Raw genomic sequence first — 56726 nt, 5'->3', positions numbered from 1 at the left:
GGTTGCCGAAGGCAAGGCGCCCCTGGGCAAGACCTTCCGCATCGGCGGCATGGTCGAGGATGGCTCGATCGCGAGAGAGGCCGATGGACTCACCGTACGTTTCGCCATCACCGATACCGCGAAGGTCATTCCGGTGACCTACCGTGGCACGCTGCCCGACCTCTTCAAGGAGGGCAAGGGCGCAGTGGTGCAGGGGCGGCTCGAGGACGACGGCATTTTCCGTGCGACGGAGGTACTCGCCAAGCACGACGAGAACTACATGCCACCCGAGGCCGCACACGCGGTCGAGCAGGCGCAGAAAGCCGCCCAAACCGTGAGCCAGTGACGCCATGATTCCCGAACTCGGACATTTCGCGCTCATCCTCGCGCTGGTGCTGTCGCTGGTGCAGGGCATCGTGCCGCTGGTCGGTGCCAGCCGCAACAGCATGGCGCTGATGGCAGTCGGCCGGCCTGCAGCACAGGGTCAGTTCTTCTTCATCCTGTTCAGCTACGTATGCCTGACCTGGGCTTTCGTCACCAGTGATTTCTCGGTGCAGCTGGCCGCGTCGAACTCGCACAGCGCCACGCCGCTGATGTACAAGATCACCGGCGTATGGGGCAACCACGAAGGTTCCTTGCTGCTGTGGGCGATGTCGCTGTCGTTGTGGACGGTGGCGGTGACGGTGTTCTCGCGCCACCTGCCCGAGGCCTTCATGGCCCGCGTGCTCGGCGTGCTGGGTTGGGTCAGCGTCGGCTTCATCTCCTTCACGCTCGTTACCTCCAACCCGTTCGACCGCCTGCTGCCGGCGGTGGCCGAGGGCCGTGACCTGAACCCGCTGCTGCAGGACCCGGGGATGATCATCCACCCGCCACTGCTCTACATGGGTTATGTCGGTTTCTCGGTGGCTTTTGCGTTCGCCATTGCCGCGCTGCTCTCCGGCCGGCTCGACGCTGCCTGGGCGCGCTGGTCGCGGCCATGGACCACGGTGGCCTGGGTGTTCCTGACTGCGGGTATCGCGGTCGGTTCGGGCTGGGCGTACTACGAGCTCGGCTGGGGCGGCTGGTGGTTCTGGGATCCGGTCGAGAACGCCTCCTTCATGCCGTGGTTGCTTGGCACCGCGCTGATCCACTCGCTCGCGGTCACCGAGAAGCGTGGTGCGTTCCGTAGCTGGACGGTGCTGCTGGCGATCGCGGCGTTCTCGATGTCGCTGCTCGGCACCTTCCTCGTGCGTTCGGGCGTCATCACCAGTGTGCATGCATTTGCGACCGACCCGAAGCGCGGTCTCTACATCCTTGCCCTGCTCGTGCTGGTGATCGGCTTTTCGCTGATGCTGTACGCGATGCGTGCCAACAAGCTGATGGGTGGCGGTAGCTTTGCGCTGGTATCGCGCGAGACCTCGCTGCTCGGCAATAACGTGCTGCTGACCGTGGCTTCGGCGTCGGTGCTGCTCGGCACGCTCTATCCGCTGTTCCTCGATGCGCTCAACCTGGGCAAGATCTCGGTGGGGCCGCCGTACTTCGAGGCGGTGTTCGTGCCGCTGATGACGCCGGTGGTGGTACTGATGATGTTCGGCCCCTTCCTGCGCTGGAAGGACGATGATTTCGTCGCGGCGGTGCGCAAGGTCGCGCCAGCCTTCGTTGCCAGCATCCTGATCGGAATCGGTGCGGCGATGGCGGTGGATCACCTGACCTGGCGCACAGCGCTGGGCTTGTTCCTTGCCGCCTGGGTGGTGCTGGCCAGCATCCAGCTGCTCTATGGCCGCCTCAAGGAGCGCGCCGGTGCATCGGTCGGATCGCGCCTGCGCTCGATCACTGCATCCTGGTGGGGTATGTGGCTCGCACACCTCGGAATTGGCGTGTTCATCATCGGCGTCACCATGGTGGGCAGCCTCGATCAGCACCTTGACGTCAAGATGCAGGAAGGACAGCGTGCAGAGCTTGCGGGCTACACCTTCACCTTCCGTGGCGCGATCGACGCCGATGGCCCCAACTACGACGCCGCGCGCGGCATCATCGACGTAACGCGCAACGGTCGTGCGATTGCGACTCTGACGCCCGAGAAACGCCTTTACTGGGCGCAGGGCATGCCGATGACAGAGGCCTCGATCGACATCGGCCCGTTCCGCGACGTGTATGTATCGCTTGGCGAACAGCTCGAGACCGGGGCATGGATCGTCAGCCTGTACTACAAGCCCTTCATCAGCTGGATCTGGCTGGGTTGCACGTTGATGGGTCTTGGCGGACTGTTTGCCGCGGCCGACCGCCGTTATCGCCGCCTTGCCGAGCGCGATGCCAAGGTCGGCGCAGGGCGCAGCGTTGCCGGCGCAGCCTGAGTGGAGACCGGACAAGCCTCATGAAAGCAAAGTTTCTCGTTCCGCTGCTGCTGTTCTTCGCTCTTGCCGCGTTCCTCGGCTTCGGCCTCACCCTCAACCCGCGCGAGGTACCCTCGCCGCTGATCGGCAAGCCGGCGCCCGAATTCACGCTTGCCCGCCTCGATCAGCCCGAGCAGCGCTTCGCACTCGAGGAAATGCGCGGCGAGGTGTGGTTGCTCAACGTGTGGGCGTCGTGGTGTGTCGCCTGTCGCGAGGAGCACCCCGTTCTGGTGCGCATGGCGCAGCAGAAGCTGGTGCCCATCGTTGGCCTCAACTACAAGGAGGTACGTGGTGACGGGGCGCTCAACGTACGCGGTATGGCACTCGACACCGAAACCGACCTTGCAATCCAGCGCGCCCGGCGCTGGCTGACCGACCATGGCGACCCCTACGTGCTGTCCGTGCTCGACATCGATGGCCGCGTTGGCATCGACTTTGGCGTCTATGGCGTACCCGAGACCTTCCTGATCGATCGCGAGGGCAAGATCCGCTACAAGCACATCGGCCCGATCACGCCCGAGGTGCTGAAGCAGGTGTTGCTACCGAAGATCGAGGAGGTCCGCCGTGCCGGCTGATCACTACAAGGAATTTGCGCTCCGGACGCTGCGCCTGGCTGCCTGCGCGCTCATGTTCGCGGGCGGGCAGTCCGCCTGGGCTGCGGGCCAGCCTGCGTCCGACCCCGGCTTGGCGCCGACGGTGGCGGCAGACCTCGCGCTCGAGGCTGACGTCATGGAGCTGTCGCACAAGCTGCGCTGCCTGGTGTGCCAGAACCAGTCGATTGCGGAATCCAATGCGCCGCTGGCGGTCGATCTACGCGACCAGGTACGCGAACAGCTCGCGGCCGGCAACAGCAAGCAGGACGTCATCGACTATGTCGTCGCCCGCTATGGCGACTTCGTCCTTTACCAGCCGCCATTCCGTGCCTCGACTGCCGTGCTGTGGGTGGGGCCGGCACTGCTCCTGTTCGGGGGCGCCGGCTGGCTGGCCTGGCGGCTGCGCCGCAGGCAGGAAGAAGTGGCGGCCGATCATGGCCTGAGCGCCGCCGAGCGCGAACGTGCGCGCGCCCTGCTCGCGGGAGCGGACGAGGCAGCACCGAAATCTGAATCACCGGAGTCCCGTTCGTGACCGCCTTTATCCTTCTTGCCGGCCTGTTGCTGGCCGGTGCCCTGCTATTGATCGTTCCGCCGCTGTTGGGCGCAGGTGCGCGCCAGCGGCGCGAGCAGGCGCGTCAGAGCACGATGGCGTTGACCGTGCTGCGCGAGCAGCTGGCCGAGCTCGATGCAGACCTCGCGTCTGGCCAGATCGACGCCGAAAGCCATGCCCGCAGTCGCGAGGAGCTCGAGCGCCGCGCGCTCGAAGAGGGCGAGGCGGCTGCCGAAGCGGCTGAGCTTGCCGACGTGCGCCCGAGCCGCGGCTGGGCGGTGGCGATGGCAGTGAGCATCCCGGCCGTGGCCATCGCCTCCTACCTGGCGATCGGAGAGCCGGAGGCGCTCGATCCCGCAAACCTCACCACGCAGCAAGGTTTCACCCGCGAACAGGTCAACGACATGGTGGGCCAGCTCGTGGCCCGTCTCGAGCAGGAGCCCGACAACGTCGAGGGCTGGACCATGCTCGCGCGCACCTACATGGTGCTGGAGGATTACCCGAAGGCGGTCGCTGCGTTCGCGCGTCTGGGGGCGCTGGTGCCCGACGACCCCGATGTCCTGGCCGACTGGGCAGATGCCACTGCGGTGGTGAGCGGAACGGTGCAGGGCGAGGCCGAGGCGCTGGCGCAGCGTGCGCTGGCGGTGGCGCCCCAGCATGTCAAGGCGCTCGCCATTGCAGGCACCGGCGCATACCAGCGCAAGGACTTCGCGACCGCAGCCGGGCACTGGGAACGCATCCTTGCGCAGATTCCCGCGACCAACGACATGGCGAAGGGTTTGCGCGACAGCATCAACGACGCGCGCGCCAAGGCCGGGCTCGAACCGCTGGCTGCGCTCGAGGGGGCAGCGCCGGCGGCGGCCGCCCCGGTACTGACGATCAGCGGCCGTCTCAGCCTGTCTGCCGAGCTTGCGGACAAGGTGCAGCCGGCAGATGTCGTGTTCGTATTCGTGCGTGCCGAAGCCGGCGGTCCGCCGTTCGCGGCGCTGCGTTTCACTGCCGCGGAACTGCCGCTCGACTTCGATTTCGATGGCGCGACACTGATGATGGGCGACATGCCCATCCCCGAGCGTGTCGTCGTCGCGGCCCGGGTTGCAAAGGGCGGTGACGCAACGGCGCGCAACGGCGACCTCGAGGGCGCAAGCCCGGTGGTTTCGCCCGACAGCGAGGGACTCAGCGTCGTGATTGACCGCGTGCGGGAGTGACGGTCGCCGCTCAGCCGATGTATTCCAAACGCACCCGCTTCACGTTGCACAGCAGTTCGTAAGCAATCGTGCCCGCAGCCGCGGCAACGCGGTTGACCGGCACTTCGGTGCCCCACAGCTCGACCCGGGTGCCAATGTTCGCAGTCGGCAGGGCGCTGAGGTCCACCGTGAGCATGTCCATCGAGACCCGCCCGATGATGCGACTGGGCTTTCCGCCCACGCTCACCGGTGTGCCGTCCGGCACTGTGCGCGGATAGCCGTCGGCGTAGCCCATCGCCACCAGTCCGACACGCGTGGGTGTCTGCGCGACGAAGCGGCCGCCGTAGCCGAGCGCTTCGCCGACAGCGATCTCGCGTACCGCCATCACCGCGCTTTCGAGCGTCATCACCGGCTTGAGGCCGTTGTCTGGCGCCGGCATCGGGTCGGCCCCATAGAGCAGGATGCCGGGGCGCGCCCAGTCGCGCCGGGCGTCTGGCCAGCCCAGGATGGCGCTCGAGTTGGCAAGACTGCGCGCGCCGGGCAGGTTGGCGGTCGCCTCCTGGAAGCATTCGATCTGGTCCGCAGTGGTGATCACCTGTGGTTCGTCCGCGCGCGCGAAGTGCGTCATCAAGGTGATGTCGGCAACCTGCCTGCAGGCTTTCAGCCGTGCCCACACGGTGCCGACTTCCGCTGGCGCGAAGCCGGCCCGGTTCATGCCCGTATTCACCTTCAGCCAGACGTGGATGGGGGCTGCCATCGGCGTCGTTTCGAGCATCCGTACCTGATCCTCATGGTGGACGACGATCCATAGCCCCTCGCGCGCGACCTCGGCAAGCTCAGCCGCCTCGAACACGCCTTCGAGCAGGAGCAGCGGCTGACGAATACCGGCGGCGCGCAGCACCAACGCTTCCTCGAGGAAGGCAACCGCGAAGCCGTCGGCCTCAGCGGCCAGCGCCAGTGCGCAGTGCACCGCGCCATGGCCGTAGGCGTTGGCCTTGACTACCGCCAACGCGCGCGCGCCGTGGCGCTCGCGGGCGAGGCGGTAGTTGTGACGCAGGGCGGCGAGGTCGATCTGGGCGCGGGCAGGGCGCATGGTAGGCATCCGTGGTGCAATGTACAGGCTCGATGGTGCAGTCAACGCATTGGGGCCGCAATAGCGCGGCCCCAATGGCATGACTCCACGACTGATGAGCAGGGGATTCAGGCGGGTGACAGGGTGTAGCCCGCGGTGCTGCCGCCCGCCTTGCGACCGTAGCGGGCGAGGCCGAGGTCGTCATGGCGGATCGCCGGCTGGTGGCCGCAGGCGAGATCGGCGACGAGCGCGCCGGCACCGCAGGACATGGTCCAGCCCAGCGTGCCGTGACCGGTGTTGAGGAAAAGCTCGGGGTAGGAGGTGGCGCCGATGATCGGCGTCGAGTCGGGCGTCATCGGCCGCAGCCCGGTCCAGAATTCTGCCTTGGGCAGGTCGCCGCTGCCGGGGAAGAGGTCGCCGACGACCATCTCCAGGGTTTCGCGCCGGCGTGGGTTCAGGCGCAGGTCGAAGCCGCCGAGCTCGGCCATGCCTCCAACTCGGATGCGGTCGTCGAAGCGGGTCACGGCCACCTTGTAGGTCTCGTCGAGCACCGTCGACACCGGCGCGGCGGCGGCATCGACCAGCGGTACCGTAAGCGAGTAGCCCTTGACCGGGTACACCGGCAGTTCGAGCCCCAGGCTGGCTGCCATCTGCCGGGAGTAGCTACCGAAGGCCAGCACGTAGCGGTCGGCGCGCAGGATCTCGTCGCCCTCTGCTCCCGCGACACGCACGCCGTCGATGTGGCCGCCACGCTTGAGCAGTTCGCGCACATCGACGCCGAAGCGGAACTCCACACCCGCTGCGCGTGCCATGTCGGCGAGCCGGGTGGTGAACAGGTGGCAGTCGCCGGTCTCGTCGTTGGGCAGGCGCAGGCCCCCGGCGAGCGGGGTGGCCCGGCTGGCCAGTGCGGGCTCGGCGCTGCCAAGCGCGTCGCCGGCCAGCAGTTCATAAGGTACGCCGCACTCGTCGAGTACGGCCGTGTCGCGCGCAGCTGCGTCTAGTTGGGCCTGAGTGCGGAACAGCTGCAGCGTGCCGCGGCTGCGCTCTTCGTAGTGCAGGCCGGTTTCGGCACGCAGGGTGCGCAGGCAGTCGCGGCTGTATTCGGAGACGCGCATCATGCGTTCCTTGTTCACCGCATAGCGCGCGCTGGTGCAGTTGGCGAGCATGCTCGCCATCCAGCGCAGCTGGAACAGGCTGCCGTCGGCACGGATCGCGAGTGGGGCGTGGCGCTGGAACAGCCACTTCACGGCCTTGAGGGGAATACCGGGTGCGGCCCAGGGCGTCGAATATCCAGGCGAGACCTGGCCGGCATTGGCGTAGCTGGTCTCGAGCGCGGCACCAGGCTGGCGGTCGATGACCGTTACCCGGGCGCCGCGTTGCGCGAGGTACCAGGCGGTGGTGGTGCCGATCACGCCGCTTCCGAGTACGATCACGTTCATCCTGGTGTCTCCTGTCTTGTAGCTGTTGAATGTCGGCAGTTTAGTCAGCAAAATGCAGTGAAAATCACCTAACTAATGGTCGATTATAGTGATATCAACTTTGTTGCCCCGTGCCAGGGCACTTCAGGAGTGAAATGCGCGATCTCGACCGCATAGACCGCCGGATCATCGATCTGCTGCAGAAGGACGGCCGCCTGTCGATGACCGAGCTTGCCCAGCGTGTGGGGCTGTCGGCGACCCCGTGCACCGAGCGTGTGCGCCGTCTCGAACGCGAGGGCGTCATCACTGGTTACCACGCCCGCGTCGACCCGCGGGCGCTTGGCCGGCCCTTGCTGGTGTTCGTCGAACTCAAGCTCGCTGCCAAGTCGAACGACACCTTCGACCGCGTGAAGAAGGAACTCGCGTTTGTCCCCGAGGTGATGGAGTGTCACCTTGTGTCGGGTGACTTCGATTACCTGATCAAGGCGCGTATCGCCGAGATGAGCGACTACCGGCGCCTGCTTGGCAACATCCTGCTCAAGCTGCCGTCGGCAACCGAATCGCGCAGCTACGTGGTGATGGAGGAGGTCAAGGAAAGTCTCTACCTGCCGCCCGAGCCTTGATCCAGGCCCCGGTCTGCACGTGACAGGGCGATCAGCAGCGGGATGACACCCGCGGCGGCGGCGAGGTGCTTGAGTGCATGTCCAGCGATAAGCTGCCCGGAGAGCGTCCAGATGCTGGTGTCGGCGGCCTCGAAAACCTTGGCCAGCCCGTATGCCACCAGGAGCCATCCCCATGGCAAGGCGCAGGCCCCGGGCCGCACACTGTGGCGCAGCCAGATCAGTAGGACCATGAAGCCGCCGAACTGCGTCAGAACGTATAGCCGCAGGTCGTCCTTCAGTACCCATAGGGCCAGCGCCGACGCGCCCAGCAACAGCCAGCCACCGAGCCAGCGCCGAGCCGCTCGGTCGCCGAGGCGCTCGCCGGCAAGGGCGCCGAGTGCACCGGCAAACGCGATGCACATGGCGAGGCGATCCCAGAACAGGCTGGCACTGCTGGGGTCGAGGTGGTACCAGGCGCTACCCGCCCCAGTCAGGACCAGGCCGATGAAGAACACCCTCAGCGCCATGCGCTGCGAGGGCGGCGCGTGCGCTCCCCGCACCAGGCCTGCAAGGCCCGCCGCACAGAAGGCGAGGCTGCTCAGGACATCGGCAGCGTTGGGAATGAGCAGGCGGCCGATTGCAAGTGCGCGCGTGTCGGCGAACTGGTGATACAGCGGCGACTGTGGGATGGGCGCTACGAGCGCGAGTGCGAGGGCGCTTACGCCGAGCACGGCCAGCGCTGTTGCTTGGGCATGCCATGTCTTCGGTCGGCGTGGACTCATCACTTGCCTCCGCTGTTGCCTCAGGGTGTGATCCAAAACGGCAGACTCGCATGAGCCGGGTTGAGCGTCTGAATCCGTATTAAGTGGGTGTAGAGCGACATGCCAAGTACGGCCAGCCCCCCGACCCAGCCGGTGGCTCCAGCGCCCGATCGCCGAACGGTGGCGCTTCAAGCTTAATCCAGCAATCCCAGAATGGCTGCCTTTACCGCGGTGGCGGTCTTGTTGGCGCAGTTGAGTTTGGCCATGGTGTTGGCGGCGTGAAAATTCACGGTGCGTTCGGAAATGCCCATGAGAATCGAAATCTCCCCGGCAGTCTTGCCCTCGGCGGTCCATCGCAAGACCTCGACCTCACGGGTCGTCAGTTCGCCGAGATCTTGCGCGTGGTGTTCGCGGGCCAACTGATGACACAGGTACTCATGGCCCGCATGGGCGAGAAAGCTCAAGCGCGCCCCATTCGCGAATAGCTCGGCCGAACTCAGACACTCGGCGCCGCGAACGAAAGACACCAGGCTCTGCCGGCCGCGACAGTCCGTGGCAGATTGAGACCAACCGTTGGCAATGCCGAACTGCCTGGCTTCTTCCCAGAACGTGTCGCTGGCCTGTGAGTAGTGTTCGGACCAGACGAAGGGCAGTTGCGATGCCATTCCACGCATGACCACGGGATCGTTATTGATGTATCCACGCTCGGCGTAAAGGGTTTGCCATTGTTCCGGGTAGTTGTTGAGCAGAACGATGCGGGGGTTGCTCAGTGGATAGCGGAAGCGCACACCGTAGGCCAGGTGGTCGAAGCCAAGTGCCTTGCTCTCAAGCTCGATCACCGAGAACACTTCGGTTGCACCGTGCGCGGCGTTCAGTCGGGTCAGGAGGTCTTCGCGCCAGATGTTCATCCGACGCCCTCTGGCCGGGTATCGGGATCTCTGAACCTGTCAACGTTGACATGCCTAGAAACACACCGGCGCGCTAATGTCTGGCAACAATGAAGCGCTTCAAACCAATAACAACGCGTGAGCAGATGAGAACAGAACAGCCAATGACGTCCGTCGTTCGGGTATCGGACGATGGACTCGTCCGTTTGCCGGAGCAGGCCTTGAGCACTGTCCGGTTGCGTCACTTCGCCTCGGGTCTGGACGTACCGGAGGCGGCCCCCATTCCCGGGTGTGGTGACGTGACTGATGTGACCGGGTTCACCGAATGGATCGCGGGGCGTCGTCCTTACATCAGTCTGGGTTGGGATTGGGTGCTTGATGTCTTGCACGGTCATACCTTCCTAAAGCGCACGGGCGAGCCACGATCGAACTTCATGCTGGTCGACGGGCACATGCGGGATCTGGGCATGGCTGCCTCCCTGCGGCGACTGACAGTCATTGTCGATGGCCTGGCCTGGAACAAGACGGTGTGGCCTTTCATCGTACAGCGCTACGGCGGCTGACCCGGGCGCCAGAAAAATACATCATCCAAAATGGCACACGAACAACCGAAAATTCGCCTTTACAAGCGGATTCCGCTTGAACAAAAGCTCAAACGATATCCGTTGAGAATATCAATTTTGACGTCCATCGAAAAGCAAATGTCATGATTGGTTTGCTTCCGGCCAGAGGAGCATCATCTTGAGCAATTCGGTTGCCCGGCTGCATCAAGCCATGTCGACCGGCACGACGAGCGCGGCGGCCACGGTGGACGGGTGTCTGACGCGTATCGATCTCTCCAACGGCATCATCAACGCCGTGGTGACCCTGGATGCGGCGTCTGCGCGCCGGCAGGCCGAGGCCTGTGACCGTGAGTCTGTCCATGACCCTGCGAAGCTGCCGTTGCGGGGCGTGCCCATCACTGTCAAGGATGCGTTTGCCACGGCTGGCATGCGCACGACCGCTAGCCACCCGCCGCTGGCTGACTACGTGCCTGACACCGACGCGACCGTGGTTGCGCGTTTGCGCCAGGCGGGTGCAATCATCCTGGGAAAGACGAACCTGTCCCGACTGGCTGGCGACCCTCAATGCATCAGTCCGGTATTCGGGGCGACACGCAACCCATGGCGTCACGATGTCACCCCGGGCGGCAGTTCCGGCGGTGCCGCCGCCGCGGTGGCCATGGGGTTCTCGTACATGGACCCGGGCAGCGACCTGGGCGGCTCCATCCGCATCCCGGCGGCCTACTGTGGCGTCTATGGACTCAAGGCCACGGAGAACCGTATTCCGAGAACCGGTCACATTCCGCATCTGCCCGGGCAGCCGCGCAGTGTCCGACACATGCTCAGTTTCGGCGTGCTGACCCGGTCGATCGAGGATCTGGCGCTTGGTTTGTCGGTCATGGCGGGGCCGGACCGTATCGATACCGAGGTGCCGCCGGTCGCCGGAGTGGCCGGCCGTGCCCGCACTGACCGGCTGCGCGTCGCTTGGTGGGATGACTTCGCCGGCCTGCCCCTGTGCGATCGTACACGTGCCGGCCTGGATCGGACCATCGGGCGGCTCACCGATGCGGGCGTAGAGGTTGTACGGTGTTTTCCCGACGCCTTCGATCCTGAGCGTGCCCTATACGCTTATGGTGTGCTCGCCGGCGCCGAGATCGGTCTGGCCTTCAAGCCCTGGGAGCGTCATCTGATCGCGATGGCCGGTCGCCTGATTCCCAAGCGCCAGCCTCTCACCCGAGCCTTCACGCAAGGTTTGCGGTTTGACTGGCGTCGCTACAACGCCGCGCTCAACATCCGGGATCAGCTGATCAGTGCCATGGAGAACTTCCTCGATGACCACGATGTGCTGATTTGCCCCACGGCACCGCGGACCGCTTATCCGGCGTTCGCGCTCAAGCCGCTGGGCAAGCCGCCGACACTGGTGGTCGGTGACCGGGCCCTCCCTTTTCTGGAGGCCACCGTCAGTATGGTGGGGCTGTTTTCACTGACCGGTCACCCCGTGGTTTCGCTGCCGGCCGGCCCGTTCGATGGCCTGCCAGTCGGTCTGCAGTGTGTCGGGCGGCGCTGGGGGGATGAAGCGCTGATCGAGGCATGTGCACAAATCGATCGCATCGTCGATGGCTACGCGACGCCGCCGGCTGCAGCCAGCTGACGGGGACTGGCAAGAGGGACTGCCGGCCCGAGAACGATTCCTTCTTCAGTACATCCGAATGGCATTCGTCTCGGCTACATGAGCCATGAAAGCAAAACGCCAACCCCGGAGGATTGGCGCAAGTGCTTGAATTCAGGTGGAGCGGGTGAAGGGAATCGAACCCTCGTCATCAGCTTGGGAAGCTGAGGTAATAGCCATTATACGACACCCGCCATGCGCATCCGGCCCCTGGCCGAAGCGAACAAGGTCGCCATTCTACTGGGCGCAGGCCGTCCGACGCAATGTGTCCAGGTGAGCCCGGCAGGTGGTGTCAGCGATGACGGAGTGACTGCGGTTATGCGTCGTGGCGCCGCCTCAAGGCAGTCCTGCTTGCAGATACGCATCGAGCTGCAGTACCTCGGTGCGCCATTGCAGATTGGCGTTTGTGCTCGTCGTTGCCAGGTGCTCAGCCGTGATCAACAGGGCAGCGGGCGAGGCGAGCAATCCAAGGTTGTGGCGGACTGCGTGCAACGCGGCGGATACGCTCCGTCCGTCCGATGATTGGTCTTCCCCGAAGAAGCCTACGGCTTGTTGCAGCATGAACGGGATGTTCGACACGTATACCGTGTCCACAGCGAAACCGTCGTTGCTTGCCCGCTCCGAGAGTCGTGCGGCAAGGCGTCCGAAGGGCCGTAGCGGGGCGTCGGGCGAGGTTGCAAGATCCAGTTGCAGCACTCTGACGGCGCCGGTTTCGAACAGCTCGCGTATGTGCCGGTAGCGCTCTGTCGAACGTTCGTTGAGCCAGCTGTCGGGGCGGGACAGCTCACGGCCAATCCAGTCCCGTACGTCGGTGGAGAACATCCGCAGGCGAGGGCGCTGGGGCAGTGTCGGGGTGACTGCATCCACGAAGGCTGCGGGTGAGTCGGCCCTGCGCAATGCCTGGCGTACTGCTCGCCAGACGCGGAACTGGTGCAGATTGATGTCGCACAGATACACGCTGGCGGAGCTTCTGGCCGCGGCGATGTCGAGATTGCGAAAGCTGCCCCAGCCGACATGGATGCAGGGCGCCGCGCGCCGGCTCGCGCGCAGCGCAGCGAGAGCGCGGGCGGTGCCTTCGTCCTCCCGCATCGTCACGGTGTAGCCGCCGCGGTCGGGTCGCAGCGGGCGTCCGCCGAGCAGCCAGGGCAGCTCCGTGCGCATGGCGGTCGAAGCCGCTGTCATCCGTGTCGAGCGGGGGGCAGAGGTGAAATCTGTGCTTCGATGTCGCCGTAGTCGAACGCCTCGCAGGCGTCGAGATCGAGTCCCAGCGCCGACGCCGGCAAGGCGAACTCGGTGGATGCAGGCGGGACGTGGCGTGCCATGGCCGAGACCAGGCTGAATCCCTTGCCAGCATCGAAGGTGTGGGCGAGGCCGGCGGGCCAGAACAGCATGTCGCCGCGCGCCACCGCCACCCTGAGTACTGCTTCGCCTCGCCGGCCCGGATGTTCGATGAAGAACGTGGCGCTGTCCGCGGTGATCAGCGCAATACGCCCCGAGTCGTGTACATGGGGCTCGCGGTTGCGTGTCCTCAATGGGCCATCGGGGTGGCGCTCGGCCGGGGCGCGCACGTGGATTGCCGACGGTCCGCCGATCGACCGGGTCAGCAGCAGGCTCTCGAAACGCATGTCGCCGATGTCATGACCATAGCCCGCGGACTCGAGGTCGTGGCGTGCGCGCATGATCTCCTCGACCTGATCGACAGCAGCCGGGCAGCGGCGCAGGAAACGTCGTTCCTGCCAATGCCTGCCGACCATGTCCTCGAACTCGTGGGTGGCGAGCGAGCCCGCCAGCAGTGCTTCCCAGAATGCGAGCAATGCCTCTTTGCTGGGCAGCAGGCTTGCGGTAGGTGAAATCGACGCCGTCATCATGTGCTCATCACTGTGCGGACTCATGCGACCCGCGACATGAAGTCCTCGAACTTGCCGCCTACGGAGCGTGGAATGGCGTCGACATAGTGAAACTCGAGCTTGAAGGGGTAGCCCAGGTTGCGCTGTATCTCCTCGCCGAGGCGCAGCTCCGTGGCTTCATCAGGTCGGTGCGTGGTCACGATGTCGACCTCGATACGCTCGAGCTCGACCTGGATCATGCGCAGCTGTCGCAATGGCACGATGGTGTTCATGGCCTTGTAGTTCAGGATCGGCCAGTGGCATCGACCGTCCGGCAGGCGCAGCATGTTGCGTTGGCGGCCAAGGATGCGCCTGATGACCGGCAGGCCGCGACCGCAGGGGCAAGGTTCGCCGACTTCGGCATAGTCGCCAACTTCGTAGCGTAGCAGCGGGAAGGCAAAATTGTGCAGCGGTGTGACCACCACACGTCCGATGTCACCGGGGCCGCAGGGCTGGCCGCCGGCGTCGAGGATCTCGATGCGGGCGTTCTCGGCCTGTAGGTGGTAGTGATCGTGCTCGGGGCATTGCAGCGCGAGGTAGCCCGTCTCGCGTGTGCTGTAGATGTCGGTCAGGGAAACACCGAGCAATTGCCGGCAGCGCTCGCGCAAGCCTTCGGGCAGCGCTTCGCTTACCGTGCGGACCTCGCGCAGGCGCTCCAGCCGCAACGGCCTGCCGTCTTCAAGGGTGCGCAGAAGGGTGTCGAGAATCGTGGGGTGGGTCAGCAGGTATTCGGGTTGTTCGCGCTCCAGCCAAGCGATCTGCTGGTCGACGCTCGAGCGTACGTCCAGCATGGCAACGGGGCCGGTGCGGACGAGGTCGGCCGTGGCGCTGCCCCAGTTCGGGCCACGCCCGCCCTGGGGGGGCGCGGCACTGCCATCGGGGAAAAAGCGGATTGAACACAGCTTGCCCGCCACGTCACGCGCATGCCATTCGTGGTCGCGCAGCGTGAATGCCTCCCAGAACAACTGGGTGAGCGTGGTTTGCTCGACGGCGATCGGCTTGCCTGTCGAGCCAGAAGAGAAAATGGTTTCGCGACCACCATGCGCTTGCGGGCAATGCGTACTACGCAGTGCCGCTTTCTCTTCCTGCACGGTGTCGCGCTTGAGGACCGGGATCGACCGCCATGCGCTTTCGTCCAGTTGCGCGGGGAGGTGTGCGAGCGTGCGGGCGTAGTAGGGGCTGTGCTTGCGGGCGTGGGCGACGAGCTCGGCAAGCTGGCGCAACTGCATGCTTGCCAGCCGCTCGGCAGGCCACCATTGAGTGGCTGCGAACTGATGCAGCAGCCCGAGGCGCATGATCGCCCTTGGTCCCGGCAACGCTGGCCAGTGCAGGCCAGGCATCGTGCTTACGAAGTCCATGCTTGGGGGGCGCTTGCTGCGGTTCCGGATGAAGTGGATGAGAAAGGTCAAAAACCACCGCGCCAGGGCGGGACCCGGCACGGTGGCGGTACGACGAAGGCTGCAGCCGTCAGAAGCCGAGGCGCAGCGAAACCGCGGCGGAGTAGCTCGGGTCCTCGCCGGAGGTGGCGGCATGCGCCGACACGGTCACAACCATGTTCGGCTTGATGCGGTGATCCACATCGACGCCGATACGCTGCCAGTTCTTGCGGATGCGGGCGCCTGGCTCGTTGAAGCTGAGCAGACCGCTCGCCTCGCTGCCAGATAGCGCCGGGCCACGGTCGTCGAGGCGATGAACGGTCTCGATCGTGCCGCGGACCCCGGTCGCCGGCGTCAAGCTCCAGTCGGCGGCGACGCCGAGGCGGAGCTCGTCGGCGTTATGTTTCTGGCCGTCAAAGGTGGCGGGGAAAGCGCCGCCGCTCTCAGTGTAGCCGTCGACCTTGACCCGGCTCCAGGTGTAGGAGGCCCAGGGCGTCAGTGTCGCCGAGCCCAGCCGTGCGGCGTCGAACCAGTCCGCACGCAAGCGCAGTGCGAGTGCGTCGACGTCCGGGCTGCCGCTCGAACGTTCCTGCGTCGTGCCGTTCATGTAGCCGCGCCGGATATCGGCATCCCAATCACCGAGCACTGCGGTGACGGAGCCGACGATGGGGGAGCCTTCAGGGCGCCAGTTCACCTCGCCCACCAGGAACTGGCCGTCGACCTTGCTGCGGCCGCCAAAGGCGAGATCCTGAGTCTGGCGTCCGATGCCGACTCCGACCCCGGCGCGCACGGCGCCGCCAGCGAAGTCGGTGCACACACCCACCTCTCCCGTGCCGACGCGGGCATCCTTGTTCTCGTGTCGGGCGAGATCGCCGGTCGCCCAGAAACAGTTCGTGCTGCCGAGCTGTGGATAGCTCATCAGCGGGCGATGGTGGGCGCCATTGAGCGGCAGGTTGGTCAGTTGCAAGCCGGAATGGAAGGCCTGGCCGGCGCCGGAGACGCTGCGCAGCCAGTCCTGCACGCTGATGATGCCGCTGCCGTGACCCACACGTGCGAGCCACACCTGATTGCGCCCCTCTGCATCCCGGCCGGTGCCGACTACGACGTTGCCGAGGCTATTCACGCCGACCTCGCCACCGTCTGCCAGCCGCCAGCCTTCGGGCGTGGTCACGCCCGCGCCCGCCAGCCAGTCCGACACCGACTGCATGCCCGTCGCGGCCGTCCAGCGGAAGGGCTGGTAGATCGAGTCTGCGTCGTACGTGACCCCGACCACGACGCTGCCGTCGTCCGAGAGCCCGCTCGCCCAGCTATAGTTGCCGCCCAGGGTGCCGAGGTCGGCCATGCCGCCCGCCTCGGTCCAGCGGAAGGCATGGTATTGGTCCTCTTCGGTGCGCGCGTATCCGATCACGACGCTGCCGTCGATGTTGACCCGGTAGGCGTAGCTCCAGTTGCCACCCAGTGTGCCCAGGTTGGTCATGCCGGAGGCCTCGGTCCAGCGGAAGGCGTGCGTGTGTCCGCTCTCTGTGTCCGCGTGGCCGACCACCGCGCTGCCGTCACCGGAAATGCCGTATGCGTAACTATAGTTGCCGCCCAAGGTGCCCAGGTCGGCCATCCCTCCCGCTTCCGTCCAGCGGAATGCATGGCCATGGCTTGCTGCAGTGTATGCATATCCGGCTACGGCATTGCCATCGTCAGACACACCGGTCGCGTAGCTGTAGCTGCCGCCCAGGGTGCCCAGGTCGACCATGCCGGTGGCCTCGGTCCAGCGGAAGGCGCGGTCCTGGTTCATCGCCGTGCGAGCCTGTCCGACAACCACGCTACCGTCCGCGGAGACACCGTAGGCATAGCTGTAGTTGCCGCCCAGGGTGCCGAGATCGATCATGCCGGTGGCCTCGGTCCAGCGGAAGGCGCGAGAGTTGCTCCAGTCGGTGAGGTAGCTCTGCCCGACCACCACGCCGCCATCGGCGGACATGCTGTGGGCGTAGCTGTAGTTGCCGCCCAGGGTCCCCAGGCTGGCGATGCCGTCGGCAGCGGTCCACCGGAAGGCGTTGTAGTAGCCATCCGTCGTCTCCCCGTAACCGATGACGACCGTGCCATCCGCGGAAACCACACGGTTGTTGTAATAGCCGCCGAGGCGGTTGTAGTCGCCTCCCAGCGAGCCGAGAACGGTGAATTCCGCGGGAAGGCTGGATTGGGCCGAAGCAATCAGGGGGAACCCCGTCGCAATGGCCAAGGCCAGCACGCTGGGGCGAAGCATCGAGCGGGTTCTTCTGCTGCTGGTTTTCATGTTCTTGTCTCCTGAGCGTGCAAGTGCATCCTGCGCTCAAGATTAGCACCAAGGCCACGGAGTGCTCAGGGTCTTTTCGCCCAAGTTGGGCTTACGCAACATCCGCTTCGCCCGGTGCCGGCAGACGGCGTTTTCTGAGTGAGCGTCAGGCCACCAGTCGTTCGACCGCCTCGCGGATGCGCGCCGGCTCGTCCATCTTGAGGATGCGCTGCACCTTGGGTGCGAGTTCGCCGAGGTCGGCGCGCAGGATCTGTTGCTTGATCTCGAGGATGTTGCCCGGATGCATCGAGAAGTTGCGCAGGCCCATGCCGAGCAGCAGTTCGGTGTAGGCGAGGTCGCCCGCCATCTCGCCGCATACCGACACCGGCAGGCCGTAGCGGGCGCCGGTGGCGATGGTGCCGGCGATGAGCTTGAGCACCGCGGGGTGGAGCGGGTCGTAGAGGTGTACCACCGCCTCGTCCGAACGGTCGATCGCCAGCGTGTACTGGATGAGGTCGTTGGTGCCGATCGACAGGAAGGCGAGGCGGCGGATGAACATGCCGAGCGACAACGCGGCCGCGGGGACTTCGATCATGCCGCCGATCTGCACGCCTTCGTCGAACTTGAGCTTCTCGGCGCGCAGCTCAGCCTTGGCCTTTTCGATCAGGGCAAGGCATTGGTCGATCTCCTGGGCGTGGGCGAGCATCGGCACCATGATCTGCAGTTTGCCGTGCGCCGACGCGCGCAGCAGTGCGCGCAGCTGGGTGAGGAACATCTTGGGTTCGGACAGCGAGTAGCGCACCGCGCGCAGGCCGAGCGCGGGGTTGGGCTCCATGCGCGAGTGCACGCCGTTGAGTGCCTTGTCGTTGCCGACGTCGAAGGTGCGGATGGTGACCGGCTTGCTCGGCATCGCCTTGACGACGGCGCGGTAGGCCTCGTACTGCTCGTCCTCGTCGGGCAGGTTGTCGCGGCCGATGAAGAGGAACTCGGTCCGGTACAGGCCGATGCCGTCGGCGTTGGCGGACTTGACCGCGGGCAGGTCCTTGGGGCCCTCGATGTTGGCCATCAGGTTGATGCTTTCGCCGTCCAGCGTGGTGGCGCGCGTGTCGCGCAAGCGGTTGAGCTTGGAGCGTTCGATCTCCAGCTCGCTGCGGCGCAGGCGGTACTCCTCGATGATCTCGTCGCCGGGGGCGACGATGATGACGCCGCGCGTGCCGTCGACGATGACGAGCTCATCGTCCTCGAGCAGGTCGCGCACATGGTGCAGGCCGACCACGGCGGGGATCTTGAGGCTGCGGGCAACGATCGCGGTGTGGCTGGTCGGCCCGCCGACGTCGGTGACGAAGCCGGCGATGTTGTGGTCGCGAAAACCGATGGTGTCGGCCGGTGACAGGTCGTGGGCGACGACGATGGTGCCCAGACCGTCGCGCCGCTTGGGCGGCAGGTGGCCGGGATGGCCGAGCAGGACCTTGACCAGGCGTTCGATCACCTGCACGACGTCGGCCTGGCGCTCGCGCAGATAGGGGTCCTCGATCTGACGGAACTGCTCGACCAGGTGCTCCATCTGCTGCACCAGCGCCCACTCTGCGTTGCAGCGGCGCGATTCGACGAGTTGGCGGGCGGCGTCGACCAGCATCGGATCGGCCAGCATCATCAGCTGCAGGTCGACGAATGCGCCGACTTCGCTGTGGGCCTGGCCCGAGGTGGTGACCGCCTTGAGGCCGACGAGTTCGCCCTGCACGGTGGCGACGGCCTCGTCCAGGCGCGCGAGCTCGTCCTCGATGTGGCGCGGCGCGACGTGGTAGTGGTTGACCTCGAGCAGGGCGTGGGAGATCAGGTGCACATGGCCGATCGCGATGCCCTGCGAGACCGGGAGGCCGTGGACAGTGAAAGGCATCTCACTCCCCTTCGCCGAAGCGGTCCGCGACCAGGTCCCGGATCGCCCGCAGGGCGTCGTCGGCCTGCTCGCCTTCGGTGTCGATCGTGATCGTGCTGCCCTTGGCGGCGGCCAGCATCATCACGCCCATGATGCTCTTGGCGTTGACGCGGCGGCCGTTGCGCTCGAGCCAGACCTCGCACGGGTAATTGCTGGCGAGCTGGGTGAGCTTGGCCGACGCACGTGCGTGCAGGCCGAGCTTGTTGATGATGTCGGCGTCCGCTCTTGGCATGGACTCGTCTCCCCCGGGTTTTCCCGTGTCCTCGTTATTCTTCGCGTTCAGTTGGCGTCGACGTGCAGGACGCCGTCGCAGGCGCCCGATACCGCACGCTTGACCAGGGTCGGCATGTCACGTTCGCGATAGGTCAGTACGCGCAGCAGCATCGGCAGGTTCACGCCGGCGACCAGTTCGATGCGGCCCGGCATCACCAGCTTGGCCGCGATGTTGCTCGGCGTGGCGCCGTAGATGTCGGTGAGCACGAGCACGCCTTCGCCGCCATCGACCCAGCCCAGCATGTTGCGCGCCAGCGGCAGCACGTCCAGGGGGTCGTCCTGCGCCGATACGCCAAGCTGCGCGATCTGCACAGGCCGTTTGTTGAGCACATGGCAGCAGCACTGGATGAGCGATTCGCCCAGCGTGCCATGCGTTATCAGAAAGATGCCGATCATGTCCGTTCTCCGCTGGGCGTGATTCTAGCCGAGTCTGTGCGGGGGGCGTCCGTTGGCCGGTGTGCGGCGGGTAAAGGGTATTTTGAAAACCAGGCAAATTTAATTTGGACAAATGTTAAAATGTCTCGCTCGACCCGTTACGGCTCGTGCCGCAAGTGCTGCGGCCTCCCTTCATATAACGACAAGGAGCTGGAATGACAGAGCGCAGGGATCCGATGTCCCCCGATGGCCAGGTCAATCCGATCGACACCGACTACAAGGTTGGCCAGGACAACATCATCGTTAACGTGGGGCCGCTTGGCCTCGACATCCACAACCGCGTATTCGCGATCTCCGGCCTCGCCGTGGTCGCCTTCGTGATTCTCACCCTGGCCTTCCAGAACCATGTCGAGCCCCTCTTCAGTGGCCTGCGCGGCTGGCTGACGACACACCTCGACTGGTTCTTCATCAGCGCCGGCAACGTCTTCGTGCTGGTCTGCCTGGGCCTGGCGGTGTCGCCGCTCGGCAAGGTCAGGCTGGGCGGTACCGAGGCGAAGCCCGACTACTCCTATCTCGGCTGGTTCTCGATGCTGTTCGCGGCCGGCATGGGGATCGGGCTGATGTTCTTCGGCGTCTCCGAGCCCTTGTCCCACTTCGGCAGCGCTTTTGGCGGCACCGTGGTCGAGGACGGCGTGCGCACCGACTGGGCGCCTCTGGGGGCCGCAGCGGGCGATGCCGAGGCGGCGACCCGTCTCGCCATGGCAGCGACCATCTACCACTGGGCGCTGCACCCGTGGGCGATCTACGCCATCCTGGCGCTCGGCCTGGCCCTGTTTTCGTTCAACAAGGGCCTGCCGCTGACCGTGCGCTCGGTGTTCTATCCGCTGCTCGGCGAGCGTGTATGGGGCTGGCCGGGGCACGTCATCGACATCCTTGCCGTATTTGCCACACTGTTCGGTCTGGCCACCTCGCTCGGCTTCGGCGCCGCGCAGGCCTCGGCGGGGCTCAACTACCTGTTCGACGTACCGCTCGGCAACACCACCCAGGTCGTGCTGGTGATTGCGATCACCGCCATTGCACTGGTGTCGGTGGTGGCGGGGTTGGACGCGGGGGTCAAGCGCCTGTCCGAGATCAACATGGTGCTCGCGGTCGTGCTGTTGCTGTTCGTGGTGGCAGTGGGGCCCACGCTGGCGATCCTGACCGGCTTCTTCTCCAATCTCGGCGCCTACCTGCAGAACCTGCCCGCGCTCGCCAACCCGATCGGGCGTGACGATGCCAACTTCTCGCAGGGCTGGACCGCCTTCTACTGGGCATGGTGGATCTCCTGGTCGCCCTTCGTCGGCATGTTCATTGCACGCGTGTCGCGTGGGCGCACGGTGCGCGAGTTCATCGTCTCGGTGCTGATCGTGCCCTCGCTGGCCTGCGTGATGTGGATGACGGTATTCGGCGAGACCGCGATCAGCCAGCTCGTCAGGGATGGCTACGAGGCTGCCGCCGGCGCCGCCTTGCCCCTGCAGCTATTCACCATGCTCGACGCGCTGCCGCTGGCCTCGATCACCTCGTTCGTCGCCATCGTGCTCGTGGTCGTGTTCTTCGTCACCTCGTCCGACTCCGGGTCGCTGGTGATCGACGTCATCTCCGCAGGCGGCAAGGTGGATGCGCCGATGCCGCAGCGCGTGTTCTGGTGCACCTTCGAAGGGCTGGTGGCGGTTGCGCTGATTCTTGGCGGTGGTCTGGTGGCCTTGCAGGCGATGGCGGTGTCGACCGGCCTGCCGTTTACCATCGTGCTGCTGATGTCGGCGGTGGCGGTGATCAAGGGCCTGGCCTCGGAGCCGCGTACGGGCTGAAGGCTTGCGCTACGATTCTCTCTCGCCCTCGCCACTGCTGCCCGCCATGCAGATCGAACAACTCGAGATCCTCGACTTCCTGCGCGCCCATCCGCCCTTCGACGAACTGCCCGACGAGGTACTGCAGCGGGTGGCGGCGGCGATCGACGTGCGCTACTACAAAGCGGGCGAGGCGATCGTCGAGTTCGGCCAGGTGGCCGAGTCCTGGCATGTGGTGCGCAGCGGTGCGGTGGAGGTCTTCCGCCGCAACGGCACGCTCTACAACCGCCTCACCGCCGGCGGCTACTTCGGCGAGTTCGGCCTGCTGCGCAACGGGCGGGTGCGTTTTCCGGTCACTGCGCTGGAAGACACGCTGCTGTACCTGATTCCGCGCGAGCTCTTCGCCGAGCTTTTCGACCAGCACGAGAGCTTCGCCGACCTGGTGGAGGTCGAGGACCGCACACGGCTGCGCCAGGTGGTCTCCAAGCGCGAGGAGTCCAACGACCTGCTGTCGGCGACGATCGACACCCTGGTCGGACGTAGCGCGGTAACCTTGTCCAGCACCGCCAGTGCGCGCGAGGTGGCGCAACGCATGAGCGCGGAGGGCGTGTCCTCGCTTCTCATTCTCGAGCACAACCCGGAGGTGCCCGATCTGCCGCAGCTTGCCGGCATCGTCACCGACCGCGACCTGCGCACACGCCTGGTTGCCCCCGGCCTGCCTTACGACACCCCGGTGACCGAGATCATGTCGGCCGGCGTGGTGTCGGTGAACCACAACCAGCTCGTGTTCGAGGCCATGCTGGCGATGCTGCGCCACAACGTGCATCACCTGCCGGTGCTCAGGAATCAGCGTCCGCTGGGTGTGATCGCGCTGTCGGACATCATCCGCTACGAGTCTCGCAGCAGCCTGTTCCTGGTCGGCAGCATCTTCCGCCAGCACTCGGTGGATGAACTCGCCGCCCTCGTACCCGAGGTGCGCGCCTGCTTCGCACGCATGGTGGCCGAGGACGCCAGCGCCAACATGATCGGCAGCGCCATGGCCGCGATCGGGCGCAGCTTCAAGCAGCGCCTGCTCGAGCTGGCCGAGGCCGAGCTTGGCGCGCCGCCCGTGCCCTACTGCTTCCTCGCGCTCGGCTCGATGGCGCGCCAGGAGCAGATGATCGTCACCGACCAGGACAACGCCCTGGTGCTCGACGACCGCTTCGACCCCGTGCAGCACGACGCCTACTTCAGGGCGCTTGCCGCATTCGTCAGCGACGGCCTGGCGCGCTGCGGCTACAGCTACTGCAGTGGCGGCGTGATGGCGACCAACGAACGCTGGCGCCAGCCGCTCAAGGTGTGGGAGCGCACCTTCACGGACTGGATCGAGCGTCCCACGCCCGAGTCGCTGCTCAACGCCGGCATCTTCTTCGACCTCGACGGCGTCTGGGGGCGGTTGGAGTGGGCAACGCGGCTGCGCGAGCTGATCGCGCGCAAGGCCAAGGGCAACTCGCGCTTCCTCGCCTGCATGGCACGCAACGCGCTGCAGCGCACGCCACCGCTGGGTTTCTTCAAGGATTTCGTGGTCGAATCCGATGGCCGCCACAGCCGCGTCATCAACATCAAGCGCCGCGGCACCGCGCCGCTCGCGGACCTGACCCGCGTCCACGCGCTGGCGATCGGCTCGATGGCACTCAACTCCTTCGAGCGCCTGAAGGACGTCATCGACGCCGCCATCCTGCCGCTTGGCCGCGGCCAGGACCTCTACGACGCACTGGAATTCATCGCCATGGTGCGCGCCCGCCACCAGGCCGAGTCACTCGCCGCAGGTGAAGAGCCGGACAACAGCATCGACCCCGAGAAGCTGTCCGAATTCGAACGCAAGAGTCTGCGCGATGCCTTCCTGATCCTCGGCAACGCGCAGAAATTCCTCAAGTACCGCTACCAGCCCGGGCGGGCGAACTAAGGGCGCGGCCATGCTTCACCTTGGCGACCTCAGGAAGGACGCGCCCGCCGCGCCTGCACGCAGCGGTGAGCCGCGCGCCCGCGCCGTTCCGGACTGGCCGGCGCGCTTCGCCGAACTCGCCGCCGCCGCACGCGATCCGCGCCTGCATCGCTTCTATGCGGCAGGCACGGTCGCGGGCGAAACGCCGCTCAAGAACGTGCAGATGGTCGCGCTCGACGTCGAGACCACCGGGCTCGACCCGGTTCGCGACGAGATCGTCAGCATCGGCGTGGTGCCGATGGATCTCACCTGCATCCGCTCGAGCGCCTCGCGCTACTGGGTGGTGCGCCCGCGTGCCGAGCTGCACCCCGAGTCGGTGACGATCCACGCCATCACCCACGCGCAGATCGCCTCCGCACCCGATCTCGGCGCCATCGTGGACGAACTGCTGCCGGCGTTGGCCGGCCGCGTCGTGGTGGTGCATTGCGGCGACATCGAGCGCAGCTTCCTGGCCGCAGCGCTCAAGGCGCGCATCGGCGAAGGCATCGAGTTTCCGGTGATCGACACCATGGAGCTGGAGGCGCGCCTGCATCGTGCGCCAGCGACGGGCTCTTGGCTTGCAAACCTCCGCGCCCGCCTGTTTGGCCGCAAGCACGACCAGGTGTCGATTCGCCTCGCCGACAGCCGCGAACGCTACCGCCTGCCGCGCTACCGCGCCCACCACGCGCTGACCGACGCGCTCGCCACCGCCGAGCTGCTGCAGGCGCAGGTGGCGCACCGGTTCGCGCCGGATACGCCGCTGCGCGCGCTGTGGCAGTGAATCAGTCGAGGCCCTGGCTCTGCAGGTACTCCTCGTAGGTCCCGCGGTAATCCACGATCTGCCGGTCCAGCTTGATCTCGATGATGCGGGTGGCGAGCGATGACACGAACTCGCGGTCGTGGGAGATGAAGATCAGCGTGCCGGAGAACTTCTCGAGGCCGCTGTTGAGCGACTCGATCGATTCCATGTCGAGGTGGTTGGTCGGCTCGTCCATCAGCAGCACGTTGGGGCGCGACAGCATCAGCTTGCCGAACAGCATGCGGCCCTGCTCGCCACCGGAGATCACCTTGACCGACTTCTTCACCTCGTCGCCCGAGAACAGCAGGCGGCCGAGCGTGCCGCGCAGCAGGGTCTCGTTGTCCTCGCCGGTGGCGGCGGCGGTGATGCGCGAGTAGGGCGCGATCCAGTCGGTCAGGCTGACGTCCTCGGCGAAATCGCTCGAGTGATCCTGGGCGTAGTAGCCGGGCTTGGCCTTCTCAGCCCACTTGATGGCACCCTTCTGCGGCGCAAGCTCGCCCACCAGCAGCTTCAACAGGGTGGTCTTGCCGACGCCGTTCTCGCCGATGATGGCGACGCGTTCGCCGGCCTCGATGGCGATCGAGAAGCGGTTGATGAGCGGCTTGTCCATGCCCTCGTAGGCGAAGGAGATGTTGTCCACCTCGCAGGCCAGGCGGTGCAGCTTGTCCTTTTCGTCGTAGTCGAAGCGGATCCACGGGTACTGACGGCTGGACGGCTTGACGTCCTCGGGCTTGAGCTTGTCGATCAGCTTGAGGCGGCTGGTGGCCTGCTTGGCCTTGGACTTGTTGGCCGAGAAGCGGCGCACGAAGGCCTGCAGCTCCTGGATCTTGTCCTTGGCGCGGGCGTTGGCCGAAGACTGGCGCTCGCGCGCCATCGTCGACGCTTCCATGTAGTCGTCGTAGTTGCCCGGATAGATCGTGATCGTGCCGTAGTCCAGGTCGGCCATGTGGGTGCACACCTGGTTCAGGAAGTGGCGATCGTGCGAGATGATGATCATCGTGCAGTCACGATTGTTGAGCACGTCCTCGAGCCAGCGGATGGTGTTGATGTCGAGGTTGTTGGTCGGCTCGTCGAGCAGCAGGATGTCGGGATTGGCAAACAGCGCCTGGCACAGCAGCACGCGCAGCTTCCAGCCCGGGGCGACCTCGCTCATCGGGCCGTTGTGCAGTTCGGTGCCGATGCCCACGCCCAGCAGCAGTTCCCCGGCGCGCGACTCGGCGGTGTAGCCGTCGTACTCACCCACCTTGCCCTCGAGTTCGGCGGCGTGCATGTAGTCGTCTTCGGTGGCGTCCGGGTTGGCGTAGATCGCGTCGCGCTCCTTGATCGCCGCCCACAGTTCCTCGTGGCCCATCATCACCACGTCGAGTACGCGCATGTCCTCGTAGGCGAACTGGTCCTGGCGCAGGTAGGCCATGCGCTCATGGACATCCTTGGAGACGTTGCCTGCGCTGGCTTCGAGGGCGCCGCACAGGATCTTCATGAAGGTCGACTTGCCGGCCCCGTTGGCCCCGATCAGGCCGTAGCGGTTGCCGTCGCCGAACTTGACGGAGACGTTCTCGAACAGGGGCTTGGCCCCGAACTGCATGGTGATGTTGGCTGCGACGAGCACGGAGAGTCCTGAAGTTCAGATAAAACAAAGCGTTGGATTATAGCGCAGGCAAGGGCGCTGGTGCCGGGCGGCAGCCGTCCGAGGGGGCGTTCGGCGGCAGCGTTTCCAGCGTTCGCGGGCCGGTGCAGCTACTTGGGGTGTGCCGCCTGCGTCCTGCCCGTCGCGGGGTGATGTCGGAATAGTCCGACGTTGGTTTCGGACCGGGCCGATGGGACGGGAGCAGGGGGGCGCCTAAAGTGGAGCCGTGAGCCGAGCAAGGGCGGCTCCCATGCAAAAGGCACCACGCTGCACCCTCAACTTCAAGGAGAGCAACCATGAACAAGGACATCATCGAAGGCAACTGGAAGCAACTCAAGGGCAAGGTCCAGCAGCAGTGGGGCAAGCTCACCGACGACGACTTTGACGTCATCGCGGGCCGCCGCACCGAACTGGCCGGTCGCCTGCAGGAGCGCTACGGCATCACCCGCGACGAGGCCGAGCGTCAGGTCAAGGAATGGGAAAGCCGTTTCTGAGCCCACCCGAGCGCGCCGGGCGGCCGCGGTAGCGGCGCGTGCCCGGCGGCGCTGCCGACAAAGGAGACCATCATGCTGCACTATGCCGTAATCTTTTTCATCATCGCGCTGATCGCAGCCGTGTTCGGCTTCGGCGGCATCGCCGCCGGTGCGGCTGGTATCGCCAAGATCCTGTTCGTCGTGTTCCTGGTCATGGCCATTGCCAGCTTCCTGGTCAATCTTGCCAAGGGGCGATGAGTCCGCACCCGTGTCCGCCAGCCGTGCCGCGGGATGTTTGCCGATGGCCGACGCCTGGATGGGCGGTCGGCGCATCGGCTATGCTTTCAAGCGTTTCATCGTGAATGGGACCGTCGGACATGCTGCGTATCGCCATCGTCGATGACCACCAGATCGTGCGTGCAGGCTTTCGCGAGATGCTTGCAGACGAGCTGGGGTTCGAGTTTCCGTTCGAGGCCGCGTCAGGCGAGGAGGCGCTACAGGGCTTGCGCGAGCATGAGACCGATGTGCTGTTGCTGGACCTCTCGCTGCCTGGGCAGAGCGGGGTCGACGTGCTGCGCGCCGCGCGCCAGCGCTACGACAAGCTGCGCATTCTGGTGCTGTCGGGCTTTCCCGAGGAACGCTATGCGCTGGCGATGATTCGCAACGGCGCGGATGGTTACCTGTGCAAGGACTGCACCCGCGAGGACCTGATCAACGCCATTCGCACCGTCGCGCAGGGGCGGCGCTACTTGTCGCCGCGCACGGCAGAGCTGCTTGCCGAGACCTTGGCCGGCGGAGCGTCCGGCGCCGCGCATGACAAGCTGTCTGACCGCGAACTCCAGGTCTTTCTGCGCCTCGCACGTGGCGAGTCGGTGTCGGACATCGCCGGCGTGCTCAGTCTGAGTGTAAAGACGGTCAGTACCTACCGCACGCGTCTGCTTGAAAAGCTCGGCGTGGCCAGCAATGCCGAGCTCGCGACCTATGCGCTGCGTCACGGGCTGATTCTCGAGTGAGGCCGTCATGTCGATGACTGCATCGCCCCGCCCTGACGACCCGCCTGTGTTGCGCATCGTCCTGGTCGAGGATTCGGCGCTGCTGTGCGGCATGCTGCGGGACATGCTCGAGGAGCTCGATGGCGTGGGCGTGGTGGCGGCGGCCGCGGACGAGCAGGACGCGCTTGCAGCACTCGAGCGCCTGCATCCTGATCTGGCGATCATCGATCTCGAGTTGCGCGCCGGAAGCGGCCTGGGCGTGTTGCAGCGGTTGCAGGCCGAACCTGAGCGTTTCGGTCGTCCGCGAGCCGTGGTGTTCTCCAACTACGGTCACCCGCCGGTGCGGGCGCGCTGCGAACAGTTTGGCGCCGAGCGCTTCTTCGACAAGTCTTTCCAGCTCGATGAGTTGGTCGAATTCGTGCAGGCTGCGCTCCCCGAGCCTGGCTCCTGAGCCAGCGCCGGAACATGGCTCCACGCTCAATGCATGCGTGCGAAGGGTACGCGCGCACTGATGCGGGTGCCAGCGCCTGGGCGGCTGTCGATGTCCAGCCGCCCAGTCAGCATCTGCACGCGGTGTGCCATGCCCGCCAGGCCGTGACGGTCGTGGTCGCGTGCTGAAGGGTCGAAGCCGACACCGTTGTCCTCGATCTCCAGTACCAGCTCGTCGCCCTCGGTGTGGAGGCGTAGTTGCACACGAGTGGCCGAAGCATAGCGGCGCACGTTGGTGAGCGCTTCCTGGGCGATGCGATAGAGCGCGAGCGCGGTCTGCGCAGGCAGTTCGGGCAGTGCGTCTGGCAACTCGATCTCGAGCTTGCCGCCATGCTCGCCGATGTCACCGCTGTCGGGCAGTGCGCGCAGCGCCTCGACAAGGCCGAGCTCGGACAGCAGCGGAGGGCGCAGGTCAGCCACCACCTTGCGCTTGAGCGCAATCCCCTGGTTCAGGGTGTCGAGCAGGCGGTCGAAGCGGCTGCGCAGCGCCGTCATCGTCTCCGCCGGCAGTTTGCGTGCAATCCACCCGGCGTCGAGCTTGGCGGCCGTGAGCAGGGCGCCGAGCTCGTCGTGCAGTTCGCGTGCCAGGCGGGCCTGCTCGGCTTCGCGGGCGTTGGTCAGGTAAGTGGCCAGGCTGCTGAGCGCCTGGGTGCGATGGGCGACCTCCGTGTGCAGGCGGTCGTTCTCCGAGCGCAGCAGGTTTGCAATGTGTTCGCGCAGGCGGTCCTGGCGGTAGAGCACGACGACCAGCACCAGCAGCAAGGCGAGCACGCTGGCGCCGAGCACGCGGTTCATCGCGCGTGCATCGCCAAAGCGTTCGAAAGCACCGTCCTGGGTGGCGTCGATCTCGGCCTGGGTCTGCGTGCGCAGTGCCCTGATGCGCGTCCGCAGATCGTCGGTCACCTGCTTGCCGGGGCCGCCGTCCGGAAGGTCGGCGTCGGCAGGTACGCCGCGCTCGATCGCCCGGCTGAGCAGGCTCCAGCGCATATCGACCAGTAGTGCCAGATGCTCCACGGCCTCGCGCTGATCGACACTTGTCCAGACGTCTGCACGCAGCGCGTCGAGCGTGCGCTCGAGTGCCTGCGGACCGTCCTGATAAGGAGTGAGGTAGCCCGGGTTCAGGGTGAGCAGGTAGCCGCGCACGCTCGATTCAGCGTCGAGTACCTGCAGCAGCAGGGTGTCGAGGTGGTGCAGGCGTGTAGTTCGCGCGCGCAGATCCTCCAGGGCCGCACGACTCGATTCAGACTGCCACTGGCCTGCCACCAGCCACGCCGAGCCAAGCGCAAAGCTCAGCAGGAGCACCACCAGCAGCAGGCCGGTACGCGGGGTCGGAAGACGGGACGGCGCGGGCGGCAAGGGCATATCCTCCGGGAGTGGGCGCATGAACGTGTCCTATGCTAGTCCAAGGCCGGGTACTTGTCCCGCTGTCCCCGAGTGGCCGAGCGGGCCGCCACTGTGCCCGCACGGTGCCGCCGCGTTTGCAGTGGTTCGATCAGGGCCGGATCGCGATGTCGTTCTTTACCGTCCTCACCCCTGGGGTGCCGCGTGCGATCTCGGCGGCACGATTGCGTTCGGTACTGCTCTTGGCGAAGCCGGACAGTTGCACCGTGCCCCTCAGCGTCTCGACGCTGATCGCCAGCGCGCTTACGGTGGGGTCGTCGGCGAACCGGGCCTTCACGCGGGCGGTCACGGTGGCGTCATCCACATATTCGCCCACGGTCGATTGGTCGCGGGTAACAGCACAACCGACGGCAGTGAAGGCGAGCAGGCCGGAAAGTGCGAGGCTAACGGCGGTGTGTTTCATGATGGTCTCCTTGACGGGAATGTCACCGGGGCGGGACGGCTGTCGCCGCCCGTGAGATGCGATTCAAATGTATGCTCCGTGGCGACTGCACGCTGTCCGACAGTGCGGATTGCGCTGTAGGACGATTCCCGCACGGCACCGTCGAGCCGCGCTGCCTGAGCGCGCGGTGGTGTCCGCGCCGGCGGTATGCCTCCCACTGCAACCATCCTCTCCCGATGCGCTTCCTTCACTCCGCCGACTGGCATCTTGGCCGTGTCTATCACGGCGTCTCCCTGCTCGAAGACCAGGACCATGCGCTGCAGCAGTTCGTGCGTATCGCTGCCGATACCCGGCCCGACGCCGTGCTGCTTGCCGGTGACATCTACGACCGTTCGGTGCCGCCCGCAGAGGCGTTGCGCCTGCTCGACCGCGTCCTCGAGCAGCTCGTGCTCGGGTTGAGGATTCCGGTGGTGATGATTGCGGGCAACCACGACGGCCCCGATCGTCTCGCCTTCGGCTCCGGCCTGCTGCAGCGCGCAGGGCTCCTGGTGCGTGGCCCGGTGGAGTGGGCTGCGGCGCCGCTGGTGCTGAACGATGCGCACGGCGAGGTCGAGATCCATGCCTTGCCCTATGCCGAGCCCGCGCTGGTGCGCAGCGTCAGTGGCGACGATACGGTCACCGACCACCACGCCGCGCTTGCCGCGCAGACTGCGGCCGTGCGTGCCGCGCGGGCGCCGGGCCGGCGCGTGGTCGTGGTTGCCCACGCCTTCGTGCAGGGCGGCGCAGAGAGCGAGTCCGAGCGTCCGCTGTCGGTAGGGGGCACGGGGGCGGTCGGTGCCGAGGTGTTCGCCGGCTTCGATTACGTCGCGCTCGGTCACCTGCACCGTGCGCAGCAGGTGGGCGAGGCGCGCATCCAGTACGCCGGCTCGCTGCTGAAGTACGCGTTCTCCGAGGCGGACCAGCGCAAGTCCGTGACCCTGGTCGAGCTCGACGGCGCGGGCGTGTGCAGCGTCGAGCGCATTGCGCTCACGCCACGCCGCGACCTGCGTATCGTGGAAGGCACGCTCGAAGCCATCGTCGCCGCCGCTGCCTCCGACCCGGCGCGTGACGACTACCTGCTCGCCCGCCTCACCGACAGCGGTGCGCTCCTCGACGCCATGGGCAAGCTGCGCACGGCCTACCCGAACGCGCTCGCCATCGAGCGCCCCGTGCTCACCGGCGACGGCCCCGGCCGTGCCCACGCCGACCACCGCCGCACCCGCATCCAGGACCTGTTCGCCAGCTTCCATCGTGACACCACCGGACTCGCGCTCGAGCCTGCCGCACAGGCTGCGCTCGAACGCATCGTCGACCGCATCGAGCTGGAGGCGCGCAGCGCATGAAACCGCTCAAGCTCAACCTGCAGGCCTTCGGTCCCTTCGCCGGCCGTGAAACGGTGGACTTCACCTTGTTGCCGCCCGGCTGCCTGTTCCTGATCGCCGGCCCCACCGGCGCCGGCAAGACGTCCATCCTCGACGGCATCACCTACGCCCTCTACGGCGACACCTCGGGCGGCGAGCGCAGCGCGCGTGAAATGCGCAGCCACCATGCCGACGCCAGCGTGCAGACCGAGGTCGAGTTCGAGTTCGCCCTCGGCCAGCGCCACTACCGCGTGCGCCGCGTGCCCGAGCAGGAGCGTGCGGCGCTGCGTGGCGACAAGCTGGTCAAGGTGCTCGCCCGTGCCGAGCTTTACCGCCTCGAGGCGGACGGCGAGACCTGGACGCCGCTGGCGCAGAAGACCACCGAGGTTGGTGCGCTGGTCGAAGAGCTGCTCGGCTTCAAGGCCGAACAGTTCCGCCAGGTGGTGGTGCTGCCGCAGGGGCAGTTCCGCAAGCTCCTCGCGGCGAGCTCGGCCGAGCGCGAGAAGATCCTCGAGACCCTGTTCGCCACCGCCACCTACAAGCGTCTGCAGGATGCCCTCAAGGCCGACGCCGCCGCGCTGCGCGAGCGTGGCGAGAAGGCCGCGCTGCAACGCCGCACCTTGCTCGATCAGGCTGGCGCTGACGCACCCGAGGCGCTGCTGGCCCGCCGCGACGCACTGCAGGCCGAACTGGCGGTACTGACCGGCGCCGAAGCGCAGGCGCGCGCCGACGATGCCGCTGCGCGCACCGCCCTGCAGCAAGGCCAGGCGGCCCAAGCGCAGTTTGCCGAAGCGGATGCGGCGAAGACCGCTTTGCGGGCCTTGGAGACCGGCCTGGCCGAGCTCGACACCCTGCGCCAGCGCCTGGCGCAGGCGCGCCGGGCGGCGCTGGTGGTGCCGGCCGACAGTGCGTTCGCCGCCGCCCGCCGCAGTGCCGACGAGGCGCGCACGCGCGCCGCGCAGGCCGCGGCAGACACGGCGGCCGCAGCGCAGCAGCTGAGCGGGGCCGAGGCTGCCTTGCAGGCCGAGCATGTGCGTGCGCCCGAGCGCGACGCCGCCCAGCGCGAGGTGTTGCGCCTGGAGGCGCTCGGCGAGGCCGTCACCCGCCTGGCCCAGGCCGACACAGAGGCGAGCCGTTGCGCGGCCGCCCGGCTCGCCGCCGACAAGGTGCTCGCCGCCGCCGATGCCCGCCAGCAGGCGCTGGCCAGCCAGCGCAGCGCGCTCCTCGCCCGCATCGACAACCTGCAAGCGCTGGCCGGCGCGGCTGCCAGCCTCGAACTGCGCCTGCAGCAGGCCGAGCAGCGTGCCCGTGCGCTTGCGGCGCTGGCTGCCGCTCGTACCCAACTCGGGCGCCACGAAGCCACCGCAGCCAAGGCCCGCCAGGCGTGCGATTCCGCCATGCAGGGCGCCAGTGCCGCCCGCGCCGCCTTCGCCACGCTGGACATGCGCTGGCGCCAGGCCCAGGCCGCCATCCTTGCCCGCCATCTGCATGACGGCGAGCCCTGTCCGGTATGCGGCAGCGCCAACCATCCTGCGCCCGCCGTGCATGCGGATGAACTGCCCACCGAACAGGCGCTGCAGGCGGCTGCGGAGCAGGCGCGCGCGGCTGACAGTGCGCTCGATGCCGCCCGCCAGGCGCTCAATGCCGCCGAACTGGCATGCGCCGCGGCAGCGGCCGAAGTGGACACGCGGGCGTCGGCACTGGCCCCGGCGGGTGACGACGAACCGGATCGCGCGGATGCCGAACCTGCACAGCTGCGCCATCAGCTCGACGCCGCGCACGCAGCGGCGACCGAGCTCGCCACATTGCGCACGCAATTGCTCGCCGTCGAGCATGCCACTGCCGACGTTGCGGCAGCGGCCGAACAGGCGCGTACGCAAGCCGTCTCGGCCGCCAGCGCCGCGCATGCCGCTGCGCAGGTGGCCGCGGAGCGTCGCGCCGGCGTGCCCGAGGCCTTGCGCAGCCCGGTTGCGCTGCAGGCTGCGCTGGCGGAGGCCCAGGCGCGACGTGCCCAGCTCGAACGCGTGCTGCAGCAGGCACAGGCAATGCATGACCAGGCAGCGCGCCGTGTCGCTGCGTTGCAGGCCCAGAGCGCCACCCTGGCCGAGAGCGTGGCCGTGGCCGCGACGCGCGTCGATGAGGCGCGCCTCCAGTTTGCCGAGGCGCTGGTCACCGCGGGCTTCGCGGCGGAGGGCGGTAGCGAATCGGGTGGCGAGGCTGCGTGGCGTGCCGCCTTGCTGCCTGCCGAGCGCATCGCTGCCCTGGACGCTGCGATCCGCGAGGCTGAACAGCGCCATGCAGCTGCCCGCGAACGTGCCGAGCGCGCCCTGAGCGCCATTGCCGGGCTGGCGCGCCCCGATCTCGATGCCCTCGAAGCCCGTGCCGCTGCGGCCCGTGCCGCGGTCGAGGCCGTGCTCGATCGCATCGCCCAGGCCCGCGGCGCCCTGTCCGCCCTCGCCGACACGCTTGCGCGTCTCGACCTCATCGCGCGCGAATCCGGCGCAATCGAGGCCGAGTACCGCATCGTCGGTCATCTTGCCGACATCGCCAACGGCAACAATGGGCGCAATCTCACCTTCCAGCGCTATGTGCTCGCGGCACTGCTCGATGACGTGCTGCGTGCGGCTTCGCTGCGTCTGACGGCGATGAGCCGCGGCCGCTACCAGCTCCAGCGTCGCGAGGACGTTGCCGATGCGCGTCGTGCCGCCGGCCTCGATCTGGAGGTCGTCGACGAGTACACCGGCCGCAGCCGCCCGGCCGCCACGCTGTCCGGCGGGGAGGGCTTCATGGCCTCGCTGGCGCTTGCGCTCGGCCTGTCCGATGTCGTCCAGGGCTACGCCGGCGGTGTACAGCTCGACACCCTGTTCATCGACGAGGGCTTCGGCAGCCTCGACCCGGAGTCGCTGGAACTGGCGATGCGGGCGCTGATCGACCTGCAGCAGCGCGGCCGCATGGTGGGGGTGATCTCGCACGTGGAGGAGATGAAACAGCAGATCGATGTTGCGGTCGACGTCGTGTGGGGCACCCGGGGCAGCCGGATCAGAGTGAAGACCTAGGCCTCGCCGGCTGCTCCAGGCGATTGCCGGGATCGGTGTCGATAGCGTGTTGCAATCGATGTTATTGCTTTCAATTGTCAATTCCTTTGCTAAGCTGAAGTCATGGGCAGTCGGGGAGCACGGCGACCGTGTCGGTCGTGTGTGTTGCAGGCCTCGGGGCGTCAGCTTGGGCGAGTCGCTTGCGCTGCCTTTTTCCGTAGGTGAGATGGACCATTACAGGAGAACATGATGAGCGGGAATGACAACAACACGGCCGGCGGTTGCCCGGTGATGCATGGCGCGAACACGGCTTCCAGCAACTCGGTGATGGCGTGGTGGCCCAACGCGCTCAATCTGGACATCCTCCACCAGCACGACAGCAAGTCGAACCCGCTGGGCGCGGACTTCGACTATCGGGAAGAACTCAAGAAGCTCGACGTCGAGGCGCTCAAGAAGGATCTCAAGGCGCTGATGACCGACAGCCAGGAGTGGTGGCCGGCCGACTGGGGCCACTACGGCGGCCTGATGATCCGCATGGCCTGGCACGCGGCCGGCACCTACCGCATCGCCGACGGTCGTGGCGGCGCAGGCACCGGCAACCAGCGTTTCGCCCCGCTCAACTCCTGGCCCGACAACGGCAACCTCGACAAGGCCCGCCGCCTGCTGTGGCCGATCAAGCGCAAGTACGGCAACAAGGTGAGCTGGGCCGACCTCATCATTCTCGCCGGCAACATGGCCTACGAGTCGATGGGCTTCAAGACCTTCGGTTTCGGCTTCGGCCGCGAGGACATCTGGCACCCCGAGAAGGACATCTACTGGGGCTCCGAGAAGGAATGGCTCGCCCCCAGCGGCGGCGAGGGCTCGCGCTACTCCGGCGAGCGCGACCTCGAGAATCCGCTCGCCGCGGTGATGATGGGCCTCATCTACGTGAACCCCGAGGGTGTCGACGGCAAGCCCGACCCCTTCAAGACCGCCCACGACATGCGCGTGACATTCGCCCGCATGGCGATGAACGACGAGGAGACCGTCGCGCTCACCGCGGGTGGCCACACCGTCGGCAAGGCGCATGGCAACGGCAGCGCAGCCAACCTCGGCCCTGCACCGGAAGGCGCGGACATCGAAGACCAGGGCTTCGGCTGGGTGAACCACAAGACCCGCGGCATCGGCCGTGACACCGTGACCAGCGGCATCGAAGGCGCGTGGACGTCCAAGCCCACGCAGTGGGACAACGGCTACTTCGACATGCTGTTCAAGCACGACTGGTGGCTGCAGAAATCGCCTGCCGGCGCCTGGCAGTGGGAGCCGGTGAACATCGCCGAGGAAGACATGCCGGTCGACGTCGAGGACCCGTCGATCCGTTGCAAGCCGATGATGACCGACGCCGACATGGCGCTCAAGTTCGACCCCGAGTACCGCAAGATCGCCGAACGCTTCCGCGACGACCAGGCCTACTTCGAAGAAGTCTTCGCCCGCGCCTGGTTCAAGCTGACCCACCGCGACATGGGGCCGAAGGCGCGCTACATCGGCCCCGACGTACCGGCTGAAGATCTCATCTGGCAGGACCCGGTGCCCGCCGGCAACAAGAACTACGACTTGGCGGCGGTGAAGGCGAAGATCGCTGCTGCCGGCCTGTCGGTCGGCGACCTGGTCGCCACCGCCTGGGACAGTGCGCGCACCTTCCGTGGCTCGGACAAGCGCGGTGGTGCCAATGGTGCGCGCATCCGCCTTGCGCCGCAGAAGGACTGGGAAGGCAACGAGCCGGCGCGCCTCGCCAGGGTGCTCGCCGCCTACGAGAAGATCGCCGGCGAGACCGGCGCCAGCGTGGCCGACGTCATCGTGCTCGGCGGCAACGTCGGCCTGGAGCAGGCGATCAAGGCCGCTGGCTTCGATGTCGAGGTGCCCTTCGCCCCCGGGCGCGGCGATGCCAGCCAGGCGCAGACCGACGTCGAGTCCTTCGCCGTGCTCGAGCCGGAGCATGACGGCTTCCGCAACTGGCAGAAGAAGCACTACGTCGTGCAGCCCGAGGAGATGCTGCTCGACCGCGCCCAGCTGCTCGGGCTCACGGCGCCCGAGATGACCGTGCTGATCGGCGGTCTGCGTGTGCTCGGCACCAACCACGGCGGCAGCCAGCACGGCGTGTTCACCGATCGTGTCGGCGCGCTCACCAACGACTTCTTCGTCAATCTGACCGACATGCGCTACAGCTGGAAGCCCACCGGGCGCAACAGCTACGACATCGTCGAGCGCAAGAGCGGCGCGAAGAAATGGACCGCAACCCGGGTCGATCTGGTGTTCGGCTCCAACTCCATCCTGCGCGCCTACGCCGAGTTGTACGCGCAGGACGACAGCAGGGAGAAGTTCGTGCGTGACTTCGTCGCAGCCTGGACGAAGGTGATGAACGCCGACCGCTTCGATCTCGGCTGATCGCTGCGTAACCCTTTCGCCGCCTCGGCTGCGGCGAAAGGGGGTGCAATGACGCTTGCAAAGGGCCCGCGGCGCGTGGGCGATTGATGCTGCAAGGCGTCCCATTCCTCGTTAAGCTTCTGCGGGCGGTGTCGGCTGACACCGCCCATTTTTTGTTGACGATCCCGCTTTGCGGCGGAGGACGATGATCGATTTCGGCCCTTGCGCCATGGCCCTAGCAGCGCGTCCACGGGCATGGCGATGAACCTGCTGGCGACCGATTCAGCGGCTCGGCTGCTCGCAGGCGGGCGGGCGATTGCCGTGCGCGTCGCCGGCTTGCTGTTGCTGGTTCTGCTCTTCCTCCTGTTTCGGCACTGGGGTTGGCCGCCGGGCGTGCACCTGGCGCTGGCCGTTGTCTTCCTCTACGTCGCGGTGAGTACGGGCGCCCAGGTGCAGCGCCTGCGGGCGACTCAGCGCGCCTATCGGTTGGCGATGCAGGCCGCGCACGACGGCTTCTGGGACTGGGACCCGGTCAGCAAGCGTCTCGACGTTGGCCACCGCCTGCTGGAGATCCTTGGCTACAGCCAGAACTTCCTGCTCGATACGCACGCCTGGCTGGCGCTGGTGCACCCGGACGACCGCGCGCACTACAACCGCACCGTGGCCGAGCATCTCAAAGGCAGGACGCCGTTCTTCTACTGTGAGTACCGGGTACGCTCGCACAGCGGCGAGTACCGCTGGATCGCATCGCGTGGCATCGCCGTGCGTGACCGCCGCGGCGTTGCCTACCAGATGTCGGGCTCGGTCACCGACATTACCGAGCGCAAGCGCCACGAGGCGCAGATCGCCTATCTGGCCGAGCACGACCAGCTCACCGGCCTGCCCAACCGCTTCCTGCTCGCAGAACGTCTGGCCGAGGCATTGACGGCAGCGACGGCCGCTGGTGGCCAGGTGGCACTGGTGTTCATCGACCTCGACCGCTTCAAGGACATCAACGACTCGCTGGGCCACCGTCTCGGCGACCACCTGTTGCAAGCCGTCGCGGAGCGCCTGGTTTGCGGCCTGGCCAACGGCGAGGTGCTGGCGCGCCAGGGAGGCGACGAGTTCATCGTGCTCATGCCCGGAGTTGCTGGCCGCGAGCTTGCCGAGTCGCGGGCGCGGGCGCTGCTCGAACTCCTGGAGTCGCCCTTCGTCACCGACGGCAACCACCTTCACGTCGGTGCCAGCCTCGGCCTCAGCATGTTCCCGGACGACGCGGCCGACGCCGAGCAGTTGCTGCGCAATGCCGACACCGCGATGTACGCCGCCAAGCGCGACGGCGGCGGCACGGTCCGCTGGCACACCCCGGAGATGAAGGAGCGCGTGCTGCACCGCGCGTCGATGGAGGTGCGCCTGCGCCGGGCGATCGAACACGGCAGCTTCGAACTGCATTACCAGCCCCAGTTCGAGACTGCGACCGGTCGCCTGTTCGGCGCCGAGGCGCTGCTGCGCTGGCATGACGGTGACGAGTGGATCGCCCCCGATCGCTTCATCCCGGTCGCGGAAGAGACCGGGCTCATCGTGCCGATCGGCGACTGGGTGCTGGACAACGCGACGGCCTGCGCAGCGCGCTGGCGCGACAGCCTGCCCTACCCCCTGCGCATGGCCATCAACCTGTCGCCGCGCCAGTTCTGGAGCGGCGACCTGCTTGTGCGCGTGCTTGCCGCCGTCGAGCGCCATGGCGTCGACCCGGCCCTGATCGAGCTGGAGATCACCGAATCGATGCTGCTGCGCGCCGAGGGCGACCATGTTGCCGCGCTGCGTACGCTGCGCCAGCGTGGCATGCGGCTGGCGCTGGACGACTTCGGCACCGGCTACTCATCGCTCTCCTACCTGCACCGCCTGCCCTTTACCAGCCTCAAGATCGACCGCAGCTTCGTGGCCGCGCTGTTCGATGACGATGGCAATTACGGCGACGGTGCGGCGCTCATCCCCGCGATCGTCGCCATGGCGCACAGCCTGGAGCTGGAGGTCGTGGCCGAGGGCGTCGAGACCTCGGCCCAGCTGGTGCACCTCAGCGAACTCGGTGTCGATCTGCACCAGGGCTTCTACAGCGGCAGGCCGGTACCCGAAGCGGCGTTCGTCAGCCAGTTCGTCGCCGCCGACCGGCGCTGAGTGCGAAGTCGGCCGCGCCAGGCGCGTGCCGGTGGCGATCAGCCCGCTTGCCAGGGCAGACTGTCGGCGATCAGCGTGGCGACCTGGGTTTCCAGTGCTGACAGCGCCGCGTCCAGTGCCTCTGCACTTGCCTCGCTACGGTCGACGGCGTCCTCGAGTGCCCGCGCGGCCTGCATGAGATCGAGCGCGCACAGGAAGCCGGCGTTGCTCGCCAGGGTATGGAGCCGGCGTCCGGCACTGGCGCGATCGCCGCGGGCGAGTTCGGCACGTGCGTCGGCCACGGCACGGGCGTTGTCCTCGGCAAACATCTGCAGCAGGCTGCAGAACATCGATGCGTCGCCGCCGAGACGTTGCATGGCGCGTTCGCGGTCGATGCCGGGGATGGCCGGAAAGCCGTCGCCCGGTGTGGCTGCGGCTGTTTCTGCGGGCGCTGGGGCGGGAGCGGCGGGCGAGGCCTGGCGCGGCGTTACCCAATGCGCCAGCAGTTCGGCCATCTGGTCCAGGTCCATGGGCTTGGGCAGCACGTCGTCGGCGCCTGCGTCGCGGGCGGCGGCGCGCTGGTCCTCGCGCACGCCTGCGGTGAACACGATGATGGGCAGCGTGCCCAGGCCGAGCTCGCCGCGGATTGCGCGCGTTGCACTCAGGCCATCCATCACCGGCATCTGCACGTCCATCAGCACCGCGTCGAAGCCGTCGGGGCGGGTGCGCAACAGCTGCACCGCCTGCTGGCCGTCTGCGGCCAGGGTCGCGGTCGCACCCTCGAGGCGGAGGGCGCGTTCGACCAGGTCGCGGTTCATTGCGCTGTCGTCGACCACCAGCAGGTGAGCGCCCTGCAGGCGCGGGCCGCGCGGCTGTGCATGCCGGCGCGGCGCGAGCCGGCGTATCTCGTCGGCGCTGACGCGTGTCACCGGGATCTCGAACCAGAACAGGCTGCCTTCGCCGACCCGGCTGTCGACGCCGATCTCGCCGTCCATCAGTTCGACCAGGCGCTTGCAGATCGACAAGCCCAGCCCGGTGCCGCCGAAGCGGCGCGCGATGCCTGCGTCAGCCTGGGCAAACGGTGCGAACAGGCGGCCGAGCGCCTCCGGAGCGATGCCGATGCCGGTATCGAGGATGTCGACCCGCAGCCGCAGTGCTGCTGCGCCGCAGTCATGCGCGCGCACCCGCACCGTGACTTCGCCGCGCTCGGTGAACTTGATCGCGTTCGCGGTGAGGTTGAACAGCACCTGCTCGATGCGCAAGCCGTCGCCGAGGAGCGCGTGCTCGAGCGGGGCGGGGGCGTCCACATGCAGCGCCAGCCCCTTGGCACGCGCAGCCTGGCCCATCAGGCTGTCGACGTTGGCGAGCAGCACGCCGAGGTCGAACGGCCGCGGCTCGATGCGCAACTGGCCGGCTTCGATCTTGGACAGGTCGAGTACGTCATTGAGGATGGTGAGCAGCGACTGGCCCGCGCTGCGAATGCGCTCGACCATGTCGCGCTGGTTGGCGGCGAGCGGCTCGCGCTCAAGCACTTGGGCCAGCCCGAGCACCGCGTTCATCGGCGTGCGGATCTCGTGGCTCATGTGGGCGAGGAACTCGCTCTTGGCCGCATTGGCCGCCTCGGCAGTGGCGGTAGCCTGGCGCAGGCGTTCTTCCATCTCCTTGCGCGCGCTGATGTCCTCCACGATGACGAGGTAGCGCGGCGCGGGCTCGGAATACACCCGCACCGGCGCGCAGGTCAGGCTCGCCCACACCGTCGAACCGTCCGGCCGCAGGTAGCGCTTGCTGAGCCGGTAGCCGGTGCTGGCGCCGCGGCGCAGGCGATCGAGCTCGCTCAGGCCGGCTTCCACGTCCTCGGGGTGGGTGATGCGTGCGGGGTCGAGTCCGGTCAGTTCCGCAACCGGGCGGCCGACGATCTCGGCAAAGCGCCGGTTGGCCTCGGTGATCCGTCCGCTTTCCGAGTCGAGCAGCACGACGCCGAGCGGCGCCTGCTCGAACATCACCCGGAAGCGCGCCTCGGCCGCGCGCTGGGCCTGCAGTGCGGCAAGCTCCTGGCGTTCCTGGTCGCGCCGCCATAGCAGGTAGCCGCCGGAATAGACCAGCACCAGGCCCAGGCCCATCGCCAGCGCGGTGGCCCAGGCCATGGTGCGGATGCCGGCGTAGGCTTCGCGTTCGTCGATCTCGGCGAGCATCAGCCACGGTGTGCCGCCGACCGCGGCCGCATAGGCGAGCACCGGCACGCCGCGGTAGTCGCGCCCATTCTCGAGAATGCCGAGCTGCCCTTCCACCGCGCGCGCTGCGGGCAGCGCAGGCGCGTCGAGCGGGCGGGTGAGCGCCAGGGCCGGCTCGGGGGCGTGCCGCAAGGGCGTGAGAAAGCGCACGCCGGCCGGGTCGCGGCGCACGAGATAGGTTTCGGCGGTGTGCGTCGGCACGGGCCAGGATTCGACCAGGGGGTAGAGCGCAGCGCTGGCCTTCCAGGTCAGATACACCACGCCCCGCGCTGCACCCGGCTCGCCGATGGGTGCCAGCACGCCATACTGCACCTCGCCCGCGGCGTCACGGTGCAGGTCGATGAGCTCGACCCGGGGGCGCGCGAGGATGTCTGCCGCCAGTGCATGCAAGGGCCCGATATCGGTGCCGCAGATGCTCAGCACCGGCCGCAGTCCGGCATCGACGATGGCCAGCCCGCCCCAGCCGCGGCGGCGCGCGATCTCGACGAGATGCTCGCGCATGCGCTCGAGGCGGACGCCGTCGCCCCGTCCGCCCGCCAGCCAGGTGGCGTACAGGCTTTCGAAGCGTGAATCGGCCGAGAAGTAGGATTCGGCGTCGATCCGGGTCTCGTGCAGCGAGTTCTCGATCTGCTGGCGCTTCTGCTCGGCGATCACCGCCAGCGTGCGGTGCGTCTCGCGACGGATCTCCTCGCTCAGGTAGCGGTAGCCGACCACCCCGGTCACGCTCATCAGCAGCGAGATGAGGGCCAGCGGCAGGATGAACCGCAGCCACAGCGTGCGTATGCCGTCTGCGGTTTGGGCAGGGGCGGCGGAGAGGGTGGCAGTGTTCATGTCGGCAGCGGGCAGTGCGTTGGCCCGGCCCGGGGGCAGCGCAGAGTGGGCGAACGATATGGCATCGCACGGCAACGGCGCGTGGTCGTCGGCCAGGGGGCAAAGCAGGCCATAATTATGCACCATCGGAGAGGATTGGCTGCGGCGCTTGTTCCCGCCGTGGGAGCGGCGCCAGCCGCGAGGGGGTGAAGGCGATGGCGTCCGGGTTGTGCCTCGATCATGTGCGCATGCACAAGGCTGCGCTTTGCGGCAGAATGCCGGGCTTTTCCATTGACATATTACGGAGCCGGCCCAGATGCCTCGCAAACCCGCTTTCCGCACCCTCGCCGTTGGTATTGCGCTGCTTGGCGGCGCAGCCTTGCTCGGCGGTTGCGCCACCGAGCAGTCGCGCACGCTGGAGGTGGCCAAGGTGGCCTCGGCCGGCACGGTATACACCGGTCAGCGCAGCCTCATCGCCGTGGGCAAGTTCGATAACCGCTCCAGCTTCATGCGCGGCATCTTCACCGATGGTGTCGACCGCCTCGGCAGCCAGGCCAAGACCGTCCTGATCACCCATCTGCAGCAGACCGGGCGCTTCAACGTGCTCGACCGCGACAACATGGCGGAGATCAAGCAGGAGGCGGCGCTCGCCAAGTCGGCGCAGAACATCAAGGGCGCTACCTTCGTCATCACCGGCGACGTCACCGAGTTCGGCCGCAAGGAAACCGGCGACAAGCAGCTGTTCGGCATCCTTGGGCGCGGCAAGTCGCAGATCGCCTACGCCAAGGTCAATCTCAACGTGGTCAACGTCGAGACCTCGGAAGTGGTCTATTCGGCCCAGGGCGCAGGCGAGTACAGCCTCGACAACCGTGAGGTCATCGGCTTCGGCGGCACCGCGGGCTACGACTCCACGCTCAATGGCAAGGTGCTCGACCTCGCCATGCGCGAAGCGGTCAACCGCCTGGTCGAGGGTATCGAGTCCGGCGCCTGGCAACCCGGCCGCTGATCGGCACGCAACGGAAGCTCCACGATGATGCGTTTCCTGTCTGCACGGCGCTCGGCCGTGCTTGCGCTCGCCACCACCTTGCTGCTGGTTGGCTGCGCCACCGGCCCGCAGCCGCTCTACTACTGGGGCGACTACCAGCCCGCGCTCTACGGCCACTTCACCAAGGAGGTCGGGCCGCAGGAGCAGATCGCCAGCCTCGAAGCCGGCCTGGAGAAGGCGCGTGCCGCCGGCAGGCCGGTGCCGCCGGGCTACAACGCGCACCTCGGCCTGCTGTACGCCGAAGGCGAGCAGGGCGACCAGATGGTGAAGTACTTCGAAGCCGAGAAGGCGCTCTATCCGGAAAGCGCCGGCTACATCGACTTCCTGCTCGGCAAGTTCAAGCGAACGAATTGAGGCGCCCGACGATGCGATTCCGAACCCCTTCCATCCGCTCGGCGCAGGCCGGGCTGGCCGCCGCGTTTGCCGCCGCCCTCATCGCCACCGGCTGCGCGACGCCCACGCCCTACGACTACAGCGCTTTCAAGCAGAGCCGCCCGGCCTCCATCCTGGTGCTGCCGCCGCTCAACAGCTCGCCCGACGTGGCCGCCACCTACAGCATGCTGTCGCAGGTCACGTTGCCGCTGGCAGAGTCCGGTTACTACGTGCTCCCGGTCAGCCTGGTGGACGAGACCTTCCGCCAGAACGGGCTGTACAACCCGCCCGAGATGCACGAGGTGGCACCGCAGAAGCTGCGCGAAATCTTCGGTGCCGACGCCGCGCTTTACATCAACATCAAGCAGTACGGCACCAGCTACGCCGTGCTGGCGAGCGAAAGCCGCGTCACCGCCGAGGCCAGGCTGGTCGATCTGCGCAGCGGGCAGTCCTTGTGGCAGGGCGAGGCCACCGCCTCCAGCGCCGAAGGCCGCAGCTCCAGCGGCGGCCTGGTCGGCCTGCTCGTGCAGGCCGTGGTGGCCCAGATCGTCGAGAGCGTGACCAACAGGTCGCATCCCATCGCCGGCATCACCAGTAACCGCCTGCTGGCGGCAGGCAGGCCGAGCGGCATGCTGTACGGGCCGCGTTCGCCTAATTATCAGAAGGATGGAAGTGTGCCGCGCTGACACGCGCCTCGGGGCGGGTGAGGCCCCGAGCACCGTGCGATGAGGAATTGACGGCCCATCCCCATCAGTACAAACTAGTCACAAAGCTAGTCAGGAGGCGTGATCATGCATGTGTGGCCGGTACAGGACGCGAAGGCGCGGTTCAGCGAGTTCCTCGACAGCTGTCTGGCCGAGGGACCGCAGATGGTCACCCGGCGAGGTGTCGAGGCCGCGGTATTGATTCCGGTGCAGGAGTGGCGCCGCCTGCAGGCCGCGGCGCGGCCCTCGCTCAAGGCCCTGCTGCTGGCGGATGAGGCGCGCATCGAAGAGCTCGTTCCCGCGCGCGGCACGGTCAGGCGCCGCGCGCCGGTGGATCTGGGCTGATCCACATGTACCTGCTCGATACCAACGTCGTCTCCGAACTACGCAGGCCGCGGCCCCACGGCGCCGTAGTCGCCTGGCTGCAGTCGGTGGAGGACGCCAGCCTGTTCCTGTCGGCGGTCACGCTCGGCGAGATTCAGGCCGGGATTGAACGCACGCGCGAACAGGATCCGGCCAAGGCCGCCGAGATCGAAGCCTGGCTCGAGCGCGTGGCCAGCGCCTGGAACGTGCTGGCGATGGATGCTGCGGCCTTCAGGGAGTGGGCGAGGCTGATGCACCGCCAGTCCGACACACTCTACGAGGACGCGATGATTGCGGCGACTGCGCGGACGCAGGGTCTCACCGTTGTCACACGCAATGTTGCGGATTTCAAAACCCTCGGGGTAGATGTGTTGAATCCTTTCGCGTAGCCGCGTCCGCGCCGATGGTTGGCGAAAGCGACCATCCGTCGTGCTTACCCCGCCAGCGCCCTTGCGTGATGCCGCAGGTGGTCGTCGATGAAGCTGGCGATGAAGTAGTAGCTGTGGTCGTAGCCCGGCTGCAGGCGCAGCGTCAGCGGGTGGCCGGCGGCGGTGGCGGCGGCGTGCAGGGCCTCGGGCTTGAGCTGTTCGGCGAGGAAGCCGTCGGCTTCGCCCTGGTCGACCAGCAGCGGCAGGCGTTCGCCGGCTTGCGCGATCAGCGCGCAGGTGTCCCATTCGCGCCACTGCGCGCGGTCTTCGCCCAGGTAGCGCGACAAGGCCTTTTCGCCCCAGGGACACTGCATCGGATTGCTGATCGGCGCAAAGGCAGACACCGAGCGGTAGCGCCCCGGGTTGCGCAGCGCGCACACCAGCGCACCGTGGCCGCCCATCGAATGCCCGCTGATGCCGCGGCGGTCGGAGGCGGGGAAGGCTGCCTCGATCAGCGCCGGCAGTTCCTCGACCACGTAGTCGTACATGCGGTAGTGGCGTGACCACGGCGCCTGGGTGGCGTTTACATAGAAGCCGGCGCCGTGGCCGAAGTCCCAGGCGCCGTCCGGGTCGCCGGGCACATCGGCGCCCCGCGGGCTGGTGTCGGGGGCGACGATGATGAGGCCGAGCTCGGCCGCCATGCGCTGCGCCCCCGCCTTCTGCATGAAGTTCTCGTCGGTGCAGGTGAGCCCCGACAACCAGTACAGCACTGGCAGGCGGGCGCCTGCCTGCGCGGCCTGGGGCGGCAGATAGACCGCGAACACCATGTCGCAGCCGAGCACGTCCGAGTGGTGGCGGATGCGCTTGTGCCAGCCGCCGAAGCTCTTCTGGGTGCTGAGGATCTCCAGGCTCACGATCTGCTCTCCCGCGTCAGAAATGGATCACCGTGCGGATGCTCTTGCCCTCGTGCATCAGCTCGAAAGCCTGGTTGATGTCGTCGAGCGGCATGTTGTGGGTGATGAAGGTGTCGAGCGGGATCTCGCCCCTCTGCGCCTTCTGCACGTAGCTCGGCAGCTCGGTGCGGCCCTTGACGCCGCCGAAGGCGCTGCCGCGCCACACGCGGCCGGTGACGAGCTGGAATGGCCGGGTGCTGATCTCCTGCCCCGCGCCGGCCACGCCGATGATGGTCGATTCGCCCCAGCCCTTGTGGCAGCACTCGAGCGCGGCGCGCATCAGCTTGACGTTGCCCACGCACTCGAAGGAGTAATCGACGCCGCCGTCGGTCATGTCGACGATGACCTCCTGGATCGGCTTGTCGAAATCGTTCGGATTGACGAAGTCGGTCGCGCCCAGCTCGCGGGCGATGTCGAACTTGGCGGGGTTGATGTCGATGGCGATGATGCGCCCGGCCTTGGCCATCTTCGCGCCGATGATCGCCGCCAGGCCGATGCCGCCGAGGCCGAAGATGGCCACGCTGGCGCCTTCTTCCACCTTGGCGGTGTTGAGCACCGCGCCGATGCCGGTGGTGACGCCGCAGCCAAGCAGGCAGACCTTGTCGAGCGGCGCGTCCTTGGGGATCTTGGCGAGCGAGATCTCGGGCACCACGGTGTATTCCGAGAAGGTCGAGGTGCCCATGTAGTGGTAGATCGGCTGCCCCTGGTAGGAGAAGCGCGTGGTGCCGTCGGGCATCAGGCCCTTGCCCTGGGTGGCGCGCACCGCCTGGCACAGGTTGGTCTTGCCCGACTTGCAGAACTTGCACTCGCGGCATTCGGCCGTGTACAGCGGGATCACGTGGTCGCCCACGGCGAGCGAGGTCACGCCTTCGCCCACCGCCTCGACGATGCCGCCGCCCTCGTGGCCGAGGATGGACGGGAAGATGCCCTCGGGGTCGTCGCCCGACAGCGTAAAGGCGTCGGTGTGGCACACGCCGCTGGCGACGATGCGCACGAGCACCTCGCCCTTCCTGGGCGGTTCGACATCCACCTCGACGATCTGCAGGGGCTGGTTGGCGGCAAAGGCAACCGCGGCGCGGGATTTGATGGTCATGGCGGACATCCTGATGGCAAGCGGGCCCACGGCCTGCGACCGGCAAAGTATCGCCATGCCGCTAAATCCGATAAATGATTAATTTGAGATTTCACGCTTCCATTTTCTGGAATACTCCAGGCTTCGGCCTGGCCCTGGCCAAACTGGATTCCGAGCATGCTCAACCGCCTGGAGATGCTGCGCATCTTCTGCACCGCCGCCGAATCGCACAACTTCAAGGACGCCGCCAAGCGCCTCGGCGTGTCGCCGCAGGCGGTCACCCGCGCCGTGAAGGAGCTGGAGGACCACGTCGGCGAACTGCTCTTCCACCGCAATACCCGCCACAACCGCATCACCGAGTTCGGCGAGCAGCTTGCGGCGCGCGCGCGCCACAGCCTGCAGGGCGTGGATGCGATCTTCCACGGCGCCGAGCAGGCGCGCGACAGTGAGCTGGCCGGCCTGGTGCGCATCACCGCGCCGCGGGCGCTCGGCCGCCACGGGCTGATGCGCGTGCTCGGCGCCTTGTGTGCGCAGCACCCCGGGCTGCAGCTCGACCTGCGCTTTTCCGACCAGTTTGCCGACATGGTCGACGAGCAGATCGACATCGGCATCCGTGTCGGCGTGTTGCGCGACAGCCGCTTCGTCGCACGCGCGGTGTCGCGCGTGTCCTTCCACATCGTCGCCGCGCCCGAACTGCTCGCGCGCTGCGGCGCCCCGGCGACGCTGCAGGACCTGGCCGAGCGCCCCACCACCGTCGCCATCGACCCCAACACCGGGCGGCCATGGGCGTGGTTCCTGGCCGGCGGCCAGCAATGGCTGCCGCGCGCGCCCACCTTCGCCACCGACGACACCGGCGCCGAGGCCGAGGCGGTGCTGGCCGGCGTCGGCTTCGGCCAGCTCACCGCCTACCTGGCGGCGCCGCACCTGCGCGCAGGGCGCTTGGTCGAGGTGCTGCCCGAACTCGCGCCCGAGCCCTGGAGCCTGTCGGTGTACCGCCCGCAGCGCGGCCCGGTGGCGGCGCGCATCCGCCTGGTGTTCGACCGGCTGGTGGAGTACTTCGGCGAGCGCGCGCAGTTTCCGTAGTCAGGGCGCCCGGCGGCCGCTGCCCGTGTGCGCCGGCAGCGCCGAGTCAGCCGCCCACAGGTGCGCGGCGATGAGCGCGCGCCACGGCGAAAAACCCGCCAGCCAGCTGCGCGCATCGTGCTCGCCGAGCCTGTCCGGCGCGCCGAGCAGTGCCTGCAGCGCACGCCGCACGGCCGCATCGCCGTGCAGCGAGCCGTCCATCCAGCCGAAACCGCGCAGCAAGGTGTAATCCACCGTCCACGGGCCAACGCCGCGCACGCTCAACAGCTGGTTGCGGATGTCGTCCACCGCAAGCGTGTGCAGCCAGGCGTCGAGCGGCAGCGCACCGTCCGCCACCAGGTGGGCAAGGGTGTGCAGGGTGTTTGCCTTGGCCGCGGAGAAGCCCTCGGCGCGCAGCGCCGCCACCGTCAGCGCCGCCACCCGGCCGGCGTCCGGGTAGCACATCAGGCCGCAGGTGTGGCGCACCCCCGCCGCCACAATCAGCTTGCGCCGCAACGCAACCGCCGCCCCCAGGCTGATCTGCTGCCCGGTCACCGCCCAGCTCAGCGCCTCGAAGGGCGTCGCCGCCACCGCCACGCGCAAGCCGGCCTGGCGAGCGATCAGCGCGCCGGCCTGCGGGTGCGCACGGTGCTGGCGCTCGAAGGACTCGATGTCCTGGGTCAGCCCGAGCATGCGCCGCACCATGGCCTGGAACCGCGCCGAGCACTCCGCAGCCGCCGCGCCGTCGATGGCGAGCTCGGCCACCGCCCGACCCGGCTCGAAGCGCAGCGCCAGGCACGCCGCCAGGCCGTTCCACACCAGCCCCTTGCGCAAGGACGCCGCGCCTGCCGACTCGGCCACTTCATGCGCGTCACGGCGGTGGTAGGCGAGAATGTCGCCCGGCCGGAAGGTGGCGGGCAGCGCGAGAGTGCAGGAGAGTGTGGTGGGCATGGGGGGCGCTTGCTGTGCTTCGACTGGATCGGATGCCATTCGTGCAGGCCAATGCCAGGACTGCACTCAAGATGACGGAACGTCCGGTGAATTCCGTGCTTCGTCGGTCCTGGCGCCCGGCGCTATCGGCAGGCGCAGATCGGATTCCTCCATCCACTCCCGCCACACAGCCATCAGTACCGCCAGGACCACCGGGCCGAGGAACAGCCCCACCAGCCCGAACGCCGCCAGCCCGCCCAGCACGCCGAACATGACCAGCAGGAAGGGGATGCGCGTCGCATTGCTGATCACCAGCGGGCGCACCAGGTTGTCGACCCAACTCACCACCAGCACGCCCCAGGCGAGCAGGCCGAGCCCCTCGACAGTGTCGCCGCGGATCAGCAGCCAGACGACCACCGCCCCCCAGGCGAGCGGTGTGCCGAAAGGGATGAGGGCGATCAGCGCGGTGATCGCGCCGAGCAGCACCGGCGCCTGCATGCCCGCCCACCAGTAACCCAGACCCGCCACGAACCCCTGCGCAAGCGCGGTGGCAACCAGCCCCCAGACGACGGCCTTGGTCATGTTGCCGACCGCTGCGAGGTAGTTGTCGATACGGCTACCCAGGAACCGGTACAGCACGCGGTGGACCTGACTCAGCACTGTCTCGCCGTCGCGGAACAGGAAGAACACGGTGATCAGCGCAAAGCCCAGTTTGGCGGCATTGCGACCGACGTCGCCCACCAGCCCCACCAGATGGTCCGCCCCCTGGCTGACCCAATTGGTCATCTGTTCCCGAAATGACTCCGGGTCACGCACCACGTCGTCGAGTACGCCCTGCAGATACGTCCCCAGCCACGGTAGCGTATGGATGAACTCGGGCAGCGTTGGTGGCCCCTGGCGGAGCTGAGCGGTCAGCGCGGCGATGGCCGAGCCGATCTCCCCGCGCAACAGGACGGCAATCCACAGCGCGGGCAGCACGAAGGCCGCCGTCAGCAGCATTGTCATCAGGAAGGCGCTGAGACCCGGATAGCGTGTCAGGCGATCGCGGAGGCGCAGGAAGAGCGGCCAGGTCGCGTAGGCGACGATGATCGCCCACGCGACCGGTACGATGAACAGATGCAGCACCGCGTAGCCGAGCAGCAACAGCCCGCCCAGCAGAAAACCCAGGATGACTCGGCGCACCAGGCGTTCGGCGACCTGGTCGATCATGGTCGGTGCGCCCAGCGAGTCACGGCTTCACCGGGCCTCGATCGGGGGGTGCTCGCGAACACGGCCATCCGGCTCTCCTTCGAGCGGAGTCTCTGTATCAAGCTCCGGCAGGCGCACTGCCAGAACCTTGTCGATGCGCTTGCCGTCCAGATCGATCACCTCCAGGCGCCAGCCCTCCCAGGTGGCCACGTCGCCGGTGCCGGGCAGGCGGCCGAGCAGCCACATCATCATCCCCGACAAGGTGTGATAGCGGCCCTTGTCTTCCTCGGGCACCTGCTTGAAGCCGAGCCGGTCCTTCATCTCGACGATGGGAATGAGCCCATCCAGCAGCCAGGAGCCGTCCTCGCGCTGCACCGCCCAGGCATCCTCGTCGTCCTGGGTCACGAATTCGCCCGTGACCGACTCGATCACGTCGTGGAGGGTGACCATGCCGAGGACCTCGCCGTACTCGTCGATCACGAACACGAAGTAGGTGCCCGAACTCCTGAAGCGATCGAGCAGTTCCATGCCGGTCAGCGATTCGGGCACATAGACCGCCTCCTGCAGATCCTTCGTGAGGTCTACCGGCTCGCCGCGGAGCACCTGCGCAAAGAGCTTCTTCGAGCTTGCAACTCCCAGGATATCGTCGAGACTGCCGCGGCACACCGGAAAGCACGAATGCGCCGATTCTGCGACCAGGGCGAGGTTCTCGTCGAGCGGGCGGTTGACGTCCAGGCAGATGACATCCGAACGCGGCACCATCAACGAGCCGATCTGCCGCTCATCGAGGCGGAACACATTGCGCACCATCTCGTGCTCGCTCTTCTCGATCACGCCGGCCTCCGAACCCTCGTCGAGCAGGGCATGAATCTCTTCCTCGGTCACTGTCGACACCAGCGTCTCGCGCTGGCCCATCAGACGCAGAATGAGGGATGTCGAGCCTGACAGGAGGCGAACGAAGGGGCGTGAGACGCCTGCAAGCATGCTCATCGGCCGCGCCACCAGGCGGGCGATACCTTCCGGGTCGAGCTGGCCCAGGCGCTTCGGTACCAGTTCGCCGATCACGATCGATACATAGGTGATCATCACGACGACCAGGGTGGTCGCGCCGATCTCGCTCGGACGCTCGGCCACGCCCAGGCGTTGAAGCCACTCGGCCAGCGGACCGGCGAGCGCAGCCTCGCCGAAGATGCCGCTGAGGATGCCGATCGACGTGATGCCGATCTGGATGGTGGACAGAAAGCGGTTCGGGTCCTCGCCGAGCTGGATGGCGACGGCCGCAGCCCGGTCGCCATCCTCGGCCAGTCGTGCGAGGCGTGCGCGCCGCGCCGTGACCAGGGCGATCTCCGACATGGCGAATACGCCATTGAGCAGGATGAGGGTGACGAGTATCAGGATATCCATGGCGGACTCTTGCGCTGAATCAGTGCGACGGCGGTGTCGGAGGCGCGCCGTTTTCCGCATTCACCTCCAGCCCAAGCGCGCGTGCTCGCTTCACCCACAGTTGCCGGGCGAGATGCTGCATGTCATCGACCTTGTCGCCCTCGTCGACGATCTCGATGCCGAGCAGTGTTTCGACCACGTCTTCCAGGGTGACCACGCCCTTGGTCTCACCGTACTCGCCAATCACCACTGCGATGTGGTGGCGCTTGTCCAGCAGCAGTTCGAGCAGGGTCGACAAGGGGGTGGCGCCGGCGACGGCCAGGATGTCGCGGCGCAGAGCGGTCAGCGGCCGGTTGCCCGTGCCCTGCGTCTGCGCCAGCAGCAGATCCTCGCGCAGCACGAAACCGGTCACGGCGTCCAGGTCGGTGGCGTAGACCGGGATGCGGGAAAAGGGCGTGCTCATCTTCGCCTGCAAGGCGTCGGAAATGTTCAGGCCCTCGGGCAGGGCCACCATCACTGTGCGCGGCGTCATGATGTCCTGCGCACGCAGCGAACCGAAACGAAACAGGTTGCGGATGATGCGCGATTCGCGGTCGTTGATGTGTCCGGCTTCCTGCCCGATGTTGGCCATGGCGATGAACTCGTCGCGGCTGAAGACATGCACCGTCTGCCCGCGTGCGATCAGTTTGGTGAGTTTCTCGGACACCAGGATGAGCGGATACATGCTCTTGATCAGGATGTTCACGTACAGCGCGGTGATGCCGGTCAGACTGCGCCAATACACCGCACCCAGGGTCTTCGGCAGGATCTCCGAGAGGAACAGGATCAGCAGGGTCATCACGGCCGAAAACACGCCGAACCAGGCGCTGCCGAACACTGCCGTAGCCTTGGCGCCGGCGCCGATGGCCCCCACGGTATGGGCAATGGTGTTCAGGGTGAGGATCGCGGCCAGCGAGCGGTCGATGTTCTCGCCCTTGAGCTTCTTGAGCAGGGCGGCGCGCTTGGGGTCGGAGCTTTCGAGCTCAGCGATGAAGGACGGCGTGATGCTGAGCAGCACGGCTTCCGCCACCGAACACATGAAGGAGAACAGCAGTGCGAGCAGCACATAGGTGAGGAGCAGGATGACGTCGCTGCTCGATGGGTCGGCAACCAGGCCGGTGTCTGCGGCTGCCGGAAGCGCCAGGCCGAGAAGCAGCAGGCCGGCGCAGAGGTGGAAGCGAGAGGAAAGGTAAGATCGAGGCTCAGGGTCGTTCATGAAAGGCGCGTACCGGTGTGCCGGACGCTGCAGTTGAGAAGCGGCGAGACTAGCAGAAAATGCCTTCACCGGATGTGCGCTTGCGCGGCATGGGGCCGTCCTCTGTGGTGCCCGGAACGAAATGCCGGCGTGCGGGACGAACACAGGGCCATGTCATGGATGGCCCGACCCCCGCAGCGGGCCGGGGCATCGCCTGCCGGACCAAACCGCCCATGAGATCAATGTCCTGATGATCCGACTCCAGAACCTGAGCATGCACTACACCCTGGGCGACTCGCGCATCGACATCCTGCGCGACGTGAGCCTCAGCATCGCCGCCGGCGAACGCGTGGCGATCGCCGGCCCCTCGGGCACCGGCAAGACCTCGTTGCTGTTGCTGCTCGCCGGACTTGAGAGGCCCGCAGCGGGGTCGGTGCTGTTTGATGGTCGTGCGCTGGAGACGCTGGATCGCGATCAACTTGCCGACCTGCGGCGCGACCGCATGGGCATCGTGTTTCAGTCATTCCATCTGGTGCCCAGCCTCAGTGCACTGGACAACGCCGCGCTGCCGCTGGAAATTGCCGGCCGGCGGGATGCGCGCGAGCGTGCCCGGGCGATGCTCGATCGCGTAGGGCTGGGCGGGCGGCTCGATCACTACCCCGGACAGCTTTCCGGTGGCGAGCAGCAGCGCGTGGCGATCGCTCGCGCGCTGGTGCATCAACCCAAGCTGGTGCTCGCAGACGAGCCCACCGGCAACCTCGACGACCGCACCGGTGCCGCGATCGGCGAACTGCTGCTCCATCTGAACGCCGAGAGCGGGACGACCCTGGTACTGGTCACCCACGACATGCGCTTCGCCGCACGGTGCGACCGTGTGCTCCGTCTGTCCGGGGGGCAGCTCGTAGAGAATGAACCGCTTGCGGCGGTGTCCGATGCCCACCCTGCTTAAGCTCGCCTGGCGCGATCTGCGCGGCAGCGGGCGCACGCTATGGGTGTTCTGCGCCTGTCTGGCGCTGGGCGTGACCCTGATCGCGGCCAGTGGTGGACTGTATCGCCAGGTTGGCGCCAGCCTGCTGGCCGATACCCGCGTGCTGTTCGGCGGCGATGTCGAGGTCCGCACCCGGGTGCCGCTGCCCGAAGAGATGCTGGAGTGGATGCAGGCACGCGGCACCGTATCGCGACTGATCGAGTTTCGCACCATGCTGATGACCGCGGCGGGTGATGCGCATCTGGTCGAACTGCAGAGCACCGACGACACCTATCCCCTTTACGGCACGGTGGAACTCCTGCCGGCACAAGCCTTGAATGACGCACTCGCCGTTCGGGGCAGCGTGCATGGCGCGGCCGTTGACCGCGTGCTCGCCGAACGGCTGGCCTTGACGGTAGGCGAGCGCATCGAGCTCGGCGAGAGCCTGCTGGAAGTGCGCGCCATCATCGCGCGCCAGCCCGACCGTAGCCTGCGTGCCGACTGGAGCGGCCCGCCCGTGCTGATCTCTGCCGCCGCCCTCGCGGATACCGCGTTGCTGCAACCCGGCAGCCGCCCCGAGTATCGCTATCGGGTGCGCAGCGAACTCGCGCCGAACGCCTGGCGCGAAGCGTTCATGAGCGCCTTCCCCGACAGCGAGGCTGAGGTGCGCACCTTCATCGAGCGCAATGCCCGGCTGGGTGAAGTCCTCGGACAGATCGGCTCGGGCGTGCTGTTGATCGGCTTCAGCGCGCTCTTCATCGGTGGGCTGGGGGTGTTCAACAGCGTGCAGGCTTACCTGCAGGGCAAGCTCGGCACCCTCGCCACACTGCGCGCAGTGGGCTTGCGCGACGGCCGGCTGGCGGCTGTGTATCTGTTGCAGATCCTGATCCTGGCCGGCGCGTCGGCTCTGGGCGGCGTGCTGTTGGGCGCCTTGCTGGCGGTGATTGGCAGTAGCGTGGTGGCCGAACGCCTGCCGCTCGCCGGGGCGTGGACGGTGCTGATCGCACCGCTCGCCGCCGCATGGTTGATGGGGGTGCTGACCGCGCTGCTCTTCGCGCTGCCCGCGCTGGGCCGCGCGCTCACCATCGAGCCTGCCGCCCTGTTCCGCGGCGTGCTCGGCGTCACCATCCGCACGCCCGCTCGTGCCTGGTGGCTCACCGCGCTCTGCGCCCTGGTGGCGGTCGGCTTTCTGCTGGTCGTGATGCCGGACCCGTTGTTCGGCCTTGCCTTTGTCGCCGCGCTGTTGCTGGTGCTGGCCTTGCTCGAAGGGCTGGTGCGACTGTTGCGGATGCTGGTACGGCGTCTGGCCGGTAGTCCCTGGCTGGTGGGCCGGTTCGCCTTGCGCATGGCTGTCACCGGCCTGTACCGGGCCGATTCGCCGCTGCGTCCAACCCTGCTTTCACTCGGCTCCGCGCTCACGCTGCTGGTCGCGTCGACCCTGGTCGTGCTTGCGCTGCTGCACACCATCGAGGAGACCGTCCCTGAGCGCGCGCCTGCGCTGGTGTTCTACGATATCGCCGCCGCGCACAAGGACGACTTCGAAGCGCTGGTGCATGAAGCCCCGTCGCTCGAACAGGTCGATCTCGCGCCATTGATCCTGGGCCGCCTCGCCGCCGTCAACGACGAAGCACTGCGTGACAGTGCCGACCCGCGCCGCCGTCTGGAGGCGCGTGACGAGCACAAGATGAGCACCCTGCAGAACAATTTCGACCAGGTGGTCGTCACCCGCGGCGCCTGGTGGCCGGACGACTACCGCGGTCCGGCACGGGTGGCGATGGAAGACCGCGAAGCCGATCAGCTCGGCCTGCAGGTCGGCGACACGCTGGCGTTCGAGATTCTCGGCCAGCGGATCAGCGCGGAGCTCGTCGCGATCTATGCCCAGAAGCGCTTCCAGTCGCGCCTGTGGCTGGAGGCGATCTTCTCGGACGGCGCGCTCGATCCCTTCATCACCCGCTACGTCGGCCTGGCCTACATGAACGGGGCGGATGCGGTCGCCACGCAGAACCGCATCGCCGCTGCACAGCCCAACGTGGTCACGGTGCGCACCGACCTGCTCCTCGACGAGGCGCGCGCCATCCTGGGCCGTGCTGCGGCAGGTCTGAGCGCGATTGCAGCGGTCACCCTGAGCGCCAGCCTGCTGGTACTGGTCAGCGTCATCGCCGCGGGTCGCGCACGGCAGATCTATCTCGCCACCTTGCTCAACACCCTCGGCGCCAGAGTCCGTGCCATCGGTCACGCCCTGTATCTGGAGTATCTGCTGCTCGCGGCACTGACGACGGCCTTCGCCAGCGTGGCCGGTAGTGCGCTGGCCGCACTGCTGCTGCACTACCGGCTCCAACTCGATGCGCCCTTGGGCTGGTTCGCCGGCAGCCTGCTTGCGGCGGTGATCAGCGTGGGGGCGCTTGGGTTCGGCGCTCACTATCTCCTGCGCCAACTGCGCATGTCGCCGGCAGCGCTGTTACGTAGCGCTGGTGGCTGATCTTCATGCCAGCCTGACCACTTGCCCATGCTCGCCGCCTGTATGGGAGCCCTTCTGTCCGCTGTTGGCGACCGGGGCGGTGGCGGGCATGGCGGCTCTCATGGTGTGCGAAGCTGCTTTCAGGTGACGCGTGATAGGGACTGTGGGGGCGGCCGAAGGCGGCTGTTCGGCCACTTCTGTCGTTGGGCCTGCGGTTTCTGTAGGTCTGCAAATCGCAAGTCACCGGCCGTTCCGAGCTGAACTGCGTCGAACGACATCTTCTCTCTCCGGCGAACTCGCGCAACCGGTCCTCGACCATCGGAAAGACTGGCTGGCTCCGTCAGTGCCTTACGGTTCTCGTCGTCATCGGAAATGCGGTCGGCAAGAAGTTGATCGCTTCGTTCCCGTACCAGTCCAGCACACTCTGAGATAGGTTTTCCCCGGTCCTAGCAGCGTGATGCAAAAGCCGGCGGTACCGCGCCAGCACTGAGGTTCAGGTCGTATTTCATCGTGACATCGTTTTCCGGAATCGCCTTCGCACCGCGTTCGAATTGTCTTCGTGGCCGCACCGGCGACCGCGAAGGTCCGTTTGCGCGCCTGTGCTCATGCCTTCACCTCCGAAACGCTCAATTTCGCGATTCGGAGCAGGTTGTATGCAGCACCGGAAATGAAGGCCGCCATCTGGGTCTTCGCCTGGCCGATGAAACGGGTCTTTCGCAATCCGCCGACCGTTTTCAACCAACCGAAGATCTCCTCGACGCGCTTTCGCTTTCGCTGGCTGACCTGGTAGCCCTCGGTTCGGGTGGTTCGCCCATCCAGGCCGGGCGTCTTCCGATCCTTGATGCGCGCGATGTGCGGTCGCACCGCGTGCTCGCGCAGGTGCCCCACAAATTCCTTCACGTGATAGCCCTTGTCGGCGCCG

At 67.1% G+C, this 56726-nt stretch carries 49 protein-coding genes and 1 tRNA gene (1 of these 50 running past the window's edge); 27 read left to right on the top strand and 23 right to left on the bottom strand.

The window, feature by feature from the left end:
- The 5 genes in view from ccmE to ccmI are tightly spaced (at most 20 nt apart) and all read left to right on the top strand, a layout consistent with a single transcriptional unit that may run on beyond the window.
- On the top strand, positions 1-325 hold the 3' portion of the coding sequence (gene ccmE / locus P7F68_RS10555; protein WP_002926049.1) for a cytochrome c maturation protein CcmE. It extends 122 nt beyond the left edge of the window; the window shows 325 of its 447 coding nt (coding positions 123-447); its start codon lies off the left edge, out of view; it ends in the stop codon at positions 323-325.
- A gap of 4 nt (positions 326-329) precedes the next feature.
- Complete coding sequence (locus P7F68_RS10550; RefSeq protein ID WP_277832974.1) at positions 330-2312, top strand: heme lyase CcmF/NrfE family subunit; 1983 nt, start codon at positions 330-332, stop codon at positions 2310-2312.
- Between the two features lie 20 nt (positions 2313-2332).
- Positions 2333-2926 (top strand): DsbE family thiol:disulfide interchange protein, encoded by a 594-nt coding sequence (locus P7F68_RS10545; protein WP_002926045.1) that lies wholly within the window; start codon positions 2333-2335, stop codon positions 2924-2926.
- The gene (locus P7F68_RS10540) at positions 2916-3476 is read left to right on the top strand and encodes a cytochrome c-type biogenesis protein (RefSeq protein WP_277832972.1); all 561 of its coding nucleotides are present in this window, start codon (positions 2916-2918) and stop codon (positions 3474-3476) included. The genes P7F68_RS10545 and P7F68_RS10540 overlap by 11 nt, the downstream gene beginning before the upstream one ends.
- Positions 3473-4699 carry a c-type cytochrome biogenesis protein CcmI gene (gene ccmI, locus P7F68_RS10535; protein WP_277832970.1) on the top strand — a complete coding sequence of 409 codons (1227 nt, stop codon included), beginning with the start codon at positions 3473-3475 and terminating at the stop codon, positions 4697-4699. Before P7F68_RS10540 ends, ccmI begins: the two co-directional genes overlap by 4 nt.
- Positions 4700-4709: 10 nt before the next feature.
- On the opposite strand, the gene alr is transcribed toward ccmI, so the two are convergent.
- Positions 4710-5771: an alanine racemase gene (alr, locus tag P7F68_RS10530; protein WP_002926039.1), complete on the bottom strand. Its 1062-nt coding sequence runs from the start codon at positions 5769-5771 to the stop codon at positions 4710-4712.
- Positions 5772-5878: 107 nt separating this feature from the next.
- Positions 5879-7189 (bottom strand): D-amino acid dehydrogenase, encoded by a 1311-nt coding sequence (locus P7F68_RS10525; RefSeq protein ID WP_277832967.1) that lies wholly within the window; start codon positions 7187-7189, stop codon positions 5879-5881.
- Positions 7190-7323: 134 nt separating this feature from the next.
- Between P7F68_RS10525 and P7F68_RS10520 the strand changes: the two genes are divergently transcribed.
- Positions 7324-7791 (top strand): winged helix-turn-helix transcriptional regulator, encoded by a 468-nt coding sequence (locus P7F68_RS10520; protein WP_002926036.1) that lies wholly within the window; start codon positions 7324-7326, stop codon positions 7789-7791.
- On the opposite strand, the gene P7F68_RS10515 is transcribed toward P7F68_RS10520, so the two are convergent.
- Together P7F68_RS10515 and P7F68_RS10510 are read right to left on the bottom strand one after the other, a co-directional pair.
- Positions 7770-8552: a hypothetical protein gene (locus P7F68_RS10515; protein ID WP_277832964.1), complete on the bottom strand. Its 783-nt coding sequence runs from the start codon at positions 8550-8552 to the stop codon at positions 7770-7772. The two genes, P7F68_RS10520 and P7F68_RS10515, sit on opposite strands and share 22 nt — an antisense overlap.
- A 173-nt stretch (positions 8553-8725) precedes the next feature.
- Entirely contained in the window at positions 8726-9439 is a 714-nt protein-coding gene (locus P7F68_RS10510) for an autoinducer binding domain-containing protein (protein WP_002926031.1), read from the bottom strand.
- A gap of 89 nt (positions 9440-9528) precedes the next feature.
- Here P7F68_RS10510 and P7F68_RS10505 point away from each other — a divergent pair, with 89 nt between their 5' ends.
- Both P7F68_RS10505 and P7F68_RS10500 read left to right on the top strand, forming a co-directional pair.
- The gene (locus P7F68_RS10505; RefSeq protein ID WP_277832962.1) at positions 9529-9981 is read left to right on the top strand and encodes a DUF4902 domain-containing protein; all 453 of its coding nucleotides are present in this window, start codon (positions 9529-9531) and stop codon (positions 9979-9981) included.
- Positions 9982-10159: 178 nt separating this feature from the next.
- Positions 10160-11611, top strand: coding sequence for an amidase (locus P7F68_RS10500; protein WP_277832960.1), 1452 nt, complete (start codon positions 10160-10162; stop codon positions 11609-11611).
- Between the two features lie 137 nt (positions 11612-11748).
- Here the strand turns inward: P7F68_RS10500 and P7F68_RS10495 are convergent.
- The 8 genes from P7F68_RS10495 to P7F68_RS10460 all read right to left on the bottom strand — a co-directional run bounded on the left by P7F68_RS10495 (position 11749) and on the right by P7F68_RS10460 (position 19762).
- Positions 11749-11823, bottom strand: a tRNA-Gly gene (locus P7F68_RS10495).
- A 142-nt stretch (positions 11824-11965) separates the two neighbouring features.
- Positions 11966-12790, bottom strand: coding sequence for an LIC_10091 family protein (locus tag P7F68_RS10490; RefSeq protein WP_277832959.1), 825 nt, complete (start codon positions 12788-12790; stop codon positions 11966-11968).
- A gap of 17 nt (positions 12791-12807) precedes the next feature.
- On the bottom strand, positions 12808-13521 hold the full coding sequence (locus P7F68_RS10485) for a cupin domain-containing protein (RefSeq protein ID WP_277832956.1): 714 nt from the start codon (positions 13519-13521) through the stop codon (positions 12808-12810).
- Positions 13518-14873, bottom strand: coding sequence for a phenylacetate--CoA ligase family protein (locus P7F68_RS10480; RefSeq protein ID WP_277832954.1), 1356 nt, complete (start codon positions 14871-14873; stop codon positions 13518-13520). The genes P7F68_RS10485 and P7F68_RS10480 overlap by 4 nt, the downstream gene beginning before the upstream one ends.
- A gap of 109 nt (positions 14874-14982) precedes the next feature.
- Complete coding sequence (locus tag P7F68_RS10475; RefSeq protein ID WP_277832952.1) at positions 14983-17178, bottom strand: autotransporter domain-containing protein; 2196 nt, start codon at positions 17176-17178, stop codon at positions 14983-14985.
- Between the two features lie 145 nt (positions 17179-17323).
- Positions 17324-19054: a phosphoenolpyruvate--protein phosphotransferase gene (ptsP, locus tag P7F68_RS10470; protein WP_002936018.1), complete on the bottom strand. Its 1731-nt coding sequence runs from the start codon at positions 19052-19054 to the stop codon at positions 17324-17326.
- Between the two features lies 1 nt (position 19055).
- Positions 19056-19325 (bottom strand): HPr family phosphocarrier protein, encoded by a 270-nt coding sequence (locus P7F68_RS10465; RefSeq protein ID WP_002926011.1) that lies wholly within the window; start codon positions 19323-19325, stop codon positions 19056-19058.
- 47 nt (positions 19326-19372) lie between these two features.
- Entirely contained in the window at positions 19373-19762 is a 390-nt protein-coding gene (locus P7F68_RS10460; protein WP_002926009.1) for a PTS sugar transporter subunit IIA, read from the bottom strand.
- Positions 19763-19956: 194 nt separating this feature from the next.
- Between P7F68_RS10460 and P7F68_RS10455 the strand changes: the two genes are divergently transcribed.
- Genes P7F68_RS10455 through P7F68_RS10445 form a run of 3 tightly spaced genes read left to right on the top strand, consistent with a single transcriptional unit; the run spans position 19957 to position 24311 of the window.
- Positions 19957-21588 (top strand): BCCT family transporter, encoded by a 1632-nt coding sequence (locus P7F68_RS10455; protein WP_002926006.1) that lies wholly within the window; start codon positions 19957-19959, stop codon positions 21586-21588.
- 46 nt (positions 21589-21634) lie between these two features.
- Positions 21635-23512, top strand: coding sequence for a DUF294 nucleotidyltransferase-like domain-containing protein (locus tag P7F68_RS10450; protein ID WP_277832948.1), 1878 nt, complete (start codon positions 21635-21637; stop codon positions 23510-23512).
- Between the two features lie 10 nt (positions 23513-23522).
- The gene (locus tag P7F68_RS10445) at positions 23523-24311 is read left to right on the top strand and encodes a 3'-5' exonuclease (RefSeq protein ID WP_277832946.1); all 789 of its coding nucleotides are present in this window, start codon (positions 23523-23525) and stop codon (positions 24309-24311) included.
- A gap of 1 nt (position 24312) precedes the next feature.
- Here the strand turns inward: P7F68_RS10445 and P7F68_RS10440 are convergent, their stop codons facing one another.
- On the bottom strand, positions 24313-25938 hold the full coding sequence (locus tag P7F68_RS10440; protein ID WP_002936011.1) for an ABC-F family ATPase: 1626 nt from the start codon (positions 25936-25938) through the stop codon (positions 24313-24315).
- A 314-nt stretch (positions 25939-26252) separates the two neighbouring features.
- Between P7F68_RS10440 and P7F68_RS10435 the strand changes: the two genes are divergently transcribed.
- From P7F68_RS10435 to P7F68_RS10420, 4 genes are all read left to right on the top strand, one after another.
- Positions 26253-26450 carry a CsbD family protein gene (locus P7F68_RS10435; RefSeq protein WP_002925999.1) on the top strand — a complete coding sequence of 66 codons (198 nt, stop codon included), beginning with the start codon at positions 26253-26255 and terminating at the stop codon, positions 26448-26450.
- Between the two features lie 72 nt (positions 26451-26522).
- A complete protein-coding gene (locus P7F68_RS10430; protein WP_002925996.1) occupies positions 26523-26687 on the top strand; it encodes a DUF1328 domain-containing protein in 165 nt (54 codons plus the stop codon).
- 119 nt (positions 26688-26806) lie between these two features.
- Positions 26807-27442 carry a response regulator gene (locus tag P7F68_RS10425; protein ID WP_002925994.1) on the top strand — a complete coding sequence of 212 codons (636 nt, stop codon included), beginning with the start codon at positions 26807-26809 and terminating at the stop codon, positions 27440-27442.
- A 7-nt stretch (positions 27443-27449) separates the two neighbouring features.
- Entirely contained in the window at positions 27450-27872 is a 423-nt protein-coding gene (locus P7F68_RS10420) for a response regulator (protein WP_002925992.1), read from the top strand.
- 26 nt (positions 27873-27898) lie between these two features.
- Here P7F68_RS10420 and P7F68_RS10415 read toward each other — a convergent pair whose 3' ends face one another.
- A complete protein-coding gene (locus P7F68_RS10415; RefSeq protein ID WP_277832941.1) occupies positions 27899-29293 on the bottom strand; it encodes a CHASE3 domain-containing protein in 1395 nt (464 codons plus the stop codon).
- A gap of 109 nt (positions 29294-29402) precedes the next feature.
- On the bottom strand, positions 29403-29714 hold the full coding sequence (locus tag P7F68_RS10410) for a BON domain-containing protein (protein ID WP_002925989.1): 312 nt from the start codon (positions 29712-29714) through the stop codon (positions 29403-29405).
- A 215-nt stretch (positions 29715-29929) separates the two neighbouring features.
- Between P7F68_RS10410 and P7F68_RS10405 the strand changes: the two genes are divergently transcribed.
- From P7F68_RS10405 to P7F68_RS10390, 4 genes are all read left to right on the top strand, one after another.
- Positions 29930-31075: an exonuclease SbcCD subunit D gene (locus P7F68_RS10405; RefSeq protein ID WP_002936010.1), complete on the top strand. Its 1146-nt coding sequence runs from the start codon at positions 29930-29932 to the stop codon at positions 31073-31075.
- The gene (locus P7F68_RS10400; protein WP_277832936.1) at positions 31072-34149 is read left to right on the top strand and encodes an AAA family ATPase; all 3078 of its coding nucleotides are present in this window, start codon (positions 31072-31074) and stop codon (positions 34147-34149) included. Before P7F68_RS10405 ends, P7F68_RS10400 begins: the two co-directional genes overlap by 4 nt.
- A gap of 228 nt (positions 34150-34377) precedes the next feature.
- Entirely contained in the window at positions 34378-36552 is a 2175-nt protein-coding gene (gene katG, locus P7F68_RS10395) for a catalase/peroxidase HPI (protein ID WP_277832934.1), read from the top strand.
- A gap of 234 nt (positions 36553-36786) precedes the next feature.
- Positions 36787-38685, top strand: coding sequence for a putative bifunctional diguanylate cyclase/phosphodiesterase (locus tag P7F68_RS10390; protein WP_277832932.1), 1899 nt, complete (start codon positions 36787-36789; stop codon positions 38683-38685).
- A 38-nt stretch (positions 38686-38723) separates the two neighbouring features.
- Here P7F68_RS10390 and P7F68_RS10385 read toward each other — a convergent pair whose 3' ends face one another.
- A complete protein-coding gene (locus P7F68_RS10385) occupies positions 38724-41726 on the bottom strand; it encodes a hybrid sensor histidine kinase/response regulator (protein ID WP_277832931.1) in 3003 nt (1000 codons plus the stop codon).
- Between the two features lie 295 nt (positions 41727-42021).
- On the opposite strand from P7F68_RS10385, the gene P7F68_RS10380 reads away from it, so the two are divergent.
- From P7F68_RS10380 to P7F68_RS10360, 5 genes are all read left to right on the top strand, one after another.
- Entirely contained in the window at positions 42022-42711 is a 690-nt protein-coding gene (locus tag P7F68_RS10380; protein ID WP_270068698.1) for a CsgG/HfaB family protein, read from the top strand.
- 24 nt (positions 42712-42735) lie between these two features.
- Entirely contained in the window at positions 42736-43104 is a 369-nt protein-coding gene (locus P7F68_RS10375) for a DUF4810 domain-containing protein (RefSeq protein WP_277832927.1), read from the top strand.
- Positions 43105-43115: 11 nt separating this feature from the next.
- Complete coding sequence (locus P7F68_RS10370) at positions 43116-43808, top strand: DUF799 domain-containing protein (RefSeq protein ID WP_002944153.1); 693 nt, start codon at positions 43116-43118, stop codon at positions 43806-43808.
- Between the two features lie 105 nt (positions 43809-43913).
- Entirely contained in the window at positions 43914-44171 is a 258-nt protein-coding gene (locus P7F68_RS10365; protein WP_002944152.1) for a type II toxin-antitoxin system Phd/YefM family antitoxin, read from the top strand.
- A 5-nt stretch (positions 44172-44176) separates the two neighbouring features.
- A complete protein-coding gene (locus P7F68_RS10360; RefSeq protein WP_002944151.1) occupies positions 44177-44578 on the top strand; it encodes a type II toxin-antitoxin system VapC family toxin in 402 nt (133 codons plus the stop codon).
- 44 nt (positions 44579-44622) lie between these two features.
- Here the strand turns inward: P7F68_RS10360 and fghA are convergent, their stop codons facing one another.
- On the bottom strand, positions 44623-45471 hold the full coding sequence (gene fghA, locus P7F68_RS10355; RefSeq protein WP_277832921.1) for an S-formylglutathione hydrolase: 849 nt from the start codon (positions 45469-45471) through the stop codon (positions 44623-44625).
- A gap of 16 nt (positions 45472-45487) precedes the next feature.
- Positions 45488-46603 carry an S-(hydroxymethyl)glutathione dehydrogenase/class III alcohol dehydrogenase gene (locus tag P7F68_RS10350; protein ID WP_002932009.1) on the bottom strand — a complete coding sequence of 372 codons (1116 nt, stop codon included), beginning with the start codon at positions 46601-46603 and terminating at the stop codon, positions 45488-45490.
- A 156-nt stretch (positions 46604-46759) separates the two neighbouring features.
- On the opposite strand from P7F68_RS10350, the gene P7F68_RS10345 reads away from it, so the two are divergent.
- Positions 46760-47665, top strand: coding sequence for a LysR family transcriptional regulator (locus P7F68_RS10345; RefSeq protein ID WP_002944149.1), 906 nt, complete (start codon positions 46760-46762; stop codon positions 47663-47665).
- Here P7F68_RS10345 and P7F68_RS10340 read toward each other — a convergent pair whose 3' ends face one another.
- From P7F68_RS10340 to P7F68_RS10325, 4 genes are all read right to left on the bottom strand, one after another.
- Entirely contained in the window at positions 47666-48595 is a 930-nt protein-coding gene (locus P7F68_RS10340) for a DNA-3-methyladenine glycosylase family protein (RefSeq protein ID WP_277832918.1), read from the bottom strand.
- A gap of 66 nt (positions 48596-48661) precedes the next feature.
- A complete protein-coding gene (locus P7F68_RS10335) occupies positions 48662-49783 on the bottom strand; it encodes an AI-2E family transporter (RefSeq protein ID WP_277832916.1) in 1122 nt (373 codons plus the stop codon).
- A 27-nt stretch (positions 49784-49810) separates the two neighbouring features.
- Positions 49811-51166, bottom strand: coding sequence for a hemolysin family protein (locus P7F68_RS10330; protein ID WP_277832914.1), 1356 nt, complete (start codon positions 51164-51166; stop codon positions 49811-49813).
- A gap of 19 nt (positions 51167-51185) precedes the next feature.
- Positions 51186-52400 (bottom strand): CNNM domain-containing protein, encoded by a 1215-nt coding sequence (locus P7F68_RS10325; protein WP_277832912.1) that lies wholly within the window; start codon positions 52398-52400, stop codon positions 51186-51188.
- Positions 52401-52629: 229 nt separating this feature from the next.
- Here P7F68_RS10325 and P7F68_RS10320 point away from each other — a divergent pair, with 229 nt between their 5' ends.
- Positions 52630-53328 carry an ABC transporter ATP-binding protein gene (locus tag P7F68_RS10320; RefSeq protein ID WP_277832910.1) on the top strand — a complete coding sequence of 233 codons (699 nt, stop codon included), beginning with the start codon at positions 52630-52632 and terminating at the stop codon, positions 53326-53328.
- Entirely contained in the window at positions 53312-55825 is a 2514-nt protein-coding gene (locus P7F68_RS10315; RefSeq protein ID WP_277832908.1) for an ABC transporter permease, read from the top strand. Before P7F68_RS10320 ends, P7F68_RS10315 begins: the two co-directional genes overlap by 17 nt.
- Positions 55826-56407: 582 nt before the next feature.
- Here P7F68_RS10315 and P7F68_RS10310 read toward each other — a convergent pair.
- Positions 56408-56726: transposase (locus P7F68_RS10310; RefSeq protein ID WP_277832906.1), on the bottom strand; the 319-nt coding region annotated here is incomplete at its 5' end.

The sequence above is a fragment of the Thauera mechernichensis genome, assembly GCF_029588855.1.
GTDB classification, from domain to species: Bacteria; Pseudomonadota; Gammaproteobacteria; order Burkholderiales; family Rhodocyclaceae; genus Thauera; species Thauera mechernichensis.
The sequence above is the reverse complement of the archived record's forward strand: the minus strand, read 5'-3'. Positions and strand labels throughout refer to the sequence as shown.

Bases quoted from the DNA above. Each gene is read 5' to 3' on its own strand.
- P7F68_RS10430 (WP_002925996.1), top strand. From the start codon at position 26,523: ATGCTGCACTATGCCGTAATCTTTTTCATCATCGCGCTGATCGCAGCC.
- P7F68_RS10435 (WP_002925999.1), top strand. From the start codon at position 26,253: ATGAACAAGGACATCATCGAAGGCAACTGGAAGCAACTCAAGGGCAAG.
- P7F68_RS10360 (WP_002944151.1), top strand. From the start codon at position 44,177: ATGTACCTGCTCGATACCAACGTCGTCTCCGAACTACGCAGGCCGCGG.
- P7F68_RS10410 (WP_002925989.1), bottom strand. From the start codon at position 29,714: ATGAAACACACCGCCGTTAGCCTCGCACTTTCCGGCCTGCTCGCCTTC.
- P7F68_RS10340 (WP_277832918.1), bottom strand. From the start codon at position 48,595: ATGCCCACCACACTCTCCTGCACTCTCGCGCTGCCCGCCACCTTCCGG.
- P7F68_RS10460 (WP_002926009.1), bottom strand. From the start codon at position 19,762: ATGATCGGCATCTTTCTGATAACGCATGGCACGCTGGGCGAATCGCTC.
- P7F68_RS10385 (WP_277832931.1), bottom strand. From the start codon at position 41,726: ATGAACACTGCCACCCTCTCCGCCGCCCCTGCCCAAACCGCAGACGGC.
- P7F68_RS10490 (WP_277832959.1), bottom strand. From the start codon at position 12,790: ATGCGCACGGAGCTGCCCTGGCTGCTCGGCGGACGCCCGCTGCGACCC.
- P7F68_RS10330 (WP_277832914.1), bottom strand. From the start codon at position 51,166: ATGGATATCCTGATACTCGTCACCCTCATCCTGCTCAATGGCGTATTC.
- P7F68_RS10445 (WP_277832946.1), top strand. From the start codon at position 23,523: ATGCTTCACCTTGGCGACCTCAGGAAGGACGCGCCCGCCGCGCCTGCA.
- katG (WP_277832934.1), top strand. From the start codon at position 34,378: ATGAGCGGGAATGACAACAACACGGCCGGCGGTTGCCCGGTGATGCAT.
- P7F68_RS10525 (WP_277832967.1), bottom strand. From the start codon at position 7,189: ATGAACGTGATCGTACTCGGAAGCGGCGTGATCGGCACCACCACCGCC.
- ptsP (WP_002936018.1), bottom strand. From the start codon at position 19,054: ATGCCTTTCACTGTCCACGGCCTCCCGGTCTCGCAGGGCATCGCGATC.
- P7F68_RS10520 (WP_002926036.1), top strand. From the start codon at position 7,324: ATGCGCGATCTCGACCGCATAGACCGCCGGATCATCGATCTGCTGCAG.
- P7F68_RS10550 (WP_277832974.1), top strand. From the start codon at position 330: ATGATTCCCGAACTCGGACATTTCGCGCTCATCCTCGCGCTGGTGCTG.
- P7F68_RS10510 (WP_002926031.1), bottom strand. From the start codon at position 9,439: ATGAACATCTGGCGCGAAGACCTCCTGACCCGACTGAACGCCGCGCAC.
- P7F68_RS10485 (WP_277832956.1), bottom strand. From the start codon at position 13,521: ATGAGTCCGCACAGTGATGAGCACATGATGACGGCGTCGATTTCACCT.
- P7F68_RS10400 (WP_277832936.1), top strand. From the start codon at position 31,072: ATGAAACCGCTCAAGCTCAACCTGCAGGCCTTCGGTCCCTTCGCCGGC.
- alr (WP_002926039.1), bottom strand. From the start codon at position 5,771: ATGCGCCCTGCCCGCGCCCAGATCGACCTCGCCGCCCTGCGTCACAAC.
- P7F68_RS10515 (WP_277832964.1), bottom strand. From the start codon at position 8,552: ATGAGTCCACGCCGACCGAAGACATGGCATGCCCAAGCAACAGCGCTG.
- P7F68_RS10365 (WP_002944152.1), top strand. From the start codon at position 43,914: ATGCATGTGTGGCCGGTACAGGACGCGAAGGCGCGGTTCAGCGAGTTC.
- P7F68_RS10405 (WP_002936010.1), top strand. From the start codon at position 29,930: ATGCGCTTCCTTCACTCCGCCGACTGGCATCTTGGCCGTGTCTATCAC.
- P7F68_RS10425 (WP_002925994.1), top strand. From the start codon at position 26,807: ATGCTGCGTATCGCCATCGTCGATGACCACCAGATCGTGCGTGCAGGC.
- P7F68_RS10380 (WP_270068698.1), top strand. From the start codon at position 42,022: ATGCCTCGCAAACCCGCTTTCCGCACCCTCGCCGTTGGTATTGCGCTG.
- P7F68_RS10375 (WP_277832927.1), top strand. From the start codon at position 42,736: ATGATGCGTTTCCTGTCTGCACGGCGCTCGGCCGTGCTTGCGCTCGCC.
- P7F68_RS10345 (WP_002944149.1), top strand. From the start codon at position 46,760: ATGCTCAACCGCCTGGAGATGCTGCGCATCTTCTGCACCGCCGCCGAA.
- P7F68_RS10370 (WP_002944153.1), top strand. From the start codon at position 43,116: ATGCGATTCCGAACCCCTTCCATCCGCTCGGCGCAGGCCGGGCTGGCC.
- P7F68_RS10465 (WP_002926011.1), bottom strand. From the start codon at position 19,325: ATGCCAAGAGCGGACGCCGACATCATCAACAAGCTCGGCCTGCACGCA.
- P7F68_RS10390 (WP_277832932.1), top strand. From the start codon at position 36,787: ATGGCGATGAACCTGCTGGCGACCGATTCAGCGGCTCGGCTGCTCGCA.
- P7F68_RS10505 (WP_277832962.1), top strand. From the start codon at position 9,529: ATGAAGCGCTTCAAACCAATAACAACGCGTGAGCAGATGAGAACAGAA.
- P7F68_RS10480 (WP_277832954.1), bottom strand. From the start codon at position 14,873: ATGGACTTCGTAAGCACGATGCCTGGCCTGCACTGGCCAGCGTTGCCG.
- P7F68_RS10545 (WP_002926045.1), top strand. From the start codon at position 2,333: ATGAAAGCAAAGTTTCTCGTTCCGCTGCTGCTGTTCTTCGCTCTTGCC.
- P7F68_RS10450 (WP_277832948.1), top strand. From the start codon at position 21,635: ATGCAGATCGAACAACTCGAGATCCTCGACTTCCTGCGCGCCCATCCG.
- P7F68_RS10475 (WP_277832952.1), bottom strand. From the start codon at position 17,178: ATGAAAACCAGCAGCAGAAGAACCCGCTCGATGCTTCGCCCCAGCGTG.
- P7F68_RS10350 (WP_002932009.1), bottom strand. From the start codon at position 46,603: ATGACCATCAAATCCCGCGCCGCGGTTGCCTTTGCCGCCAACCAGCCC.
- P7F68_RS10420 (WP_002925992.1), top strand. From the start codon at position 27,450: ATGTCGATGACTGCATCGCCCCGCCCTGACGACCCGCCTGTGTTGCGC.
- P7F68_RS10315 (WP_277832908.1), top strand. From the start codon at position 53,312: ATGCCCACCCTGCTTAAGCTCGCCTGGCGCGATCTGCGCGGCAGCGGG.
- P7F68_RS10335 (WP_277832916.1), bottom strand. From the start codon at position 49,783: ATGATCGACCAGGTCGCCGAACGCCTGGTGCGCCGAGTCATCCTGGGT.
- P7F68_RS10455 (WP_002926006.1), top strand. From the start codon at position 19,957: ATGACAGAGCGCAGGGATCCGATGTCCCCCGATGGCCAGGTCAATCCG.
- P7F68_RS10320 (WP_277832910.1), top strand. From the start codon at position 52,630: ATGATCCGACTCCAGAACCTGAGCATGCACTACACCCTGGGCGACTCG.
- P7F68_RS10325 (WP_277832912.1), bottom strand. From the start codon at position 52,400: ATGAACGACCCTGAGCCTCGATCTTACCTTTCCTCTCGCTTCCACCTC.
- P7F68_RS10415 (WP_277832941.1), bottom strand. From the start codon at position 29,293: ATGCGCCCACTCCCGGAGGATATGCCCTTGCCGCCCGCGCCGTCCCGT.